Source organism: Amycolatopsis sp. NPDC001319, from assembly GCF_042896185.1.
Taxonomy (GTDB): domain Bacteria; phylum Actinomycetota; class Actinomycetes; order Mycobacteriales; family Pseudonocardiaceae; genus Amycolatopsis.
In genome coordinates, this window is sequence record NZ_JBIAWY010000004.1 from 166,122 (window position 1) to 222,814 (window position 56,693).

Annotated in this window: 51 protein-coding genes (2 of these 51 cut by a window edge); 30 read left to right on the forward strand and 21 right to left on the reverse strand. The window is 69.8% G+C overall.

Going from position 1 to position 56,693, the window contains the following annotated elements; all coding sequences use genetic code 11:
• Nucleotides 1–256: the final stretch of a helix-turn-helix domain-containing protein gene (locus tag ACFY1H_RS15920; protein ID WP_386947105.1), read on the forward strand. Its footprint begins 665 nt before the window's first position; the window shows 256 of its 921 coding nt (coding positions 666–921); the start codon falls outside the window, past its left edge; the stop codon is at nt 254–256.
• A 20-nt stretch (nt 257–276) separates the two neighbouring features.
• On the opposite strand, the gene ACFY1H_RS15925 is transcribed toward ACFY1H_RS15920, so the two are convergent.
• Complete coding sequence (locus tag ACFY1H_RS15925) at nt 277–1,209, reverse strand: MBL fold metallo-hydrolase (protein WP_366583048.1); 933 nt, start codon at nt 1,207–1,209, stop codon at nt 277–279.
• Nucleotides 1,210–1,477: 268 nt separating this feature from the next.
• A complete protein-coding gene (locus tag ACFY1H_RS15930; RefSeq protein ID WP_386947106.1) occupies nt 1,478–2,464 on the reverse strand; it encodes a GlxA family transcriptional regulator in 987 nt (328 codons plus the stop codon).
• 86 nt (nt 2,465–2,550) lie between these two features.
• On the opposite strand from ACFY1H_RS15930, the gene ACFY1H_RS15935 reads away from it, so the two are divergent.
• Nucleotides 2,551–3,300 carry an MBL fold metallo-hydrolase gene (locus tag ACFY1H_RS15935; RefSeq protein ID WP_386947107.1) on the forward strand — a complete coding sequence of 250 codons (750 nt, stop codon included), beginning with the start codon at nt 2,551–2,553 and terminating at the stop codon, nt 3,298–3,300.
• Here the strand turns inward: ACFY1H_RS15935 and ACFY1H_RS15940 are convergent.
• From ACFY1H_RS15940 to ACFY1H_RS15960, 5 genes are read right to left on the reverse strand one after another with little or no spacing between them, the layout of a single operon-like run.
• Nucleotides 3,293–4,180 carry an ROK family protein gene (locus tag ACFY1H_RS15940; RefSeq protein ID WP_386947109.1) on the reverse strand — a complete coding sequence of 296 codons (888 nt, stop codon included), beginning with the start codon at nt 4,178–4,180 and terminating at the stop codon, nt 3,293–3,295. The genes ACFY1H_RS15935 and ACFY1H_RS15940 overlap by 8 nt on opposite strands.
• Nucleotides 4,177–5,802: a dipeptide ABC transporter ATP-binding protein gene (locus ACFY1H_RS15945; RefSeq protein WP_386947111.1), complete on the reverse strand. Its 1,626-nt coding sequence runs from the start codon at nt 5,800–5,802 to the stop codon at nt 4,177–4,179. The genes ACFY1H_RS15940 and ACFY1H_RS15945 overlap by 4 nt, the downstream gene beginning before the upstream one ends.
• Nucleotides 5,799–6,629 carry an ABC transporter permease gene (locus ACFY1H_RS15950; RefSeq protein WP_366583053.1) on the reverse strand — a complete coding sequence of 277 codons (831 nt, stop codon included), beginning with the start codon at nt 6,627–6,629 and terminating at the stop codon, nt 5,799–5,801. The genes ACFY1H_RS15945 and ACFY1H_RS15950 overlap by 4 nt, the downstream gene beginning before the upstream one ends.
• Nucleotides 6,626–7,585 (reverse strand): ABC transporter permease, encoded by a 960-nt coding sequence (locus tag ACFY1H_RS15955; protein WP_366583054.1) that lies wholly within the window; start codon nt 7,583–7,585, stop codon nt 6,626–6,628. The genes ACFY1H_RS15950 and ACFY1H_RS15955 overlap by 4 nt, the downstream gene beginning before the upstream one ends.
• 4 nt (nt 7,586–7,589) lie before the next feature.
• Complete coding sequence (locus tag ACFY1H_RS15960; RefSeq protein ID WP_386947114.1) at nt 7,590–9,401, reverse strand: peptide ABC transporter substrate-binding protein; 1,812 nt, start codon at nt 9,399–9,401, stop codon at nt 7,590–7,592.
• 162 nt (nt 9,402–9,563) lie between these two features.
• On the opposite strand from ACFY1H_RS15960, the gene ACFY1H_RS15965 reads away from it, so the two are divergent.
• The 3 genes from ACFY1H_RS15965 to ACFY1H_RS15975 all read left to right on the forward strand — a co-directional run bounded on the left by ACFY1H_RS15965 (nt 9,564) and on the right by ACFY1H_RS15975 (nt 13,387).
• Complete coding sequence (locus ACFY1H_RS15965) at nt 9,564–10,712, forward strand: ROK family protein (protein WP_366583056.1); 1,149 nt, start codon at nt 9,564–9,566, stop codon at nt 10,710–10,712.
• Entirely contained in the window at nt 10,709–12,172 is a 1,464-nt protein-coding gene (locus ACFY1H_RS15970) for a M81 family metallopeptidase (RefSeq protein ID WP_366583057.1), read from the forward strand. The genes ACFY1H_RS15965 and ACFY1H_RS15970 overlap by 4 nt, the downstream gene beginning before the upstream one ends.
• Nucleotides 12,173–12,628: 456 nt before the next feature.
• On the forward strand, nt 12,629–13,387 hold the full coding sequence (locus ACFY1H_RS15975) for a metalloregulator ArsR/SmtB family transcription factor (RefSeq protein ID WP_366583058.1): 759 nt from the start codon (nt 12,629–12,631) through the stop codon (nt 13,385–13,387).
• Nucleotides 13,388–13,402: 15 nt separating this feature from the next.
• Here ACFY1H_RS15975 and ACFY1H_RS15980 read toward each other — a convergent pair whose 3' ends face one another.
• Genes ACFY1H_RS15980 through ACFY1H_RS15995 form a run of 4 tightly spaced genes read right to left on the reverse strand, consistent with a single transcriptional unit; the run spans nt 13,403 to nt 17,593 of the window.
• Nucleotides 13,403–14,230 carry a carbohydrate ABC transporter permease gene (locus tag ACFY1H_RS15980; protein ID WP_366583059.1) on the reverse strand — a complete coding sequence of 276 codons (828 nt, stop codon included), beginning with the start codon at nt 14,228–14,230 and terminating at the stop codon, nt 13,403–13,405.
• Nucleotides 14,227–15,318 carry a sugar ABC transporter permease gene (locus tag ACFY1H_RS15985; RefSeq protein ID WP_366583060.1) on the reverse strand — a complete coding sequence of 364 codons (1,092 nt, stop codon included), beginning with the start codon at nt 15,316–15,318 and terminating at the stop codon, nt 14,227–14,229. The genes ACFY1H_RS15980 and ACFY1H_RS15985 overlap by 4 nt, the downstream gene beginning before the upstream one ends.
• A gap of 7 nt (nt 15,319–15,325) precedes the next feature.
• A complete protein-coding gene (locus tag ACFY1H_RS15990) occupies nt 15,326–16,561 on the reverse strand; it encodes an extracellular solute-binding protein (RefSeq protein ID WP_386947116.1) in 1,236 nt (411 codons plus the stop codon).
• 30 nt (nt 16,562–16,591) lie between these two features.
• Nucleotides 16,592–17,593 carry a LacI family DNA-binding transcriptional regulator gene (locus tag ACFY1H_RS15995; protein WP_366583062.1) on the reverse strand — a complete coding sequence of 334 codons (1,002 nt, stop codon included), beginning with the start codon at nt 17,591–17,593 and terminating at the stop codon, nt 16,592–16,594.
• A gap of 174 nt (nt 17,594–17,767) precedes the next feature.
• On the opposite strand from ACFY1H_RS15995, the gene ACFY1H_RS16000 reads away from it, so the two are divergent.
• The gene (locus ACFY1H_RS16000; RefSeq protein WP_386947118.1) at nt 17,768–19,783 is read left to right on the forward strand and encodes a glycogen debranching N-terminal domain-containing protein; all 2,016 of its coding nucleotides are present in this window, start codon (nt 17,768–17,770) and stop codon (nt 19,781–19,783) included.
• A 145-nt stretch (nt 19,784–19,928) separates the two neighbouring features.
• Nucleotides 19,929–20,762: an SDR family oxidoreductase gene (locus ACFY1H_RS16005; protein WP_386947120.1), complete on the forward strand. Its 834-nt coding sequence runs from the start codon at nt 19,929–19,931 to the stop codon at nt 20,760–20,762.
• 183 nt (nt 20,763–20,945) lie between these two features.
• On the opposite strand, the gene ACFY1H_RS16010 is transcribed toward ACFY1H_RS16005, so the two are convergent.
• From ACFY1H_RS16010 to ACFY1H_RS16020, 3 genes are all read right to left on the reverse strand, one after another.
• Nucleotides 20,946–21,836 (reverse strand): helix-turn-helix domain-containing protein, encoded by an 891-nt coding sequence (locus ACFY1H_RS16010; RefSeq protein WP_386947122.1) that lies wholly within the window; start codon nt 21,834–21,836, stop codon nt 20,946–20,948.
• A gap of 184 nt (nt 21,837–22,020) precedes the next feature.
• Complete coding sequence (locus ACFY1H_RS16015; protein WP_386947123.1) at nt 22,021–22,686, reverse strand: YidC/Oxa1 family membrane protein insertase; 666 nt, start codon at nt 22,684–22,686, stop codon at nt 22,021–22,023.
• 79 nt (nt 22,687–22,765) lie between these two features.
• Nucleotides 22,766–23,053, reverse strand: a complete 288-nt coding sequence (locus ACFY1H_RS16020) for a DUF6412 domain-containing protein (protein ID WP_366583067.1) — start codon at nt 23,051–23,053, stop codon at nt 22,766–22,768.
• A 209-nt stretch (nt 23,054–23,262) separates the two neighbouring features.
• Here ACFY1H_RS16020 and rho point away from each other — a divergent pair, with 209 nt between their 5' ends.
• A complete protein-coding gene (gene rho / locus ACFY1H_RS16025) occupies nt 23,263–24,330 on the forward strand; it encodes a transcription termination factor Rho (RefSeq protein ID WP_386947124.1) in 1,068 nt (355 codons plus the stop codon).
• A 9-nt stretch (nt 24,331–24,339) separates the two neighbouring features.
• On the opposite strand, the gene ACFY1H_RS16030 is transcribed toward rho, so the two are convergent.
• Nucleotides 24,340–25,704 carry an APC family permease gene (locus ACFY1H_RS16030; protein WP_366583069.1) on the reverse strand — a complete coding sequence of 455 codons (1,365 nt, stop codon included), beginning with the start codon at nt 25,702–25,704 and terminating at the stop codon, nt 24,340–24,342.
• A 166-nt stretch (nt 25,705–25,870) separates the two neighbouring features.
• Here ACFY1H_RS16030 and ACFY1H_RS16035 point away from each other — a divergent pair, with 166 nt between their 5' ends.
• From ACFY1H_RS16035 to ACFY1H_RS16045, 3 genes are all read left to right on the forward strand, one after another.
• Nucleotides 25,871–26,368 carry an Lrp/AsnC family transcriptional regulator gene (locus ACFY1H_RS16035; RefSeq protein ID WP_366583070.1) on the forward strand — a complete coding sequence of 166 codons (498 nt, stop codon included), beginning with the start codon at nt 25,871–25,873 and terminating at the stop codon, nt 26,366–26,368.
• Nucleotides 26,369–26,547: 179 nt separating this feature from the next.
• Nucleotides 26,548–27,939, forward strand: a complete 1,392-nt coding sequence (locus ACFY1H_RS16040; RefSeq protein ID WP_386947126.1) for an aspartate aminotransferase family protein — start codon at nt 26,548–26,550, stop codon at nt 27,937–27,939.
• A gap of 463 nt (nt 27,940–28,402) precedes the next feature.
• Nucleotides 28,403–28,810 carry a YbjN domain-containing protein gene (locus tag ACFY1H_RS16045; RefSeq protein ID WP_220243591.1) on the forward strand — a complete coding sequence of 136 codons (408 nt, stop codon included), beginning with the start codon at nt 28,403–28,405 and terminating at the stop codon, nt 28,808–28,810.
• 51 nt (nt 28,811–28,861) lie between these two features.
• Here ACFY1H_RS16045 and ACFY1H_RS16050 read toward each other — a convergent pair whose 3' ends face one another.
• Nucleotides 28,862–30,322 (reverse strand): alpha/beta hydrolase, encoded by a 1,461-nt coding sequence (locus ACFY1H_RS16050; protein ID WP_386947128.1) that lies wholly within the window; start codon nt 30,320–30,322, stop codon nt 28,862–28,864.
• 263 nt (nt 30,323–30,585) lie between these two features.
• Here ACFY1H_RS16050 and ACFY1H_RS16055 point away from each other — a divergent pair, with 263 nt between their 5' ends.
• Together ACFY1H_RS16055 and ACFY1H_RS16060 are read left to right on the forward strand one after the other, a co-directional pair.
• The gene (locus tag ACFY1H_RS16055; RefSeq protein ID WP_386947129.1) at nt 30,586–32,025 is read left to right on the forward strand and encodes an alpha/beta hydrolase domain-containing protein; all 1,440 of its coding nucleotides are present in this window, start codon (nt 30,586–30,588) and stop codon (nt 32,023–32,025) included.
• Between the two features lie 183 nt (nt 32,026–32,208).
• Nucleotides 32,209–32,571: a hypothetical protein gene (locus tag ACFY1H_RS16060; protein WP_386947130.1), complete on the forward strand. Its 363-nt coding sequence runs from the start codon at nt 32,209–32,211 to the stop codon at nt 32,569–32,571.
• A 117-nt stretch (nt 32,572–32,688) separates the two neighbouring features.
• On the opposite strand, the gene ACFY1H_RS16065 is transcribed toward ACFY1H_RS16060, so the two are convergent.
• On the reverse strand, nt 32,689–34,791 hold the full coding sequence (locus ACFY1H_RS16065) for a DUF6351 family protein (RefSeq protein ID WP_386947132.1): 2,103 nt from the start codon (nt 34,789–34,791) through the stop codon (nt 32,689–32,691).
• 244 nt (nt 34,792–35,035) lie between these two features.
• Between ACFY1H_RS16065 and ACFY1H_RS16070 the strand changes: the two genes are divergently transcribed.
• The 15 genes from ACFY1H_RS16070 (at nt 35,036) to ACFY1H_RS16140 (ending at nt 48,752) form a co-directional block, all read left to right on the forward strand.
• Nucleotides 35,036–35,839 (forward strand): ABC transporter ATP-binding protein, encoded by an 804-nt coding sequence (locus tag ACFY1H_RS16070; RefSeq protein WP_366583076.1) that lies wholly within the window; start codon nt 35,036–35,038, stop codon nt 35,837–35,839.
• A complete protein-coding gene (locus tag ACFY1H_RS16075) occupies nt 35,832–36,539 on the forward strand; it encodes an ABC transporter ATP-binding protein (RefSeq protein ID WP_366583077.1) in 708 nt (235 codons plus the stop codon). The genes ACFY1H_RS16070 and ACFY1H_RS16075 overlap by 8 nt, the downstream gene beginning before the upstream one ends.
• The gene (locus ACFY1H_RS16080; protein ID WP_366583078.1) at nt 36,539–37,417 is read left to right on the forward strand and encodes a branched-chain amino acid ABC transporter permease; all 879 of its coding nucleotides are present in this window, start codon (nt 36,539–36,541) and stop codon (nt 37,415–37,417) included. Before ACFY1H_RS16075 ends, ACFY1H_RS16080 begins: the two co-directional genes overlap by 1 nt.
• On the forward strand, nt 37,414–38,484 hold the full coding sequence (locus tag ACFY1H_RS16085) for a branched-chain amino acid ABC transporter permease (RefSeq protein ID WP_386947135.1): 1,071 nt from the start codon (nt 37,414–37,416) through the stop codon (nt 38,482–38,484). Before ACFY1H_RS16080 ends, ACFY1H_RS16085 begins: the two co-directional genes overlap by 4 nt.
• Complete coding sequence (locus ACFY1H_RS16090) at nt 38,481–39,785, forward strand: ABC transporter substrate-binding protein (protein ID WP_386947137.1); 1,305 nt, start codon at nt 38,481–38,483, stop codon at nt 39,783–39,785. Before ACFY1H_RS16085 ends, ACFY1H_RS16090 begins: the two co-directional genes overlap by 4 nt.
• A gap of 22 nt (nt 39,786–39,807) precedes the next feature.
• Nucleotides 39,808–40,398, forward strand: coding sequence for a TetR/AcrR family transcriptional regulator (locus tag ACFY1H_RS16095; RefSeq protein WP_360594985.1), 591 nt, complete (start codon nt 39,808–39,810; stop codon nt 40,396–40,398).
• A 165-nt stretch (nt 40,399–40,563) separates the two neighbouring features.
• Nucleotides 40,564–42,399, forward strand: a complete 1,836-nt coding sequence (gene asnB / locus ACFY1H_RS16100) for an asparagine synthase (glutamine-hydrolyzing) (RefSeq protein WP_386947909.1) — start codon at nt 40,564–40,566, stop codon at nt 42,397–42,399.
• A gap of 27 nt (nt 42,400–42,426) precedes the next feature.
• Nucleotides 42,427–42,903, forward strand: coding sequence for a MarR family transcriptional regulator (locus ACFY1H_RS16105; protein WP_366583081.1), 477 nt, complete (start codon nt 42,427–42,429; stop codon nt 42,901–42,903).
• A gap of 40 nt (nt 42,904–42,943) precedes the next feature.
• Entirely contained in the window at nt 42,944–44,737 is a 1,794-nt protein-coding gene (locus tag ACFY1H_RS16110) for a feruloyl-CoA synthase (RefSeq protein WP_386947139.1), read from the forward strand.
• Between the two features lie 108 nt (nt 44,738–44,845).
• The gene (locus ACFY1H_RS16115) at nt 44,846–45,328 is read left to right on the forward strand and encodes a MarR family winged helix-turn-helix transcriptional regulator (RefSeq protein ID WP_386947141.1); all 483 of its coding nucleotides are present in this window, start codon (nt 44,846–44,848) and stop codon (nt 45,326–45,328) included.
• A gap of 10 nt (nt 45,329–45,338) precedes the next feature.
• Nucleotides 45,339–45,989, forward strand: coding sequence for a TetR/AcrR family transcriptional regulator C-terminal domain-containing protein (locus ACFY1H_RS16120; RefSeq protein ID WP_366583083.1), 651 nt, complete (start codon nt 45,339–45,341; stop codon nt 45,987–45,989).
• A gap of 122 nt (nt 45,990–46,111) precedes the next feature.
• Nucleotides 46,112–47,299 carry an FAD-dependent monooxygenase gene (locus ACFY1H_RS16125; RefSeq protein ID WP_386947144.1) on the forward strand — a complete coding sequence of 396 codons (1,188 nt, stop codon included), beginning with the start codon at nt 46,112–46,114 and terminating at the stop codon, nt 47,297–47,299.
• 42 nt (nt 47,300–47,341) lie between these two features.
• Entirely contained in the window at nt 47,342–47,725 is a 384-nt protein-coding gene (locus ACFY1H_RS16130) for a MerR family transcriptional regulator (protein ID WP_386947146.1), read from the forward strand.
• Entirely contained in the window at nt 47,722–48,051 is a 330-nt protein-coding gene (trxA, locus tag ACFY1H_RS16135; RefSeq protein ID WP_386947147.1) for a thioredoxin, read from the forward strand. The genes ACFY1H_RS16130 and trxA overlap by 4 nt, the downstream gene beginning before the upstream one ends.
• Nucleotides 48,052–48,104: 53 nt before the next feature.
• Nucleotides 48,105–48,752, forward strand: coding sequence for a DUF998 domain-containing protein (locus ACFY1H_RS16140; protein WP_386947148.1), 648 nt, complete (start codon nt 48,105–48,107; stop codon nt 48,750–48,752).
• A 28-nt stretch (nt 48,753–48,780) separates the two neighbouring features.
• On the opposite strand, the gene ACFY1H_RS16145 is transcribed toward ACFY1H_RS16140, so the two are convergent.
• Nucleotides 48,781–49,914 carry an MAB_1171c family putative transporter gene (locus tag ACFY1H_RS16145; protein ID WP_386947150.1) on the reverse strand — a complete coding sequence of 378 codons (1,134 nt, stop codon included), beginning with the start codon at nt 49,912–49,914 and terminating at the stop codon, nt 48,781–48,783.
• Nucleotides 49,915–50,047: 133 nt separating this feature from the next.
• The gene (locus ACFY1H_RS16150; protein WP_386947152.1) at nt 50,048–50,758 is read right to left on the reverse strand and encodes a TetR/AcrR family transcriptional regulator; all 711 of its coding nucleotides are present in this window, start codon (nt 50,756–50,758) and stop codon (nt 50,048–50,050) included.
• Nucleotides 50,759–51,045: 287 nt separating this feature from the next.
• Here ACFY1H_RS16150 and ACFY1H_RS16155 point away from each other — a divergent pair, with 287 nt between their 5' ends.
• Together ACFY1H_RS16155 and ACFY1H_RS16160 are read left to right on the forward strand one after the other, a co-directional pair.
• The gene (locus ACFY1H_RS16155) at nt 51,046–51,987 is read left to right on the forward strand and encodes an NAD-dependent epimerase/dehydratase family protein (RefSeq protein WP_386947154.1); all 942 of its coding nucleotides are present in this window, start codon (nt 51,046–51,048) and stop codon (nt 51,985–51,987) included.
• Nucleotides 51,988–52,189: 202 nt separating this feature from the next.
• Nucleotides 52,190–55,501, forward strand: a complete 3,312-nt coding sequence (locus tag ACFY1H_RS16160) for an aminotransferase class I/II-fold pyridoxal phosphate-dependent enzyme (RefSeq protein WP_386947156.1) — start codon at nt 52,190–52,192, stop codon at nt 55,499–55,501.
• Nucleotides 55,502–55,712: 211 nt separating this feature from the next.
• Here the strand turns inward: ACFY1H_RS16160 and ACFY1H_RS16165 are convergent, their stop codons facing one another.
• Complete coding sequence (locus tag ACFY1H_RS16165) at nt 55,713–56,147, reverse strand: hypothetical protein (RefSeq protein WP_386947158.1); 435 nt, start codon at nt 56,145–56,147, stop codon at nt 55,713–55,715.
• A 114-nt stretch (nt 56,148–56,261) separates the two neighbouring features.
• Nucleotides 56,262–56,693, reverse strand: partial view of a toxin gene (locus ACFY1H_RS16170; protein ID WP_366583098.1) — the 3' portion only. 99 nt of this gene lie beyond the right edge of the window; the window shows 432 of its 531 coding nt (coding positions 100–531); the start codon falls outside the window, past its right edge; its stop codon occupies nt 56,262–56,264.

Genomic DNA, 56,693 nt, shown 5'->3' on the forward strand with positions numbered 1-56,693 from the left:
AGCCGCGCTGCACATGTCGCCGCGCTCGCTGCACCGCCTGTTCGAGGACTCCGGCGAAACGTTCGGCGGCACCGTCCGCAAGCTGCGGCTCGAGGCCGTGCGGCGTGATCTCACCGACCCGCTGCTGGCGGGGCGCAGCATCGCGGCCGTGGCGGCGCGCTGGGGGATCACGGACCAGCCGTGGCTTTCGCGGGCGTTCCGGGCGGAGTACGGGGTGACGCCTTCGGGGCTGCGGCGGAGGATGACCGGGTCTTAGCGCTCAGGGGCCCAGTCGTCTCAGAGGCCCAGTCGCGCGTCGAGGTCGATCTTGCCGCCCACGGCGTCGAGGATCGCGCGCAGCGCGGTCTTCTCCTGGAGCGGGCGGCCGTGCTGGTCGGCGTGGGCGCGCATGAGGTTGCCGACGTGGCGCTCGGGATTGCTCCAGTTCGGCCAGCGGCGGCGGGCGATCGTGGCCAGCTCGTCGAAGTCGGGGGTTTCCGGGGTGGTCGCGTCGAGCAGCCAGTTGAGGTACGTGCGCAGCACGGCGACCGGGAAGCTGCCGGGGTGGCTGAGCGCGCCGTGGCCGGGCACGAACGTGCGGACGGTCGGGAAAGTCTTGTCCAGCCAGTAAAGCGCGTCGAGCCAGCCGGGGATCGAGCCGTGGATCGCCATCGGCGTGGAGCCGACCGACAGCAGGTCGCCGGTGAACAGCGTGCCGGTCTTCGGTTCGAACACCACCAGGTCGCCGTCGGTGTGCGCGACGCCGGGGAACGGCACGACCTCCACGACCACCCCGCCGAGGTCGACCTCGCGCGGCGTGGTGACGGCGTGCACGGCCTCGGGTTTCGGAGCTTCGAGCGTGCCCCAGTTCTTGCAGTCGAACGTGTCCTCGTACCGCTGCGGGCCCGCCCGCACCGCGGACACGGCCGACTCGGCGGCGAGGATGCGCCCGCCGTTGCGCAACGCCACGCCGGCGCCGTTGTGGTGCGCGCCGTGGGCGTGGGTGAGCACGAGCGTGAGCGGCATTTCGACGGTCGAGTACTTGCGGACGTCCTTGACCAGGTCGAGCGTGTCCCGCTCAGTGCCGCACGTATCGACCAGCAGCACGCCCGACCGGCCGCGGATCCAGCCGCAGTTGGACACGAGCCAGTCGGTCGGGCTGCGGACGTAGGCGACCACGCTCGGGTCGGAGTACCTGAGCGGCACGATGTTTCGCCTGATGGCGGGCATGGGGTCCCCCTCGTGGGCTGCGCCGCCGTGATCCCGGACCACCGCATGGTAGTGGATCACTGACCTTCGAATGGTATAGACCAAGCGGGCGTATGTCAGCAGGCTGCGAGCCCACCGTGTGCTACGTCGCACAGCCCAGGCCGATACCTCCCTACGCCGACCGGCAGACCATACCTCCGGTTCGGCATTCCCTCAGTTCGGCGACTTGTGGTGACGGTGTGGTCACTTCTCGTGAAACGTCGCCCGAGGTGGGTGAGCCGGGGAAGATTTACGTCGTCCGATTTCCGGCGGAAGCCAGGGCGGGCCGGTCCGACGTCGTGGTCGAGGGCCGGAAGTCCGCGCGGTAGCGGCTGGGCGCGACCCCGACGTGGCGGGTGAAGTGCTGCCGGAACGACACCGGTGACCCGAACCCGCAACAGCCGGCGATCTCGGCGACGGGCAGGTCGGAGCTCTCCAGCAGCTGCTGCGCCCGGGCGATGCGTTGGTCCAGCAGCCAGCGCACGGGCGTGGTGCCCGTCTCGGCCACGAACCGGCGCGCGAAGGTGCGCTCGGACATCGACGCCCAGGCAGCCAGCTCGGCGACCGTCAGCGGCCGCCGCAGTTCCCGCAACGCGCGTTCCCGCACGGCGGCCAGCGGTTCCTCGTCGCGGGGCGGCGTCGGGACCGTGATGAACTGCGCCTGCCCGCCCGAGCGGAACGGCGCCGTGACCATGGTCCGCGCGATCCCCGCCGCGACGTCCGCGCCCTGCGTGAGCCGCACGAGGTGCAGGCACAGGTCGATGCCCGCGGCGACGCCCGCCGACGTCCACGCGCCGTCTCCGCCCGCGTACAGCACGCCGGGGTCGACCTGGGCCGACGGATGCCGCCGCGCGAGCTCGCTCGTGAACCGCCAGTGCGTGGCGGCCGGTCGCCCGTCCAGCAGCCCGGCCGCGCCCAGCACGAACGCGCCCAGGCACAGGCCCGCGACCTGCGCGCCCGCCCGATGGGCCGCCCGCAACGCGGCGAGCAGCTCGGGTGCGGGCTTCGCATCGACGTTCGCCAGGCCCGGCACCACGACGACGTCCGCCGTGCGCACCCAGGCGAACGTCCGTTCCGGGGTGATGGTGGCGCCGCCCGTCAGCCGCACGGGGTCCTTCGTGGCCGCGCACTTGCGCAGTTCGGCTTCCGGCCCGCTGCGCGCGCCCCACACCTCGTCGACCACGGCCGTGTCGAACAGCCGAGCCCCGTCGAACAGCACCAGCGCGATCTTCTGCACGGCTCCACAGTAGCTGGCAGGATCTCATCGATGAACGACTTCACTGCCACTCACCGATCGCCGGTCCGTCGAGGCAGGATGGCGGCATGACCACTTTCTCGCTGCGCCACCTGGGCGGACCCACGTCGCTGATCACCTACGGCGGGGTGCGGTTCCTGACCGACCCGACGTTCGACCAGCCGGGGGAGTACCCGATCGGCAACCGGGTGCTCGTGAAGACGACCGGGCCCGTGGCGAGCCCGGCCGAGGTCGGCGCGGTGGACGCCGTGCTGCTCTCGCACGACCAGCACTCGGACAACCTCGACCACGGCGGCCGCGCGTACCTCGAGACGGCGCCGCTCGTCCTGACCACGACGTCCGGCGCCGGGCACCTCGGCGGCACCGCCCAGGCGCTGCCGAACTGGGAACACGTCGAGGTCGGCGGCGTGCGAGTGACCGGGATGCCCGCGCTGCACGGGCCGGAAGGCTCCGAGCCCAAGGTCGGCGAGGTCACCGGCTTCCTGCTGTCCGCCGAAGGCCTGCCGTCGGTCTACGTCAGCGGCGACAACGCGTCGCTGGCGCTGGTGCGCGAGATCGCCGCCCGCGTCGGGCCGGTGCCGATCGCCGTGCTGTTCGCGGGCGGGGCCCGCACGCCGCTCATCGACGACTTCCTCACGCTCCCGAGCGCGGCCGCCGCCGAAGCCGCCGAGATCCTGGGGTCCGCCGACGTGGTGCCGCTGCACTTCCAGGGCTGGGGGCACTTCACCCAGGGCGCCGACACGCTGGCGGAGGCGTTCGCCGGCAAGGCGACGAAGCTGCACCTGCTCCAGCCGGGCGAGGAAGCCGCGGTCAGCTGAGGCCGCGCGCGAGTGCGACCGCGCCCAGCGCCACGGCCTTCGCGCCGCCCCGGGCCAGCCGCACCTCGACGGGAGAACCCGACAGCAGGGGGTGCTCGGTGAGCGCCTCCTGCATCGGTTTCTCCAGCAGTGCCCACGAGTTCGTCACGGAACCGCCGACCACCGCCGTCGCGATGCCGAGCAGGCCGCACGCGTGCGTGATCGCCTCGCCGAGGAAACGCCCGGCGTCGGTGAACACCGCCAGCGCGGCCTCGTCGCCGGCGAACGCGGCGGCCGCGACCGCCTCGGCGGGCAGGGAAACGCCCGTCGCCTCGGTGTAGCGGCGGGCCAGGGACCGGCCCGACGCGTAGGCCTCCAGGTGCCCGGTCTGCCCGCAGGTGCACGGCGCCGGCCCGTAGGTGCCGACGTGGCCGATCTCGCCCGCGCCGGTGCCGCCGCCGTGCAGCAGGGTGCCGTCCACGTACAACGCGCCGCCGACACCCGTGCCCAGCGCGACGCCGAGTACGTGCCGGTCCGTTGTGGACAGTTCGCCGAGGAGGAACGCGTTCACGTCGTTCTCGGTCGTCACCGGCACGCCGCCGAGCCGCGAGGACAGCCCCGCGTTGACGGCCGTGCCCGCCCAGCCGGTGAACGAGTCGCCGGTGACCACGATCGTCCCGGTCTCCGGCTCCACCACGCCGGCCGCACCGACGCCGACCCCGGCCAGCCGGCCCGGCGCGAGCGACAACACCAGCGCGGCCGCGCGGTCCAGGATCGCGGCACCTCCCAGGTGCGCACCCGAATGCGCCGACGCCGATGCCACCTCCCGGCCGTCGGAGTCGCACACGACCACGAGTGTTTTCGAACCGCCGATGTCGACCCCGGCCCACACTTGGCTCACGCCGCGGGATCCACGTCCGCCAGCCCGGCCCGTCGGCTGCGCTGCACCGCGGGGTCCGGCACGGGTGAGGACAGCAGCAACGCCTGCGTGTACGCGTGCGACGGCTCGCGCAGCACGCGCGCGGCCGGCCCCTGCTCCACCAGCTCGCCCCCGCGCAGCACGGCGACGCGGTCGCACAGGCTGTCGACCACCGCCAGGTCGTGGCTCACGAACAGGCAGCCGAACCCGAACTCCTCGTGCAGCCGCTTGAACACGTCCAGCACCACGGCCTGCACGGACACGTCGAGGGCGCTCGTCGGTTCGTCCGCGATCAGCAGCTTCGGCCCCAGCACCAAAGCCCGCGCGAGGCTCACGCGCTGGCGCTGCCCGCCCGACAGCTCGTGGCCGTAGCGGTCCATCAGCGACTCCGGCAGCTCCACGGCGTCGAGCAGCTCGCGCACGCGCCGTCGCCGCTCGGACCGGCCGGCGGAGGTGTGCATGACCAGCGGCTCGGCCACGGTCTGGCCCACGGTCATCCGCGGGTCCAGCGAAGACGCCGGATCCTGGAACACCGCGCCGATCTGCCGCCGCACCGCCCGCGCCGACCGCCCGGTCCCGCGTGGCAACGGCCCGCCGAGCACGTCGACCCGGCCCGATTTGGGCGTGACCAGGCCCAGCGCGCAGTTGCCCAGCGTCGTCTTGCCCGAGCCCGACTCCCCGACCAGCCCCACGATCTCGCCCGGCCCGACGCTCAGCGACACCGAGTCCACGGCGCGCTTGCCGCCGTACTCCACCACGACGTCCGTCAACGCCAGCACCGGCTTCTCCGGCGCCGCCGCCGCGCCGGCGTGCTCGCCCGCGCCCAGCCGCGGCACGGCGGCGAGCAGCTCACGCGTATACGCGGCCTGCGGGGAGGAGAACAGCTCAGCCGTCCGAGCTTCCTCCACCAGCCGGCCGGACCGCAGCACGAGGACGCGGTCGGCAACGTCCGCCACCACACCCATGTTGTGCGTGATCAGCAGCGTCGCCGTGCCCTCGGTCTCCCGGATGTCCCTCAGCAGGTCCAGGATCTGCTGCTGAACGGTCACGTCCAGCGCCGTCGTCGGCTCGTCCGCGATGATCAGCTTCGGCCGGGCGGCCAGCGCGATCGCGATCATGACGCGCTGGCGCAACCCACCGGACAGCTCGTGCGGGTACTGCTTCAGCCGCGCCTCCGGCTCCGGCACCCCTACGCGGTCCAGCAGCTCCACGCACCGCGGGTGGTAGTGCTTGTGCCGCCGCCGCTTCGGGTCGTGGTTGCGGATCGCCTCCGCGAGCTGGAACCCGATGCGCAGCAACGGGTTCAGCGCCGTCATCGGCTCCTGGAACACCATCCCCGCGCCCTGCCCGCGCAGCTTCCGCAGCTGTTCGCCCTGCAGTTCCAGCACGTTCTGCCCGGCCAGCTCGATCGCCCCGGTCACCGAAGCCGACTCGGGCAGCAGCCCCAGCACGGCGAGCGCGGCCGTGCTCTTGCCGGAGCCCGACTCGCCGACCACCGCCACGATCTCACCCGGCTCGACCGTCAGCGACAGCTCGTCGACGGCCGGGTCACCGTCCCCATAGGACACCCGCAGGTCACGGATGTCGAGCACCGGCTCGCTCATCGCCGTCCCTTCACCGCGAACGCGTCGCGCAGTCCGTCGCCCAGGAAGTTGATCGCGCACACCACGAGCACGATCGCGATGCCCGGCGGCAGGATCAGCCACCACGAGCCGTCGAACGTGTAGGTGATGCCCTTCGACAGCATCGCGCCCCAGTCGGTGCCCGGCGCGGGCACGCCGAGGCCGAGGAAGCTCACGTAGGCCACGAGCAGGATGGCGTCGGCGATCTGGAACGTCGCGTTCACCACCACCGTGCCGATGGCGTTGGGGATCACGTGCCGGAACACCACCCGCGTGCGGCTCGCGCCGAGCACCGTGATCGCACGGATGTAGTCGCGTTCGCGCAGGCTCACCGTCTCCGCGCGCATCAGCCGTGCGGGCACCAGCCACGACACGCAGCCGATGATCAGCGCCAGCACCCCGACGCTCGGGGTGACCAGCGTGGCCGCCACCAGCAGCAGGAACAGCGCGGGGATCGCGACGCCGGTGTCGACCACGCGCATCAGCACCGTGTCGAGCCAGCCGCCGGTGTAGCCGGCGAGCGCGCCCCACACCGCGCCGATCGCGGTGGCGATGAGCCCGGCCAGCACGCCGATGATCAGCGACGTCCGCCCGGCGACCATCAGCCGGCCGAGCACGTCGTAGCCGAGGTCGTCGGTGCCCAGCGGATGCCCGCTGCCGGGCCCGAGCCGCGCCGCCGCGAGGTCGGTGTGCGACTGGTCCGTGCCGTAGAACAGCGGGCCGAAGAAGCAGAACAGGATCACCAGCAGGAGCAGGATGGCGCCGACGAGCGCCGTGCGCCGCGCGAACACTCGCGAAAGGACGGTCACGACCGCACCCCCTTCACCCGCACGCGCGGATCGATCACGAGCTGCACGACGTCCGCGAGCAGCGAGCCGATCACGGTCGCCACGGCGATCACCAGCACCACCCCGAGCAGCACGGGGAAGTCGGCGTTGCGCGCGGCCGTCCAGAACAGCAGGCCGACGCCCGGGTAGTTGAACATCGACTCCACCACCAGCGAACCGCTGAACACCACGGGCACGTAGTAGCCGAGCATCGAGACCACCGACGTCAGCGAGTTGGGCCAGACGTGCCGCCAGACGATCGTGCGCTCCGGCGTGCCCTTCGCGCGGGCGGTGCGCACGTAGTCCTCGGCGAGGTTGTCCAGAGTGGACGCTCGCATGTACCGGCTGAACGCGGCCAGCGCCGCCCCCATGCCCGCGACCACCGGCAGCACCAGCGAGCCGGGTTGCGAGAGCAGCTCACCGATCGTCTCGCCCTGCGCGGCCTGCGCCGGGAACCACGGCAGGACCTGCGCGAACACGATGATCAGCACGAGCGACAGGAAGAACACCGGCGTCGCGTAGAGCAGGAACGTCACCCCGGTGGTCACGTGGTCCGCCGCCTTGCCGCGCCGCACCGCCTGCCACACACCCACCGGCAGCGCGACCACGATCGCGAGCAACGTCGAGATCGCGGTGAGCAGCAGCGTCTTCGGCACGCGCTCTCCGAGCAGCGTCGACACGGGGGAGTTCTGCGTGTACGAGTCGCCGAGGTCGCCGTGCAGCAGCCGCACCAGGTAGTCCCAGTACTGCACGGGCAACGGCTGGTCGAAGCCCTGGGCCTTGTTGAACGCGTCGATCTGCTCCTGCGTGGCCTGCACACCGAGCACGCCGCGCGCCGGACCACCGGGCAGCAGGTGCAGCAGCACGAACGTGACCACGGTGACCAGCAGCACCACGACCACGGCCAGCACGAGCCGCTTGAGGAGGTAGCGGGTCATGTCCTCACCTCGTCCAGTACCAGCGCTGCGGCTGCAGCCCGGCGAGCGGATCCTGGTTCACCCCGCGCAGCGCGGTGTCGATCGCCGACACCTGGTACGGCGGGTTGGGCAGCCAGAGCACGGGCAGCTGCTCGGCCAGGTAGGCGCTGTAGTCGAGCATCGGCTGATCGCCCGTGGCCAGGTTGGTCGCGGTGATCAGGTCGTCGGCGTGCTGGTCGGCGTAGCTGCCGAAGTTCGTGCCCGCGTCGGTGGCGAACAGGTCCTCACCGCTGGGGTTGGCGGGGAAGTACCAGCTGCCCTGCGTGCCGAAGTACGACAGCTGCCACGAACACGACGCCTCTTCCGGCTTGCACGCGGTTCCGTTGGCCAGCACGGTGTTCAGCGGCTGCGCGTTGATCTTCATCTCCACGCCGATCTTCGACAGCTCCGAGCGCAGCTCCTGCATCGTCCCGTCGGTCTCGTCGGAGCCCGACTCGGTCAGCATGGTGAGCGACAGCCGGGTGCCGGCTTTGACGCCGTCGCCGCACTGGCCGGGTCCGCTGCCGGGTGCCGCACACTCGAGAACGTCGTCGGAGCCGGGTTTCCAGCCGTGGTCGGTGAGCAGCTTCCGCGCGGCGGCGAGATCGAACGGGTACGGGTTGGTCTTCTGCCGCGCCGACAGGTACTTGACGTCGTTGTCCTGCGGCACGGGGCCGTAGTCCACGCGGGCCGTGCCGCGCCAGATCACCTTCGTGATGCTGTCCTGGTCCACGGCGTGCTGCAGCGCCTGGCGCACGTACAGCTGCTTGAACGCCGCGCCGAGCTGCGGGTTGTTGAAGTTGAACGGCGAGTACGTGATCGACCAGCCGTTCCACGGTTCGATCCGGTAGCCCTGCGCCTCCAGTTTCGGGCGCTGGCCGAGGTTCGACGTCGGCACGTAGCCGTAGTCGACGCCGCCGGCACGCAGCACGTTGTACTCCGCCGAGGAGCTGGTGAAGGTCAGGAACTGCACGGTGTCGAGCTTCGCCGCGTCCGGGCCGGTGTACTTCGGGTTCTTGTTCAGCGTCACCTGGCCCGAAGCGGTGAACCCGGCGAGCGTGAACGGCCCGTTCACGACCTTCCACAGTGGATTCGTCGAGTACGTGCCGAGCTGCTTCGCCTGCGCCACCAGGAAGTCGAACACCTTCTTGGCCCCGGCGGGGTCGCGGTCGAAGTCGCCGACCGGGCCGGACGCGCTCGTGCGGTCCCACGCCTTCTGCGGCATCGGCACGACCAGGCTCAGCTGGTTGGCCGTGAACCAGTCGGCGTTGTACGGCTTGTCGAGGGTCAGCGTGAACGTGTGGTCGTCGACCGCGTGGAAGGCCTTGATGTTGTCGGGCATCAGGCCTTCGGAGTACTTGCCCCAGTTGTCCTTGCCGGCGCGCACCAGGTTGAGCCAGAACTCGAAGTCGCGGCTGGTCAGGGGGTTGCCGTCCGACCAGGTGAGCGGCTTGAGCGTGATGGTCACGGTCTTGCCGTCGGCGGAGTAGCTCGGTGCGTTGGCGGCGCTGGAGGGATCGTCGAGCGTGACCGAGCCCGAGCTGCCGTCGTAGTTGTACAGCGGGGTGTACAGCTCGTTCCGGATCGCGCCGTTGTAGCTCGCGCCGTAGCCGGGGATCGAGATCGGCAAGATCCAGTTCGGGGTCGCCGACGGGGGCAGCGCGAACCGTGCGCTGCCGCCGGTCACCGGCTTGCCCGTGCCGCCGCCGTGCTGCTCGCGGCTCGTCGCGCAGCCGGAGAGCGCCAGCGCGGCGGCGAGCGTGACCCCGAGCGCGGCGCGCCACCGGTGTCGAGCCATCCACATCACTTCCAACATCCTTGGTGTAAGTCGATGTCCAGGGACTGGGCGTGTTCTTGGTTGCCGTGTAATGTCGCACGCGTGTTGGAAATTGCCAAGAGGTGATTTCGGGGGCAAGTTTCCGGACAGTTACATCAGGCATGAAGTAAGTAGGTGACAGCCGTGGCCCAGGATCCCGCCGGTCTGCTGCGGCTGCTCTGGCTCGTCGCCCACGAGCACGCCGTCTCGCGGATGGACCTCGCGCGGGTGCTCGGCTTGCCGCAGTCGACGGTGTCCGTTCGGACGCAGGCGCTGATCTCCGCCGGGGTGCTCGTCGAGTCCGGCGAAGGCAGCTCGGCGGGTGGCCGGCGGCCGAAGCTGCTGTCGGTCAACGCGGGGTTCGGCCACGTCTGGGCCGCCGACGTCGGTTCGCGCCACGTCCGCATCGGCGCCCTCGACATCGCGGGCAACCTGCTGCACGTGACCGAACGGCCGCTGGACATCAACCGCGAACCGGCGCAGGTCGTCGCGGCTTTCGCCGACACCGTGCGGGAAGTCGCGGCCGAGGCGCGGTGCCCGGGCCGGCAGCTGGGCATCGGCGTCGCCTTCCCCGGGCCGGTCGACGTCGGCGCGGGCACGATCACGCTGCCCTCGCGCATGCCGGGCTGGCGCGGGTTCGCGGTGCGCGACGCGTTGCGTGCGCACTTCGACCTGCCCGTGGCAGTGGACAACGACGCGAACCTGCAGGCGCTGGGCGAATCCGTCGCCGGGCCGCCCGGGCGCACGCTGCTCGTGGTGAAGGCGGGCACGGGCATCGGCTCGGGGCTCGTCGTGACCGGCCGGCTCTACCGCGGCCGCGCCGGCGTCGCGGGCGACATCAGCCACGTGCGCGTGCCCGCGGCCGGCGACCGGCCGTGCACCTGCGGAAACCGCGGCTGCCTGGAGACCGTGGCGAGCGGCGCGGCCCTCGTGGCGCAGCTGCGCGAGCAGGGCGTGGACGTGAACAGCACCGCGCAGGTGATGGCGACGGCGGAGGACGGGCACCCCGACGCGACCACGGCCGTGCGGCGTGCGGGCCTGCAGCTCGGCGAGGTGCTGGCCACGGTGGTGAACTTTGGCAACCCCGACGAGGTGCTGCTCGGCGGCGCGCTGTCGGGTTCGGAGGCGTTCGTGGCCGCCGTGCGCGGCGCGCTCTACGAACGCTGTCTTCCCCTAGCCACGAGGGAACTGCGCATCGATCGGGTGCGCTTCGGCCCGGACGCCGGGCTGTACGGCGCGGGCGCGCTGGTGCTGGACGAGGTCTTCGACGAAGCGATACGGAGCAGACGATGACGAAGGTGCGGATCGGGATCACGGGGATCGCCATCGAGTCGAGCACGTTCTCCCCGCACCGCTCCACCGTGGCCGACTTCCACGTGACCCGGGGCGAAGAACTGCTGGCGCGCTACCCGTTCCTGCGCGAAGACCGTCCTTCGTGGACGGACGACGTCGAGTGGGTGCCGCTCGTGCACGCCCGTTCGCTACCCGGCGGCGCGGTGACCGAGGAGGCCTACGCGGAGCTGTCGAGGGAGATCCTGGAACGGGTGCGCGCGGCGCAGCACCTCGACGGGTTGTTCTTCGACATCCACGGCGCGATGAGTGTCGTCGGCCGCACGGACGTGGAAGCCGAGCTGGCCACCGAGATCCGCGCGATTCTGGGGCCGGACGTGCTCATCTCGGCGTCGATGGACCTGCACGGCAACGTCTCGCGCGAGCTGGCCACGGCGCTCGACCTGATCACCTGCTACCGCAAGGCCCCGCACACCGACGCGTGGGACACTCGCGAGCGTGCGGCCCGCAACCTCGCCGCTCGCCTGCGTCACGGCGGCAAGCCGAAGAAGGCGTGGGTGCAGGTGCCGGTGCTGCTGCCCGGCGAGAAAACGAGCACTCGCCTCGAACCGGCCAAGAGCGTCTACGCCGCCGTCGACGAGGTCGAAACGCTCGGCGGCGTGCTCGACGCCGCCATCTGGGTCGGCTACGCGTGGGCCGACGAACCGCGTTGCCAAGCCGCCGTGGTCGTGTCCGGTGACGACGAAGACGTCATCGCGGAACAGGCCGAGCGGCTCGCCAAGTCCTATTGGGACGCTCGTCGCGACTTCGCTTTCGTCGCCCCGACGGGGACCCTGGCCGAGTGCCTGGAGCAGGCCGTCGCCTCGACCGCGCGGCCGTTCTTCGTCAGCGATTCCGGCGACAACCCGACTGCTGGAGGTGCCGGGGACACGTCCTGGAGCCTCGACGTCCTCCTGCGCACTCCGGCCATTGTGGACTCCGAGCTCACCACGCTGTACGCGGCGATCGTGGACCCGGAAGCCGTTGCCGCGGCGGTCGAAGCCGGCGTCGGCGCGACGGTTTCCGTGGAGCTGGGCGGAAAAGTCGACTCCGGGCCGCACGGTCCGGTGCCGGTGACCGCTCGCGTCGAGGCGATCGACCCCGAAGACCCCGTCGCGGGCACGGCCGTGGTGTTCGCCATCGGCGGCCTGCGCGTGATCGTCACCGCGCGGCGCAAGCCCTACCACCTGGAGTCCGACTTCCTCGCGCTCGGCCTGCGCCCGCGCGAAGCCGACGTGGTGATCGTGAAAATCGGCTACCTGGAACCGGAGCTGTACGACATGGCCGCCGACTGGCTGCTCGCTCTCACGCCCGGGGGCGTCGACCAAGACCTGCTGCGCCTCGGGCACGCCGGGATCGACCGGCCGATGTTCCCGTTCGACGCGGAGATGGCGGACCCGCCGTTGAAGCCCGAGTTGCTCTGAGCGCCACGGCCGTCAACGCGCCGAAGGCCAGGTGATCGAGCCACTGCGCCCCGCGCGGCAACGCCCGGATCGCCGCGTTGCGCCGCCCGACGATCTCCAGGTCCAGCACCGCGATGGCGGCTCCCGCCGCCACTCCGTTGGCCACCGACAGCGGCCGGCGGCGGTCCACGTAGGCGAGTGCGGCCGTCCAGCCGGCGGACACCAGCCCGTGGACCAGGGCGCCGCGGACCAGCCCGGCCTTGCCGCCGGGCGCCAGCGTGCCCGCCGCGCGCGTCGCCGCCAGCGGATCACCGCGCGTGATCACCGCGTGCAGGGTCGACGGCAGCCCGCTGCCGGTCGCTGCCACTGTCCAAGCCTTGACCACCTTCTTCACCAGGCCAGTATGCCCGAGGGCTTGACATGCAGTTGTTTGACTGCCTAACTTAAAGTGTGCAATCGGAGCTGGACGGGATTTTCTTGGACAAGGTATTCAAAGCGCTGGCCGACCCGACCAGGCGCTACCTGCTCGACCAGCTGCACGAGGACAACGGACAGACGCTCAACGAGCTGTGCGCCCGCCTGGACATGACGCGCCAGACGGTCACCCAGCACCTGTCCGTCCTCGAGGCGGCGAACCTGGTCAGCACGGTGCGCCGTGGCCGGGAGAAGCTGCACTACCTCAATCCGGTCCCGTTGCACGAGATGCAGGAACGCTGGGTGGACAAGTTCGAGCGCCCCCGGCTGCGCGCGCTGAGCGCCGTCAAACGCCGAGCAGAGGAAGCCATGACCGAAAAGCCGAGTTACGTCTACGTCACCTATATCGAGAGCACGCCGGAGAAGGTGTGGGAGGCGCTCACCGACGCCGAGCTGAGCGGGCAGTACTGGGGGCACCGCAACGAGTCCGACTGGCAGCCCGGCTCACGTTGGGAACACGTGCGGGTGGACGGGTCCGGCATCGTCGACGTCTACGGCGACGTGGTGGAAGCCGTGCCGCCGAAGCGCCTCGTGACCCGCTGGTTCGACCCGACCAAGGAGGACACCCAGGAGCCTTCGCGCGTGACGTTCGACATCGAGCAGTACGAGGCGATCGTCCGGCTCACCGTGACCCACGAGGACCTGCCCGACGAGCAGGCGCGCCGCGACATCGGCCGCGGCTGGCCGTCGGTGTTCGCGAACCTCAAGTCGCTGCTGGAGACCGGCCACGTGATGCCGAACGCACCGTGGAGCATGCCCTGAATTTCACGGCTTTGGCTATTTGTCGACACCCTCGTACGTGCCTCGGGTGAAGCGCTTCGAGAAGACGAAGTACACGATCGCCACCGGCACCGTCATCAGCAGCGCGGCGGCGAGCTTGAGCGGGAATTGGTTGCCCTGCCCGAGCTCGCCGGACACGAGTGAGGCGACGCCGGTGGTGAGCGTGTTCAGTGCCGGGTCCTGCCGCGACACGATGTAGTGCGGCAGCTCGTTCCAGGACCCCTGGAACGCCAGGATCGTCATGGTGATCAGGGCCGGCTTCGACATCGGCAGCACCACGGACCAGAACGTGCGCAGCGGTCCGGCGCCGTCGATGCGAGCCGCTTCCTCGACGCTCAGCGGCACGCTCTCGAAGAACTGCTTCATGATGAACACGCCCGACGCGTCGGCCAGCAGCGGGATGATCATCGCCGCGTACGTGTCGTACATGCCGAACTGGTTGAGCACCAGGAACTTCGGGATGAGCAGAACCACGCTCGGCACGGCGAGCACGGCCACGACCGCGCCGAACACCGCGCCGCGGCCGCGGAACCGCAGCCGCGCCAGCGCGTACCCGGCCATCGAGTTGAACACGACCCGGCCGACGGTGATCGTGACCGACACGAAGATCGAGTTCAGCGCCCAGCGCGGGAAATCCTGCTGGGCGAGCGTCGAGAAGACGGCCACGGACCACTCGTGCGGCCACGGGGTGAGCGGGTGGGCTGTGGCGTCGGCGTCGGTCTTGAACGCCGTGGCCAGCTGGATCAGGAACGGGTAGATGTAGGCCACGGCGACCAGCAGGAGTACGCCGAAGCCGACCCAGCGCAGGTATCCGCGTCGCTTCACCGCCGGCTCCTCCGTTTTCCGTCCTTCTCCTTCAGCAGCCAGCGCTGCACCAGCGTGAGCACCACGATCACCACGAACAGCAGGAACGCGATCGCCGAGCCCTGGCCCCATTCCTTGCCGATGAACGACGTCGAGTACGAGAGGTATGCGGGGGTGAGCGTGGTGTTGGCGGGGGCACCGCGGCTGAGCACGTAGATCTGGTCGAAGACCTGCCACGTGCCGATCAGGCCGAGGGTGAGCACGAGGAACAACGTCGGGCGCAGCTGGGGCAGCGTCACGCGCCAGAAGCGCTGCCACCCGTTGGCGCCGTCGATCACCGCGGCCTCGTCGACGCTCGGCGGCAGGTTCTGCAGCGCCGCGTAGAACATCAGCATGAACCCGCCGGTGGTCGTCCACACCACGAGCACGATGATCGAGCACATCGCCACGCTCGGGCCCGAGAGCCAGTCCCACCAGGACAGTCCGAGGAACCCGTGTGACGTCAGCGCGGCCGGGTTCTGCGGCACGCCGAGTCCGTTGAGGACGATCTGGAAGAGGCCGCGCGGGTCGGCGAACCAGCTGGGACCGTCCACTCCGAACAGTTTGAGCGCGGCGTTCACCGTGCCGGTGCTGGAGAAGAGGAACAGGAACACCACCGAGATCGCGACGGAGCTGGTCACGGTGGGGAAGTAGAACGCCGTGCGGAAGAACTGCTTGCCCTTGAGCCGGCGCTGGTTCAGCACCATCGCGAGGAACAGCGCGAGCGCGGTCTGCAGCGGGACCACGAACAGCACGAAGTAGCCGTTGTTGCGGATGCTCGTGGCGAAGTTGCGTTGCGTGAGGCCGGGTTCGGTGAGCAGCGCGGCGTAGTTGTCGCCGCCGACGAAGTGCACCCGAGACGAGAACGGGCTGCCGTTGCCGGTCCAGTCGCTCACGCTCACCCAGAGCGCCATTCCGATGGGCAGCACGAAGAACAGGCCGAGCACCACCAGCGTGGGCGCGAGGAACAGCCAGCCCACGCGGCCTTCACGCCGGCTCGGGCCCTTCCCCCGCCGCGCCGGGGATGGTGGCGCGGCGGGGGAGCTCGTCGTGGTGAGCAGCGTCGTCATGCCCAGCTCACTGTCCGAGCGCGGCGGCGGTGTTGGTCTGCAGCTGCTGCAGGATGTGCTTCGGGTCGGCGCCGGGCAGCTGCTGGATCTGGGCGTCGAAGTCGGTGAGCACCGGGTCCATCTTCGTGAGCGTCACCGGGCCGTGTGCCGAGTCGGCCCCGGCGAGGAACGCCGCCTGCTGCGGGAACTCCTGCTGGTACTGCGCGCGCGCCGACTGCCGCGAGGGCATCACGCCGAACGTCTTCGCGAACGTCAGCTCCTGGGCCGGCTGCATCAGCGCGTCCACGAGCTGCTTGGCCTGGTCCTGGAACTTGCTCTTCGCCGCGATGCCCCAGCATTGCGTGAACGACAGCGTGCCCGCACCCGCCGGACCGGCCGGCAGCGGCACGACCTGGTACTTCACGTTCGGGTAGTCCTTGGTCATCCCGCCGACCATCCAGTTGCCGTCGATGCTCATCGCGGCCTTGCCCAGGCCGAACGCCTCACCCGAGTCGCCCGCGCCGATCTGCTTCGGGTACTTGGCGACGCCGGAGGCCAGCAGGTCGCGCACGAACGTGAGCCCCTGCAGGTTCTGCGGGGTGTCGGCCGTGGCCTTCTTCTGGTCCGCGTCGAGCGGCCAGCCGCCAGCCTGCACCAGGAACGCGCCGACGCGGTCGCGGGTGTCGTTGAACACGAGGCCCGTGTGCCCGCCGGTGGTCAGCTTCTGCGCGGCGGCTTTGAGCTGGTCCCAGGTCTTCGGGATGTCCTTGTCGGTCAGGCCCGCCGCGGCCCACTGGTCGGTGTTGATCGCCAGCGCCAGCGTGGAGAAGTCCTTGGGGACGCAGTAGAGCTTGCCGTCCTTGGTGAACGTGGTGCGCAGCGTCGGGTAGAGATCGTCCTTGTAGGACACCGAGTCGCCGTAGGGCAGCATCTCGTCGGCGTAGCCCTGGAACTTCGTGGCGTCCACGGCGAACACGTCGGGCGGGCTGCCCGCCGCGAAGCCCTGGCTCAGCTGCTGCGGCAGATCGTTGGCGCCGATCACCTGAACCTTCGAGCCGCCGGAGCCGGCCGCCCACTTCGCGGCCGCGTCCTGCACCGCGGTGAGCTCGGCGCCGCCGCTGGAGGCGATCATCAGCTTGAGCTGGGCGGGACCGGACTGCTGGGTCGCGGGCGCCGTCGAGTCGTCGAAGCCGCCGCCGCACGCGGTGAGCGTGAGCAGCAGGCCGGCAGCGGCGACGGCCGTGCGGGGGACGAGGTGACGCATCGATCCTCCTTGATCGTGCAGATGGTGATGTCAGGTCGTGCGCAGCACGAGCCGGGGGGTGAGCAGGGTCGAGACGGGTTCGGGGCCGGCGGTGCCGCGCAGGGTCGCGCGCAGCTGGCGCACGCATTCGGCGGCGACTTCGGCGATGGGCTGAGCGACGGAGCTCAGGCCGAGCACGGCGGCGGTCGGGGTGTCGTCGAAGCCGATCACCGACGCGTCGGCGCCGGGGCGCAGGCCGCGCTCGCGCAGCTCGCCGACCACGCCGAGCGCGAGGGAGTCGCTGGCGCACACGAACGCGGTGGGCGCGGCAGGCTCGTCGAGCAGCCGGGCGGCGGCCGAGCGCCCGCCCTCCACGCCGTCGAACACGGGAATCTGCGGCCGGTCCGCCAGCCCGGCGGCGGCGAGCCCGGCCTCCCAGCCGGCGCGCCGATCGTCACCGGTCTCGGACCCCGCGGGCCAGCCGACGAACGCGATGCGGCGGTGGCCCTGGCGCACGAGGTGCTCGGTGGCCAGCCGGGTGCCGCGGGCGCCGTCGACGTCGACCCAGCCGTGCGCCTGCTCGTCGCCCCACGGCCGGCCGAAGGTGACGAACGGCAGCTCGCGCTCCTTGAGCCAGCGGGTGCGCAGGTCGTCGTGGTGGGTGTGGGTGAGCACGAAACCGTCGACGCCGACCGACGCGATGAGATCGGCGTACGCACGCGTCTCGGCTTCGTCGTCGGCGGCGGTGAAGAGCATGATCCGGTGGTCGTACTCCTCGGCTGTGGCCGTGAGGGAGTGCAGGAACTGGTCGAGGACCACGCCGCTCACGCCGTTGCCGACCGGGGCGATGCGCATCCCGATGATCTGCGAGCGCGTGGTGCGCAGCTGGCGGGCGGCGGTGTGCGGGCGGTAGCCGAGGCGGTCGATGGCCTCGAGCACGCGTTCACGGGTCTCCGGGCTCACGAGCTCGGGCGAGTTGATCACGTTCGACACGGTCTGGCGCGAGACGGAGGCGGCCTCCGCGACCGAGTTCAGCGTGGCCCGCTGAGCCATCCCGCCTCCTGGTGACCTGGTCCGGCACCTCGATCGAGGTGCAGATTTGAACGTTCAATCTGGCGGCTACTCTGAACGTTGGCCGCTGACCTGTCAAGACTTCAAACCAACTTGACACGAACCCGGTTTGATCGATCCAATCGGGGACACCCGACCCCACCGGAGGACATTTCCATGCAGCCCCTGCTCCACGACCTCGCGATCGCCCTGCACGCCCCGACCGTCGTCCTCTCCGGTCGCGACGGGCAGATCCGCGGCAACGGCACGCAGGGTCTGCTGCACGGTGACCTGCGGTTGGTGAGCGAGGCGGTGGTGACCGTCGACGGGCACGAGCCCGAACCGATCGGCTTCGAGGAGCCGGCGGCGGACCGCGGCACGTTCACGGGGCTGGTGCGCCACCTCGGCAATCCCGGCCCGGACCCGACGGTGTGGCTGCGCCGCCACCGCCGCGTCACGGCGAGCGGGGTGACGGAGGAGCTGGAGCTGGTCTCGTCGGCGGCCGAGGCCGTGGAGTGCGTGGTCGAGCTCGCGCTGGCGGCGGACTTCGCGTCGATCGAGGTGATCAAGTCCGGCGGCTCGGTGGACCCGCTGGCGCCCGAGCGCGTCGACGGCGGCGTGCGGTGGTCGCAAGGACTGGTCAACGCCGTGGTCGCCACCGACGGCGGGACCACTGTGGACGGTGCTCGGGTGCTGGTGAAGTGGCGGGTGCGCGTCGAGGACCGCGTGGTGCTGCACTGGACGCTGACCGCCACGGACCCGGAAGCGCCCTTCGTGCCGGGCTCCGCCGCACGGCTGTCGGCCCCCGTGGTGGAGGCCGACGACCGCCGGTTCACCGCGCTGCTGAACCGTTCGCTCGACGATCTCAACGCGTTGCTGCTGGCCGAGCGCGAGCACCCCGGCGACGTGTTTGCGGGTGCGGGCGCGCCGTGGTTCTTCACCCTCTTCGGCCGCGACAGCCTGTGGGCCGCGCGCCTGGCGTTGCCGCTGTCGCTTTCGCTGGCGGGCGGCACGCTGCGCACACTGGCCCGGGCCCAGGGCGAGCGCCACGACCCGGCGACCGGCGAGGCGCCCGGCAAGATCCTGCACGAACGGCGGCGCACCGGCTTCGAGGTCCACGGCATGTCGTTGCCCGCGCGCTACTACGGCACCGTCGACGCGACCGCTCTGTGGGTCGGCCTGCTCTACGACGCCTGGCGCTGGGGCCTGCCCGAGGCCGAGGTCCGCGCGCTGCTGCCGAACCTGCGCGCCGCGCTGTTCTGGATCACCGGCCTGTCCGACACCGACGGCGACGGCTTCGCCGAGTACCTCGACGAAAGCGGCCGCGGCCTGGCCAACCAGGGCTGGAAGGACTCGGGCGACGCCATCCGCTTCGCCGACGGCACGATCGCCAAGCCGCCCGTCGCGCTGTCCGAGGTGCAGGGCTACCAGTACGAGGCCGCCGTCCGCGCCGCCGAGCTGCTCTCCGCCCTCGGCGAACCGGCCGACGGACTCCTCGAGTGGGCCGAGGCCCTGCGCTCGCGCTTCCGCTCGCGGTTCTGGGTGTCCACTTCGGACGGCCACTTCCCGGCCCTGGCCCTGGACGGCGCCAAACAACCCGTGGATTCCCTGACGAGCAACATCGGGCACCTGCTGGGCACCGGCATCCTGGACCCGGCCGAGAGCTCCTCGATCGGCGAGCTGCTCCTCGGCCCGTCGATGGCCGCCGGCTTCGGCCTGCGCACCATGTCCTCGACCGGCGGCGGATTCTCACCGCTGAGCTACCACTGCGGCTCCGTCTGGCCCCACGACACCGCCGTCGTCGTCCGCGGCCTCCAAGCCTCGGGCCAGTCCTCGCGCGCCGCTTCACTGGGGTTGCAACTCGTCCACGCGGCCGGCGGCTTCGACAACCGCCTGCCGGAGCTGTTCTCGGGCTACGGCTCCGACGAGGTCTCGTCGCCGCTGCCCTACCCCGCGTCCTGCCGCCCCCAGGCCTGGGCGGCCGCATCCGCGGTGACGCTGCTGGTCACCTTCCTGGGCCTGCGCGTCGACGTCCCCGCCGGCGTCGTCACCCTGGACCCACCTCGGCCGAGCCCGGTGGGCGCCCTTCGCGTGACCGACCTGCCCCTGGCCGGCGGCACCCTGGACGTCACCATCGCGGCCGACGGAACGGTGACGGACCTGCGGCTGCCGCCAGGCCTGCGGCTGGGCTGAAGCACGTGAACGCAGGGCAGCCTTGCAGCTGAAGATCTGCAAGCGTGGGTGGCTCTCACAGTACCTGTATCACCAGGGTCTCCCGGACGTCCAGGACGCCTGTGAACCTGTTTGAGTCGGCTTTCGGCCAAACAGAGGAGAAGTAATGGATCCACGGCAGAAGGAACGAATACCCGTCGCGGACAGCCAGTTCACCACTCACGCAGACCTTTTCGATCTGAGTGGGAAATACGCACTTGTCACCGGCGGTACCAGGGGCATCGGGATGATGATTGCGCGCGGCCTTCTGCAGGCGGGCGCCCGCGTCGTCATCAGCTCACGCAACGCAGACGCGTGCGCGGAGGCACAGCGTCTGCTGTCCGAATTCGGCGACGTTCAAGCAATCCCCGCCGACCTGTCCAGGTACGACGAGTGTCAGCGCCTCGCTGATCTTGTCAAGGTCGACTCGGAACGCCTGGATATCCTCGTCAACAACGCGGGAGCGATGTGGCGCGAGCCGCTGGAGACGTTCCCGGCCGAGGCCTGGGACGCAGTGGTCGATCTCAACCTCAAGTCGCCGTTCTGGCTGGTGCAGGCGCTGCTCCCCGCACTTCGCAGGGCGGGTACCGCCGACGATCCCGCGCGGATCGTCAACATCGGCAGTATCGCCGCCATCCACGTCGCCGAGTCGCCCAACTACTCGTACGCCAGTAGCAAAGCGGCACTCCACCAACTCACCAGAGTGCTTGCCAGAGAACTGGGCCCACAGCACATCACGGTGAACGCGGTAGCCCCAGGACCGTTCCCGTCGCAGATGATGGCGGCCACGCTCGAGGCCATCGGCGACGCGATCGCGGCGAAGGCTCCGCTGCGCCGTCTCGGCCGCGACGACGACATGGCAGGTATCGCGGTGTTCCTCGCCAGCCGGGCCGGCTCTTACCTCACGGGCACCGTCATCCCGATCGACGGCGGCATCGCCACGACCGCAACAGGTACCTAGTACGGCAACGGCAGTCAGGTGAGTGGGTAGCCACGTCGTTTGGCGTGGCTGAGGCGGGCTTGGTGTTGTCGTCGGCGCCCGAAGCGGGGCCACGCCCCGACGTGGTCGACAGCGTCGGTGACACGCAGGATCAGTGTGGTGAGCATCGCGGCCAGGGCCGGCAGGCGTGAGCGGCGGCCCGTATCAGCTGAGTGCTTGAGTCTCGGTCGCCAGTTGCTCCTGGCCGGCTGCCCACGACGCCAAGACGGCCAGACCGTCCGCGGTCGCCGTGCCGGCGGGCGCGGTGTAGACGTTCAGGAGCAGGCCGGGTTCGGCCGGCAGCTCCATCGACTCGACGTCCAGCTCGAGCCGGCCCACCACCGGATGGTGCACACGCTTGCGTCCGGACCGGTGGAGCCGAACGTCCTGAGATGCCCACCGCTGCCGAAACAGTTCACTGCGTGTCGACAACTCACCGACGAGGGCGATCAGTTCCTCGTCGCGCGGATTGCGGCCGGCTTCCATGCGCAGCTTCGCGGCCACATCGCAGGCGATTCGGTCGTAGTCGACGAAGAACGTTTTCGCCGCCTCGGGATCCAGATACAGAAACCGCGCGGTGTTCGCCGGTCGTCGGGCGTCGGCCAGCACCGGCGAATACAGCGCGCGGGCCAGTCGATTCATGGCCAGCACGTCATAACGGCCGTTGCAAATCCACGCCGGCGCATCGGTGATGGCCGCGAGCACCTGCTGAAGCGCCGGACGCACCGCCACGGCGGGTCGCCGGCGGCGTGGACCGCCGGGCGCCCTGGACTGCCGCGCAAGGTGGAACAGGTGATCGCGCTCGGCCTCGTCGAGTTGCAGGGCCGCGGCCAACGCGTCGAGCACCCCGTCGGAGGCGCCGGCGAGGCCGCCGCGCTCCATGCGCACGTAGTAGTCGACCGATACCCCTGCCAGCAGAGCGACCTCTTCGCGACGCAGCCCTTTGACTCGGCGATTGCCGCCGTAGGCGGGCAGTCCGGCCCGCTCGGGCGCGATCCGCGCGCGACGCGAGCTCAGAAACTCCTTGATCTCGGTGCGCAGATCGATCGTGGCCACCCCTTCACCGTAGGCCGTGTCCGCAGGCGAAGGGAGGTACTGCCGGTACCCCCGACGGCTGCGCACCCCCTCAAACGCGGCATGCGCCCAGCCCACATCATCAGCAAACCCGCCGCGCGCATGCGCCAGTCGAGTGCCGATCGACCGGTCGGGCTAGCTCGGTTCTCGATGGGTGACTCGGGTCTCACCGGGTGAGGATCGCCCGCTCCACGACCGTCCACGTCGTGGTCGTCAGCAGGTACAGCGAGGCGGCCAAGGGAACAAAAGCGGTGACCGCGACTGTTCCATAAGGCAGGAGGCGCAGGATTCGAGCGCCGGGGGCCGTGAGGTCGCGCCGGCGGTCCTGCCGGCGGACGGAGAACCACGCCACCACGGCGAGCAGGCCGGCCACCACGAACACGACCGGTGCCGCCGCGAGGCCGTGGGCGCCGAGGGTGATGCCGAACAGCGTGCTGCCGAGCAGGGCGTTGGGTGCGCCGGAGATCACGGCCGTGCTGAAGAGGTGGTACATCACCCAGAAGAACGGCAGCTGCGCGAGCATCGGCAGGCATCCCACGAACATCGAGGTGCCCGACTCCTGCTGCAGTTTCGCCATCTCCGCTGCGAGCTTTTCGCGGTTCTTGCCGTGCTTCTCCTGCAGCTTGCGAATTTCGGGGGCCAACGCGGTGCGGGCCCGCTGACCGTGCGCCGCGGCCCGGGCGAACGGCACGAGCAGCAGCCGTACGGCGACGGTGAACAGCACGATCGCCGCGGCGGCCGCGAACGAGCCGGTGAGCGGTTCGGTCGCCGAGGCGAGCCAGTCGACGAGGTGGTACGCGCCGGCGACAGGCACGTCGAAGATTTCGGGCATGACAGCACTCCAGGGGAAAGTCGTTTCAGGGCAAGCGGAACCGGCTGCGGACCGTCCTGATCGGACTGACTGGAAAGGGCTACGCAGCCGGGGAGTGCCACCCGGGTGCGCGGGGCCGGCTTCGGCCCGGGGCGCCGGGATCGCGTAGCCGCAGGAAAGCGGCGCGACGGGCGCGCTGGTTCAGGGCGGTGCGGCGAGCGCGGACCGGGACGGTCCACGCGGCCAGCTCACCGCGGTTGGCGTTGCCGACGACCAGGACCACGAGCAGGCTCGCGGCCACCACGGAGGCGAACGCGAGGATTGCCGCCGGGCCGGCTTGGCCGAAGATGTGCACGGCAGGGAACGCCAGGTGCAGCAGCGTGTGCAAGGTGACGCCCCCTTTCTCCGTCGCCGCGATTGTAGCCGGTTGTGGTCCTCGCCGCCGTTGCGCTATGCTCGCCTCGATCCCCATGGATGCCGGCCCGGCCGCCCGGGGGAGTTCTCAACTTTCACGAAAGCTGCGTCGCCTCGATGTGGCGTTCGCTCGTTTCGCGATCTCACCAAGAATCGCTTTTCATCCTTCAAGGAGTCAAAACCATGTCATACCAAGGAATTCTCGACATCCACGGCAAGACCGCCACCCTCGGCTACACGCCGGGCGGTCCGTCCGTCCCCTTTGGACTGATCCGCAAGCACAACCTGCGGCGCGGCGACGAGATCGTCGTCGACGGCGAGCAGGTCGTCTCGGTCAACGGGGCCCCTCCGGCGCCCAACCGCCCGGAGTTCGAACGGCTCACGCCGGTGCACCCCGACCAGCGGCTCGTCCTCGAAACCACCCGCCACCAGCTCACGACTCGCGTGCTCGACCTCGTCGCGCCCGTCGGGAAGGGGCAGCGCGCACTGATCGTGGCGCAGCCCCGGACCGGGAAAACGTCGGTGCTGCAGGCGATCGCGCAAGCGGTGGCGGTGAACCACCCCGACGTGCACCTCATGGTGCTGCTCGCCGACGAGCGGCCCGAGGAGGTCACGGACATGCAGCGGTCGGTGCGCGGTGAGGTCGTCTCTTCGACGTTCGACCGCAAGCCGTCCGAGCACGTGGCCGTGGCCGAGCTGGCCGTCGAGCGCGCCAAGCGGCTCGTGGAAAGCGGCCGCGACGTCGTGCTGCTGCTCGATTCGCTCACCCGCCTCGGTCGCGCCTACAACCTCGCCGCCCGCCCGTCGGGCCGCGTCCTCTCGGGCGGTGTCGACGCCGGCGCGCTGCACCCGATGAAGAAGATCCTCGGCGCCGCGCGCAACATCGAAGGCGGCGGTTCGCTCACGATCATCGCCACGGCGCTGGTCGGCACCGGCTCGCTCGCCGACACCGTGTTCTTCGAGGAGCTCAAGAGCACCGGCAACTCCGAGCTGCGCCTGGACCGCCTGCTGGCCGACAACCGCGTGTTCCCCGCCGTGGAGCTCTTCGGCTCCGGCACCCGCCGCGACGAGCTGCTCGTCCCGGCGGCTGAACTCCAGGTCATGAACGAGGTCCGCCGCGCCCTGTCCGGCCAGGACCCCAAGCGCGCCACCGAGCAGTTCCTGGACCAGGTCCGCACCACGAAGTCCAACGCCGAGTTCATCGCCCGCGTCGCGGCATCGCTCGGCACGCCGGCCGCGCTCGCCGCGTGAGCGGGGGCCTCACCCCGGAACCGTCACCAGCCACCGGTCCGACCGCCGGCGCAGGTAGAACAGCCAGTACGCGCCCGAAACCACGAGCACCGCGGCCGTGATGCCCAGGTCCAGTGCGGTCTGCTCGACGAGCACGTACCCCAGCGCCAGCACCACGACCGCCGGGATCACGGGCCAGCCCGGCATCCGCCAGACGTGCGGGCCGCGGTGGGCGGCGCGGCGGGCGGCGAGCACGGTGATCGCGATGGCCAGGTAGAGCGCGACCACCGCGACACCCGTGACGCCGCTCAGCGTCTCGACCGGCACGAAACACAGCACGGCCTCCGACAGGCCCACCACGAGCGTCGCGGCCCACGGCGAGCCGAAGCGGGAGCCGACCACGCTCAGGGCGCGGTTCACCGGGTCAGGCCAGGCGCGGTCGCGGCCCGACGCGTAGAGCACGCGTGAGTTCTGGATGACCATCACGATCACCGCGTTGACGATCGCGGCGGCGATGCAGAGGCTGATGATCGTGCCGAGCGTCGAGCCACTCCAGCTCACGACCAGGGCGGTGAGGTCGACCTCGCCCAGGGAGCCGGTGTCGGCGAGCGTGATGGCGACGACCGGCACCAGGATGACGAGCGCGCTGATGCCGAGTGTCCACAGGACCGTGCGCGAGACTGTCCGATGTGGCTCACGCATTTCCTCTGCCAGGTACACGGCCGTCGAAAACCCTTGCACCACAAAGAGAGCCACGGCGAGCCCGGCGATCACCGTGACGAGCCCGACGCCGCTCACGCCGTTGAGGCTCGGGCGCAGCAGCACCGCAGGCGAGCGGTCGGCGTGCGCGAACCCGAGCACCGACACGACCACCACGGCGATGAGCTCGATGGCCAGGAAGACGCCGGTGATCCACGCGTTGGAACGCAGGTTCGCCAGCCCCATCACGGTCGACGCCAGCATCACCGCGGCGCCTGCCAGCGACGGGTCGAGGTGCACGATCGGGGCGAGGTAGTCGGCCACGCCGATCGCGATGATCGGCGGCACGACCAGGATCACGATGAACGACAGCACGAACGTGATCCAGCCGGCGAAGCGGTTGAGCACCGTGGTGACCATGGCGTACTCGCCGCCCGCGCTGGGCACGAGCGTGCCGAGCTCCGAGTAGCAGAACGCGATGCCCACGCACAGCAGCACGGCCAGCGCGATGGCCGGCGCCGTGCCGGTTCCGAGGTCGGCGAACAGCGGCGGCACGAGCACGAACAACGACGACGCGGGCGTCACGCAGCTCAGCGTCAGCAGCGTTCCGCCCGTGACGCCGATGGAACGCGTCAGCGTGCGGGGCGCTGCGGTGCCTGTCGTGGTGGTCTCGGCGAGAGCCGGATTAGGGGGCATTGAGGCGATGTCCCTCCGTCGGCGGCGCGATGTTTCGACGGATGGAACAGCACTGATTCGGTGTTGTCAACGGCACCAAGACGACTAAATCCGTCGCCTGTCGCACTGTGGACAGTCGCGTTCAGTGGCCTGCGCGCTGGCTTGCCGGGCCTCGGGCGGGTCGGGGATGATCCCGGGGGTGACCAGCCAGGAACCGAACCACCCCCGGCCCGCGCCGCCGGTGATCGACGACATCTCGAAGAAGATCATCGCCCAGCTCCAGGAGGACGGCCGCCGCGCCTACGCGACCATCGGCAAGGCCGTCGGGCTCTCCGAGGCCGCGGTGCGCCAGCGCGTGCAGCGCCTGTCCGACTCCGGGGTGATCCAGATCGTCGCGGTCTCGGATCCCTTGCAGGTAGGGCTTTTGCGCCAGGCCATGGTGGCGATCACCGTCGACGGCCCCCTCGAACCCGTGGCGGACGCCCTCGCGGAGATGACGGAAATCGACTACGTCGTCCTCTGCGCCGGCCGCTTCGACGTGCTGTGCGAAGCCGTCTGCGCCGACGACGAGGCCCTGCTGGACTTGATCTCCAACCGCATCCGCACGCTCCCGGGCGTCCGCACCGCGGAGACGCTCGTGTACCTGAAGCTGCGCAAGCAGTCGTACCAGTGGGGCACCCGCTGATCCTCGGACGACTAAATCCGAAGGTGTGACGTTCTGGATGGCCTAGAATTAGTTGAGGTTACTCCATACGGCGACTGATCCGCTTGCGTCGGATGATCGGCTCGTGCGATAACGAAGAGGTCCGGCCGGTTCGCGCCGCCATGCGTGCCCGGCACTTCGAGGCCCGCTTGCGAGGAGCCATGACCACCACTGCCGACCCCAACGCCACTGCCGCGACCGGCCTGGCCGAGTCCGCGCGCGACAACCTCTGGCTGCACTTCACACGCCACTCGGGCTTCGAAGCCTCCGAGGTCCCCGTGATCGTGCGCGGGGAAGGTGTGTACATCTGGGACTCGCGGGGGAAGCGTTACCTCGACGGACTTGCCGGTCTGTTCGCCGTGCAGGTCGGTCACGGTCGTGACGAGCTCGCGGAGGCGGCGGCTCGGCAGACGAAGCAGCTGGCGTATTTCCCGTTGTGGGGGCACGCCCACCCGCCGGCCATCGAGTTGGCCGAGCGTCTCACGGCTGCTGCTCCCGGGGATTTGAACCGGGTCTTCTTCACGGTCAGTGGCGGCGAGTCGGTGGAGACGGCTTGGAAGCTGGCCAAGCAGTACTTCAAGATCGTCGGCAAGCCGACCAAGCACAAGGTGATCAGCCGCGCGCTCGCTTACCACGGGACTTCCCAGGGGGCGCTGTCCATCACCGGGATTCCTGGCGCGAAGGCGGATTTCGAGCCGCTCGTGCCGAGTTCGTTGCGAGTGCCGAACACGAACTTCTACCGTGCGCCTGAGCATGCCGATGACTACGAGGCTTATGGCCGGTGGGCCGCTGATCAGATCGAGCAGGCGATCGAGTTCGAGGGCGCGGACACGGTTGCCGCGGTGTTTCTGGAGCCGGTGCAGAACACTGGTGGGTGTTTTGTTCCGCCGCCCGGGTATTTCGAACGGGTGCGGGAGATCTGCGACCGGCATGATGTGTTGCTGGTTTCGGATGAGGTGATTTGCGCGTTCGGCCGGGTTGGGTATGATTTCGCGGCCAAGCGGTACGGGTATCAGCCGGACATCATCACGACGGCCAAGGGGCTTACGTCCGGTTATGCTCCGCTGGGGGCGGTACTGGCGAGTGATCGGCTGATGGAGCCGTTTGAGCACGGGTCGACCACGTTCATGCACGGGTCTACTTATGGTGGACATCCGGTTTCTTGTGCCGTTGCGTTGGCCAACCTGGACTTGATCGAACGTGAGGGCATTTACGGCCACGTCCTCGCTCAGGAATCGGCTTTCCGCTCCACCCTTGATCGGCTGCTGGATCTCCCCATTGTCGGCGACGTCCGAGGTGCCGGGTTCTTCTACGGGATCGAACTGGTGAAGGACAAGGCCACGAAGGAAACCTTCACCTCGGAGGAATCCGAACGAGTCCTCCGTGGGTACCTCTCGGACGCCCTCTTCGAAGCCGGCCTGTACTGCCGGGCGGACGACCGCGCCGAGCCGGTGATCCAGCTTTCTCCGCCGCTCATTTGCGGACAGAAGGAATTCGACGAGATGGAACAGATCCTCCGCGATACGCTCACGGGAGCGTGGAAGCTTCTTTAAGCCCTGCCATCTGGGCGCATTGCGCCTTTCAGGCGGGTGCCCTTCGGGCAAAAAGACAAAAACACTATGTGCTCCCGAATTTCGATTGTCACAACGGTTCGGACTGCTTGTCAAGGCTGGAAAGAGTACCTTGACAAGCAGTCCGAACCGTGTCGTCACCTTTTATCGGGGGCCGGCCGGGGGAAGGTCGGGGAGGGGTTGGGGAGATCTTGGGTTGGGTTGCCGGCTGGCTGTTGGGTGGGTGGTGGTGTGTTGCGTGTGGTGAGGGGTTGGGGGGTGGTGTGTTGCGGCGGTTCGAGGGCGAGCTGGTGAGAGGCTGTGCGTGGTGGGGTGAATCCGCCGATAGTGTAGGCCGATCGGGCTGCGCCATACCGCGGAAACGGACATTAGCGACAACGCCCAGCCTGGTGGCCGGACCTTCACTACGCTTCCCCGTGTTCACTCACGAAACGGAGGAAGCCGCGTGGCGGGATGGGCCGATCTGGTCGCGTTCATGAGGCAGGAGTACCGGGTGATCCGGGAGGAGCCCGACGAGGTGCGGATTCGCATGGCGTTCGGGGAGGATGCGGAGACGACCGGGCGGGCGCAGGTGGTGGTGGTCGCGCATGAGGTCTTCGACAAGAAGGAAGACTGGGTGCAGATCGCGACGCCGTTCGCGCGGGTGGACGAGGTGGATCTGCTCGACGTGCTGACCGAGGTGGGGCACACGCTCGTGGTCGGGGGGATCGTGGTGATGGGGGAGCACGTGGTGCTGCGGCATTCGTTGCCGTTGGTGAACCTCGACATCAACGAGTTCACCGACCCGCTGGAGCTGGTGGCCGGGTCGGCGGAGTTGCTGGAGCAGCAGTTCACCGGGCGGGACGATTACTGACCTGTGACGCGAGAAGGGCCTCCCGGCGAAACCTGGGAGGCCCTTCGTCGGTCAGTAGGTGGGTCCGTCCATTCGGGACTTCGAGGTGCCGGGAGTCACGGCGGCGCAGTGGGTTCCCTTGGGCGGGAGGGTGCCGTCGATGAGGAACTTGTCTGTGGTGGACACGATGCAGTCGCTGTTCTTGAAGTAGGCGCCGTGGCCCCAGCCGTCGTAGGTCAGGAGGGGCGCGCCGGTCTGGCGGGAGACGTGCTGGGCCCAGGAGTAGGGCGTGGCGGGGTCGTAGCGGCTGTTCAGGAGCAGCACGGGCAGGTTGCCCAGGAAGCCGGGTGCGCGCTGCGGGTCGCGGACGGTGCCGGGCCAGCCGAGGCAGCCGTTGGCGGAAGTCCAGGCCAGGGGGGAGAACCGGATGTCGGGGGCGATGGCGCCCAGCGAGCGGCGGAAGGTCTCGAGTTCGCCGTAGCCGCTGACGGGCAGGCGCCAGTCGGAGCAGAAGATGCTGCTGAACGCGGTGGGCACGGTGATGTCGCCGAACGCGGACTCGGCGGGTTTGCCGTCGCGCAGGTTCACCATGCTGGTGGCGAGGCCGGACCAGTCGGGGCCGTAGAAGGCGTGGGTGATCATGCCCATCAGCGCGACCGGGTCGAGGGGGTCGTCGGGGGTGCCGAGGGTGCCGTGTTCGGCGCGGGAGTAGAGCTGGGCCATGACCGAGCGCACGTCCTGGCCGTGCAGGGCGCAGGACGCGGTGGTGGCGCACCAGTGCGCGAACTGGCCGAACATCTCCTGCGTCGCGCGAGTCTGTGAGCTCAGGAACTCCCAGGTGCTGCGCACGGAGTGGTCCATCGTCCCGTCGAGCACCAGCGCGCGGACGCGGTCGGGGTAGGCCTCGGCGTACTCCTGGCCCATGAGCGTGCCGTAGGAGGTGCCGTAGTACGTCAGCTTGCTTTCGCCGAGCGCGGCGCGGATGGCGTCGATGTCGTGGGCGACGCTCGTGGTGTCGACGTGTGAGGCGAGCGGTCCGGTGGTCTTCGCGCAGCTCGTGCCGAGGGCTTGGTTGCGGGCGGTGAGCTGGCGGAATTCGGCGACGTTCTTCGGTAGTTGCGGGTTCGGGGCCGTGACCTCGGTGAGGCCGCAGCGCACGGGGCTGCTCTGCCCGACGCCGCGCGGGTCGAAGCCCACGGTGTCGAAGCGGGCGGTGATGGCGGGCGACAGGGTCCAGCCGTCCTGCACCTCGCCCGCGCCCGCGCCGCCGGGGCCGCCGGGGTCCATGAGGATGGAGCCGATGCGGTGCGCGGGGTCCGTGGCTTTGCGCCGGGCGAGGGTGAGCTGGATCGTGCCGTCACCCGGATGGGCCCAGTCGATCGGGACGGTGACGGTGCCGCAGTCGACGCCGGCGGCGGTGGGGCACGGTTTCCAGTCGACGGTCTCGCGCGCGGCGCCGGCCGGGGCGGCGAGCAGGGCCGCGAGTGTGGTGGCCGTCGCGGTGACGACGGTCAGCTTCCTGCCCAGGGCCATGCGTCACGCCTTCCGGTGGTGAAGATCAACCGTTCGGGCGTGGATCTTGCCAGAAGAACGCGTTCCCGGCCTGGCGAGAGCGGGGCGCCGTCTGATGTGGACTTCCTGGAAACAGAATGGAGTTCGGTGGCTGCTGTCGTACGTCCGGGCTAATCCGGTGGTCGCCACCGGTCAAAACCGAATGAGATTCTTGACATGGCTCACTAAGCGGGCGTTCACTGGCGGCGCCGGAAAGAGGCTGTCACCCTCGTGAAGGGACGTACATGTCCGGAAACCGCACTCAACGAAGACTGCGAACCACCATCCTCCTGGCACCGCTCACCCTCCTGCTCGCCGCGACGCCGGCGCTGGCCGCTCCTGCGGCTCCCTCCGCTCCCGTCGCGAAGGCGCCCCCGACGTCGGCCCCGGGCAACGGCCCGGCGAAGATCACCGGTCCCATCCCGTCGAAGGGCAAACCTGGGGACCCTGCGCACGACTACGTCTTCTACTCGACCCCGTACGACCTGAAGAAGGCCGGTTACGAGGAAGAGGAGTTCTTCATCTCGGGCACTGCCACGCGGTACAACCCGAACCCGACCGTCGACGAGCAGAAGCAGGCCGCCACGCCGCTGGGCACCACGCCGTACACGACCCGCATCGTGGTGCGACGCCCGGTGAAGCCCGCGAAGTCGGCCGGCGTCGCCGTGGTCGACTGGCAGAACGTGACCGCCGGGCACGACATCGACACCGAGTGGGGCACGAGCGCCGACTACTACGTCCGCAACGGCTGGACGTGGGTGGGCGCCTCGGTGCAGCACGTCGGCGTCAACGGCGCCACCACGGGCGGCACCGCCGGTCTCGGCCTCACGCAGTGGAGCCCACAGCGCTACGGCTCCCTCGACGTCACCAACGGCGGCGCCGTGCTCGACGACTCGCAGTCGTTCGACATCTACACGCAGATCGCGCAGCTGCTCAAGGGCCGCGGCAAGAAGAACCCGCTGGCCGACCTCGGCATCGACCGCGTGTACGCCGGCGGCGCCTCGCAGTCCGGCCGCTACCTCGGCGTGTACTACAACACCGTGCAGCCGCTGCGCCACGTCTACGACGGTTTCCTGTTCGCCCTCTCCGACAGCTCCCTGCCCCCGCGCGAGGGCGTCGGCACCAAGGCCATCCGCGTCTACACCGAAAACGATGTCTACCGCGGCGCCGGTGTCCCGAGCAAAACCGCGCCCGACAGCGATTCCCTGCGCACGTGGGAAATCGCCGGCGCCTCCCACGTGCCCGCCTACTCGACCGGCACCGACCCGAACGACTTCCGCACCACGCTCGGCGCCATCCAGTCCCGCGAGTTCGGCGAGCAGGCCCCCTTCGCCTGCGCCAACCCCGGCCCGAGCCAGGTCGAGTCCTGGACGGTCTTCCACGCCGCCTACGACGCCCTCGACAAGTGGGTCAGCCGCGGCATCGCTCCTCGCCGCGCGGCGCCCTTGGCCTTGATCGACCCGGGCCCACCCGCGGTTCTGGCCCGCGACCCCCTCGGCCTCGCCCAGGGCGGCATCCGCCTGCCCGACGTGGAAGTTCCGACCGGCCTCAACGACGGCATCAACTCACCCGCCAACCTCGACAATCCGCTTTCCTCGTTCTGCGTTCTCTACGGCACACACCGCGATTTCGACGCCGCGCAGCTTCATTCGCTGTACTACAGCACCGCCGACTACCGGCAGTAGGTCGCTGACGTCGTGCAACGCCTGGAAACCCAGCACTTCCTCCTCCCGGAGGACGGCCGCACCCTGATCAACCAGGCAGCGAAGCGCAAGCTGTTCTGACCCGCGGCCCTTGTGGCATGGCCGGGCCCGCACTCGCGCCGCTCGAGTGCGGGCCCGGTCGGAATTCAAGTAGGCTGTTGCGCGATGAGAACTAAAATTTCATTGGCTCGAGACGGTGAATTGTATGTTTTGCGGCTGACGGTGCCGCAGGTTGATTTGATCGAATCGCTCCTCGTTTTTATGGACAATCGCCCTGAGTCTGATCTGGTTTTGCGCGTTTGGATTGGCTGTACCGGGAGTCAGATATCCTTGCTGCGTGGAAAGGTAGCAAGTTCGGAGGCTAGTAGATTCTCGATCGACGAGCTGCACACGCTACTGGCTGCGCTGGTAGTCGTTCCAACTCTGTTCTCTTGCGAAGAGGATTTTTACATAAAAATCGGATTCTTCAAAGAGAATTCTTTGGAGGTTTCTCTTGGGCTGGCAAGTGCGATGAAAATGCTTGATTAGCAAGTTCTTGGAAAGTGTGCAACTTTGATTGGCGGCCCAAGAGATGGCCGGCAGCTCCCTGGTCGGAGTGTGCCGCTCCCGGTGAGGAAGCTGCCGGCCGCAGTCGCGGTTATCTAGCTACGCGCGGCTGCCGTAGTTTCGCCACACACCGGCGGGCTGACGCTCCCCGACGCCGTCCCGGCGGTAGTCACAAACCCCCGTTGGGAAGGTGGCCCGCAGGGTGGCCTTCTCGGCGGACGTGAACTTGACCGGGTAAGAGCCGAAGTCCAGCGGGCGGGTCTGGCACTTCAGCACGTCCATGGCCAACCCTTCACCAGCCGCCATCCGGGTGTTCTCCGCGACCGGATAAAGCGCACCGCACTGGCCGGACGACGGATCGGTCAGCTTCTCCTGGACCCGCTGGGTTGCCGAGAGGTAGCAGCCGTCCGAGAGGTCCCGAGGCCGGTTAGCGATGACGCGAGCAGCAGCACTACGGCCTGAGTGGTCAGCGGAAATCGCCGTCAGCCACCGGTCCATGGCGTCCAGTTCGTAAGCACTCGCCGCTGCCTGTTCGCCGGCCGTCGGGTGGTTGGCGATGATCACCTGGTTGGCCGCGGTGCCGTTGGCCGAGAGCAACCGCTGGCGCATGACGAACGACCACTCCGAAGTGTGGATGTCGTTACCCGCACCGGCCAGGTCGAGGTCCGTGCGCTGGTCGATGATCGGTGTCGACGCCAAACCCTGCGACGCGGAGTTGAAGATGTCGTCGCGGTACAGCGCGTCCAGGGCCTTGGGGTCGGCCGAGGACCGGGCGGCCACCGGCTTGCCCGTGTAGTCCAGCCCGCCGATCGAGGCGTTCAAGGACACGAACTGTGCGGCCGAAATCGTGCCGGCCTTCAGTGCGTCCAAGCCGTACTGGACACCGACGTTGTCCAGCGTGTTCCGCACGAACCCGGTCCGCGGATCCCGGCCCAGCTGGTTCGCGAACTGCTCGTTGGAATTGCAGATCACGCCGTGCGGGTTCGTCACCGGGTCCCAGCGCACCGAAACGGGGATGGCCGAGTTGCAGCTGTCCGTGGCGGTCGCGCGGCTGGCGAAGGTGGCGTCCCACGAAAGGCACGAAGAGTACGAGTTCCAGCCCGCCACGGCGAGCTTCTGGGCATCAGTAAAGCCGGCGGTGGTGAAGTACCGGTTCAGCAACCGGCAGTCGGCCACCGGGCCGGCTGTGGTGATGGGGTCCGGAAAGGACACGCCGGGGATGATGCCGTCGACGATGCCGGGGTAGTTCTCGGCGATGTCGTACTGCTGGATCGCGCCGCCGGAGCCGCCCCAGCCGATGGTGTGCTGCACCGGGCCGTAGGTCTCGACGAAGTGTTCCTTCACCATCATCGCGGCCTCGGCCGAGATGATCGGGCTGCAGTTGTTGTCGAGCACGTTCAGGCTCGACGACGCCACCGCGTAGCCCTGCGAGAGGAACAGGTCGTTGACCACGCCACCGGTGCCGTTGCCCTGGTGGTAGCCGGAGTTGCAGCCGCCGCCGAAGGTATAGACCAGTTTGCCGTTCCAGCCCGGAGTGGCGGTGAACGGCGACGGTGTGGCCGGCCCGGAGGCCAGTGCCGCGATCTCGTACACCGCGCGGTCGATCGTGCCGCGCTCCACCCGCACGATGTACGGCACGCCACCGGCCGCCGTGGCGAGGTCGGCCGGGCGGCTGGCCGGGTCGGCCAGGGCCACGAACTTCCCGGCGGTGTTCTTGTACTGGTAGGTAACCTGCGTCGGCGCGCTGCACAGCGGCATGGTCGCCGGCGGCAGGCCGAACGCCGTGGTCTCACAGTAGAACGGCTTCTGCTGCGTCCCGGAGAACACCGGGCCGGTGATCGAGTGGTTCACCACGCGAACGCTCGCGCGATCGTGCCCGGCCGTGGCGACCAGGTCCGTCGGCCCGTTGCGCAGTCCGGTGACGAGACCGAGCAGGCTGCCGTCCCGCGACGCGTGGAACGAGCGCGTGACGTCGTGGCCGCCGGCCGACACCCGCACCGTGGAGCGCGTGTCCGGCGGCGTGACTCTGACCAGGACCTGGCCTCCGCTGACCAGATCGGGCCGCGGGTTGGAGACGGTCGTGATGGCCAAGCGGGAATGCCCGCCCGGTTGCGCGACGGCCGAGGTCGCCGCTGTCGTGAGGAGGATCGGCACGGCCAGAGCGGCCACTACCGCGGTCGAGCGCCAAGTACGGTTTCTCAACTTCGCACCTCGTTGCTCACGGCACCGCTCGGGTGCGGTGCCACGCAAGTGCCGGGTATAGCACGCGTTACTTAGCCAGAACAACATTCGGCCGCCCTAGTTGATCACGGCGAGCTGGATCAAGCTTCGGTAACCGCGAGCTCGGCCCGATAACAGGTCTGGGCAAGCCACGGAGATGTCTGTACTGTTCGTCGCGTCCGAATCGGATTCTGCTTTGCCGGTGTCACTGCAACGAGGCGGTGGGGTGAGCGTGGTCGAGGATCCTGTACTCCTGCGCGCGGAGGGACTCTGTGTCTCCTTCGGCGGGCTCGAGGTGCTCAGGCAGGTTTCGCTGGAGGTCCACGCCGGGTGCGTACTCGGCGTCATCGGCCCGAACGGTGCGGGCAAGACCACGCTGTTCAACACCATCTGCGGGTTCGTCCGGCCCGACTCCGGCACGATCACCTTCGCCGGCGAAGCCCTCGACCGCCCGCGGCCCGAGCGGCTCACGCGCCACGGCATCGCCCGCACGTTGCAAGGACTCGGTCTGTTCGCCGGATTGACCGTGCTGGACAACGTGGTCGCGGGCGCCACGCACCGCTCGCGCACGAGTCTCGGCGGCGCGCTGCTCGCGTCACCCTGGGCCGACCGCGACGAACGCGCCCTCGCCGCCCGCGCCATGGAGGTGCTGTGCGAGCTCGGAATCGACGGTGACGCGAAGCGGATCTGCGCCGGGTTGCCCTACGGCGTGCGCAAACGCGTCGCCCTCGCGCGCGCCCTGGTGAGCGAGCCCCGGTTGCTGCTGCTCGACGAACCGGCGGCCGGCCTGTCGGCGTCGGAGGTCGGGGAGCTGGCCGACATCGTCCGCGGCCTCGCGCCGGCGACGACCGTGATGCTCGTGGAGCACCACATGGACTTCGTGATGAACCTGTGCGACCGGCTCGTGGTGCTCGACTTCGGCGAGGTCATCGCCCGCGGCACGCCGGCGCAGGTGCGGGCCGACCCGCAGGTGCAGCGCGCCTATCTCGGCGACCCGGTGACAGCGGGACAAGGCGGTGCGCATGCTTGACGTCAGCGGCCTCGTCGTGGACTACGGGCCGGTGCGGGCGCTCGACCACGTCGACCTGGTGGTGGAGCAGGGATCCATCACCGCGGTGCTCGGCTCCAACGGCGCCGGCAAGACGACCCTGCTGCGCGCGCTCAGTGGTCTGCACCGCCCCCGTGAGGGCGCCGTGCAGCTCGACGGTCACGACATCACCCGCCTGGCCCCGGAAGACCTCGTCCGCCTCGGCGTCGCCCACGTGCCCGAGGGCCGCGGCGTGATCGCCGAGCTGACGGTGGAGGAGAACCTGCGCCTCGGCGGCCTGTGGCGGCGCGAGCGCCAGTGGCTCAAAGCGGGCACCGGCGAGATGTACGACCTGTTCCCCCCGTTGGCCGAACGCCGCCACCAGCGTGCGGAAGCGCTTTCCGGCGGCGAACGCCAGATGCTCGCCATCGGCCGCGCGTTGATGAGCCGCCCCGAGCTGCTCCTGCTCGACGAGCCCTCACTCGGCCTCGCCCCACGGGTTTCGGCCCGGATCGTGGCCGTGCTGCGAACGCTGCGTGAGGAGAACGGCCTCACGCTGCTGCTGGTGGAGCAGAACGCGGCGACCGCGCTGTCGGTCGCCGACCGGGCCGTCGTCCTGCACCTCGGCCGCAAGGTCGCCGACGACACCGCCGACACCCTCGCGGCCGACGACCGCGTGCGCCGCGCCTACCTGGAGGTGTGATGGGCCGCTTCCTCGACCTGACCCTCGCCGGGCTCACCAGCGGGGCCGTGTACTCGGCCGTCGCGCTGGCGCTCGTGCTGATCTGGCGCTCCACGCGGATCGTGAACTTCGCGCAGGGCGGCATGCTGATGATCACCACGTTCATCGCCTACACCATCGTCTCCCACGGCGGCTCGTACTGGCTGGCACTGATCGTGGCCGTCCTCAGTGGACTCGTGCTCGGCGCCGTGGTGGAACGCGTGCTCGTGCGGCCGGTGGAGAAGCGGTCGCCACTCGACGCGGTGGTGGTCACCTTCGGCCTGCTCGTGCTGCTGCAGGGCGTGGCCGGGATGCTCTTCGGCGGCACCCCGCGCTCGTACCCGCCGGCGTTCGACATCGCGGGGTTCAAAGCGGGCGACCGGCAGCTGCTGTTCGCGCCCAACGACCTGTGGATCGTGCTCGTGGTCCTGGTCGTGATGGTCGTGCTGGCGCTGGTGTTCCGCAAGACGAACCTCGGCCTGCGGATGCGGGCCTCGGCGTTCGCGCCGGAGGTCGCGCGCCTGCTCGGCGTGCGCGTCGGGCGGATGCTCACGGTCGGCTGGGCTCTGGCGGCGGCGGTCGGCGCGATCGCCGGGGTGCTCGTGGCGCCCAGCACGTTCGTGAGTCCCACGGCGTTCGACGCGGTGCTGGTGTTCGGCTTCACCGCGGCGGTGATCGGCGGCCTCGACAGCCCGCCGGGCGCGGTCGTCGGCGGGCTCGCGCTCGGCATCGTGCTCAGCTACGTGGCCGGCTACCTCGGGTCCGACATCGTCACGCTGGCCTCGCTGGTCGTCCTCATCGGGGTGCTGATGCTGCGTCCGCAAGGGCTGTTCGGTTCGACGAAGGGAAGGCGGGTATGACGGCGCTCGCCGCGGCGGCCCCGGTCCGGTTCTGGCAGCGGTCCACGCTCGTCCGCCACCTCACGCTCTCTTTGCTGGGCCTGATCGTGCTGTACTTCGTGACGACCTCGCTCGACTCGTTCGCGAACCTGCAGTTCGCCCAGATCTGCTACACCGCCATCGCGACGGCGGGCCTGACCGTCCTTTCCGGACTGTCCGGCCAGATCTCGCTGGGCCACGGCGCGTTCGTGGCCGTCGGTGCCTACACCACGGCGTTGCTGCTGGAACACCTCGACTGGCCGCTCGTGCTCGTGCTGCTCGGTTCGGTGGTCGTCGGCGGCGCGCTGGGTTCGCTCGTGGGCGTGGCGGCGGCGCGGCTGCGTGGCCCGTACCTGGCGGGTGCGACGCTCGCGCTGGCCGTCGGCCTGCCCTCGCTGGCCGACTACCACGGCCTGCGCGACCTGCTCGGCGGTGCCAACGGCCTCATCGTCACCTCCGACCCGCCACCGCTTTCCCTCGGCGAAAGTTTCCCGCTGGAACGCTGGCAGGCCTGGATCTGCGGCCTCTGCCTGGCGGTCACGTTGTTCCTGCTGGCTAACCTCACGCGCAGCCGGATCGGCCGCGACATGCGCCTGGTGCGCGAGGACGAGCAGGCCGCCGCGCTCTCGGGCGTGCACGTGGCCCGCACGCAGATCGTCACGTTCGGCATCAGCGCGGCGTTCGCGGGCCTGGCGGGCGGGCTGTTCGCGGTCGTCAACAGCTTGGCCGCGCCCGGTGCGTTCACGTTGAGCCTTTCCTTGTCCCTGCTCACCGCGGCCGTGCTCGGCGGGCTCGGCAGCCTCGCCGGCGCGGTGTACGGCGCGGTGATCGTGACCCTGCTGCCCAACTGGACCGCCGACCTGGCGCAGCAGGCCGACCTGCCCCGCGCGATCTACGCGAACATCCCGCTCGTGCTCTACGGGCTGGTGCTGATCGTGGTGATCATCGCGTTCCCCGGCGGCATCCAGTCGGGGGTCCGCAAGCTCGGCGCCTTGCTCAAGGCTCGTTTCGTCCGTCCACTCCCGACCCGTCAGGAGACGAGAAGATGACCGTACGCCGACCAGCATCCGTCGCGGTCGCCCTGGCCGCGGTGGTCGCCCTCACCGCCACGGCCTGCGCCTCGGGTGACGACGCCGCCGAGGCGACGCCCGGGATCACCGCCGACACCGTCACCATCGGGTCCACGATTCCGCTCACGGGCACGGCCGCGCCGGGCTACAGTGAGCAGGGCCCGGCCGCGAAGGCGTTCTTCGACTACGTCAACGCCAACGGCGGCATCAACGGCCGCAAGATCACCCTCAAGTACCTCGACGACGCCTACAACCCGGCCCAGACGGTCACGCTGACCAAGCAGCTCGTGTTGCAGGACAAGGTGTTCGCGATCGTCGGCTCGCTCGGCACGCCGACGCACACGAAGGTCGTGGACTTCCTCAACTCCTCACGCGTGCCCGACCTGTTCGTCGCGTCCGGCTGCACGTGCTGGGACCAGCCGGAGAAGAACCCCTACACCTTCGGCTGGCAGCCGGACTACACGGTGGAGGGCAAGATCCTCGGCGACTACGTGAAGAAGAACCTGGCCGGCAAGAAGGTCGCGTACTTCTACCAGGACGACGACTTCGGCCGCGACGGCATGAAGGGCCTCGACAAGTACATCGACCAGAGCCTGGTCGTCTCGCGCCAGCCGTACCAGCCCGGCAACACCGACGTGGCCGCGCAGGTGTCGGCGATCGCGGCGTCGAAGGCCGACGTCGTGGTGCTCGAGGCGATCCCGGCCTACACCGCGTTGTTCAAGCTGACTTCGCTGAAGCTCGGCTACTCGCCGACGCTCGTCGCGTCCAGTGTGGGCGCCGACCCGATCACCGTGTCGGGGCTGCTGGAGAACTTCGCCAAGAAGGCGGGTTCGTCGGTGAAGGGGCAGGACCTCATCGAAGGCCTGGTCACGTCGGCTTACCTGCCGGCACTCGACGACACGAGCAACTCGTGGACCGCGCTGTTCAAGAAGATCCACGACCAGTACATCCCGAATGTGCCGTTCGACGGCAACGTGTACTACGCCATGGCCTACGCCTACACCTTCACGCAGGCCCTCGCCCGCGCCGGGCAGAACCCGACGCGCCAGGGCGTGATCGACGCGCTGAAGAAGGGCGGGCTCACCGGGCCGGGTCTGGTGCCGTTCCGCTACGGCGCGGATTCCCACGCGGGCTACACCGGTGGGCAGATCGCGACCATCAAGGACGGCAAGCAGGTGTCGTCCGGAACGCCGCTCACGACCGACGACGGTGACGGTCCCGTGACCCCCTACACACAACCGCAACCACAGGCACCGGCCAACGGCATCCCCGCGGCGTGAGTCCGTCCGGCACAATCACGCCATGACGGAGGCGACAGGGAGCAAGCGGGCGCAAGCGACCCGCGCGGCGCTGCTCGAGGCGGCCGGTGAGGTCTTCACCGCGTCGGGGTACGACCAGGCGAGCATGGCCGCGATCGCCGAACGGGCCGGCGCCAGCATCGGCAGCCTGTACCACCACTTCGTCGCGAAGTCCGATCTGTACATCACGCTCTACAACGAGTACAACCGCCGCCAGCAGCACCGGTCCGCCAAGGCGTTCCGCACGGCGCTGGCGCAGGGCGAGGAGGACGCGCTCCGGCTCTACATCTCCGGAGCGCGCGCCTACCTCGAAGGGTGCTGGCAGGAGCGCAAGCTCGCCCGGCTGTTCCTCTCGGGGAACGGCCCGGCGGGCTTCGGCCTGCTCACGCGCGAGCGGTTCCGGGAGTGGCTCACGGCCAACGCCACGCTGGTCAACGGCCATACCCGGCCGCTTTCGGACATGCTCGTGCTCTCGCTCACCGCGATGTCGACCGAGGCGGGCCGTGAGGTCGCGGCCGCTCCGTCGAAGGCGAAGGCGGGGCAGATGATCGAAGAGGTCCTCGAACTGATGGGCCGGCTCTACCCCACTTCGTGACGCACGTCACCCCTTTTGGTTCGCTGGTCTCTCCAGCAGCGGAAAGCTCGGCGTCCGGGTCGGATCGGCACGCTCGCGTCCGGTTCGTCCGGGTGGCGCTCGCACCCGGAGACCAGTTTCATTCCCTATGAATGTTTCTCTTCGAAAATGTTCCGGGGGCTGGACATGTGCGGGATCACGGGATGGGTCGACTACGGCCGCGACCTGACGGCCGAGCGGGAGACGGTGGCGGCCATGACCGCCACCATGGCCTGCCGCGGGCCGGATGCGAGCGGGACGTGGTTCGACCGCCACGCGGCGTTCGGGCACCGGCGCCTGGCCATCATCGACCTCGAGCTGGGCACGCAGCCGATGACGGCCGAGGCCGGCGGCACGGTCGCGCTGACCTACAGCGGTGAGGTCTACAACTTCGCCGAGCTGCGCGCGGAGCTGCAGACGCGCGGGCACCGCTTCACCACCAACAGCGACACCGAGGTGGTCCTGCGCGGCTACCTGGAATGGGGCACCGGCCTGGCCGAACGCCTCAACGGCATGTACGCGTTCGGGATCTGGGACCCGCGCGAGGAGCGCCTGGTCCTGATCCGCGACCGGATGGGCATCAAGCCGCTGTACTACTCGCCGCACGGCGACGGGCTGCTGTTCGGCTCCGAGCCCAAAGCGATCCTCGCGCACCCGGAGATCCGGCCCGTCGTGGAGACCGACGGCCTGCGGGAGCTCCTGTCGTTCACCAAGAACCCCGGCCAGGCCGTGTGGGCGGGCATGCGGGAGGTCGAGCCCGGCACCGTCGTGACGCTGGACCGCACCGGCCTGAAGGTGCGCCGCTACTGGCAGCTCCAGCCGGCCGAGCACACCGACGACATCGGCGTGACCGTGCAGCACGTGCGCGAGCTGCTCGACGACATCGTGCGCCGCCAGCTCGTGGCCGACGTCCCGCGCTGCGTGCTGCTCTCGGGCGGCCTCGACTCCAGTGTCATCACCGCGCTGGCCGCCCGGCAGCTCGCCGACCAGGACGAGCGGGTGCGCAGCTTCGCGGTGGATTTCGTGGGGCAGGAAGACAACTTCGTGCCGGACGCGCTGCGGGCCACGCCGGACGCGCCGTATGTGCGTGACGTCCACGAGCACGTGGGCTCGATGCACCAGGACATCGTGCTCGACTCGGCGGAGCTCGCCGACCCGGCCGTGCGCCGCGCGGTGGTGCGGGCTCGCGACCTGCCGACGGGCCTCGGCGACATGGACGGCTCGCTGTACCTGCTGTTCCGCGCGATCCGCGAGCGCTCCACCGTCGCGTTGTCCGGCGAGTCGGCCGACGAGGTCTTCGGTGGTTACGCGTGGTTCCACGACCCGAAGGTGCAGCAGGCCGACACCTTCCCGTGGCTCGCGCGGCGGCTGCAGTCGGGCGAACGCGGGGTGAGCCAGATCTTCGCCGACGGTGTGCGGTCCTCTTTGGACCTCGCCACGCACCTGCGGGACTCGTACTCGGCGGCGGTCGCGGAGGCCGGCACCCGGCCCGGCGAGACCGAGCACGAGCGTCGCATGCGGGTGATCGGCTACCTGCACCTGACGCGGTTCGTGCGCATCCTGCTCGACCGCAAGGACCGCCTGAGCATGGCCACCGGCCTCGAGGTGCGCGTGCCGTTCTGCGACCACCGGCTCGTGGAGTACGTCTACAACACGCCCTGGACGACGAAGACGTTCGACGGTCGCGAGAAGAGCCTGCTGCGCGCGGCGGCCCGCGACGTGCTGCCCACGTCGGTGGCCGAGCGGGTGAAGAGCCCGTACCCGTCGACGCAGGACCCGAAGTACCTCGAAGCCCTGCGCGACCAGGTCGGCGACCTGCTGGCCGCGCCGGCGCACCCCGTGTTCGACCTGTTCGACCGCGGCCTGCTGACGAGGCTGCTTGCCCGGGAGGACACCGTGCCCTTCCTCCGGCCACTCGTGGAGCGTGTGCTGAACTTCGCGACCTGGTTCGATCTGTACTCACCGGAGCTGCGCATCCGGTGAGGTGACCACGAGGGTGAGGAGCAGGCCATGGCGGGCGAGTCGCCGGACGTCGACGCCGACGAGGCGTTCCAGTTCGTGCTGTCGCTGTACCGGCTGCTGCGCGAGCTGCACCGGGCGGCGCCGCCCGACAACCTGCCGCGTACTCAGCTGCTGGTGCTCGCCAAGCTGGCCCGGTCCGGACCCCTGCGCATCGGCGCGCTCGCCGACGAGGTCGGCTGCTCCCAGCCCACGGCCACGAAGGTCGTGCACGCCATGGAGGAGGCCGGCTTCGTCGCGCGCGCGGCCGACGCAGGCGACAAGCGCGTGAGCTACGTGCACCTCACCCCGCAGGGCCGCCGCCGCCTCGGCGCGGTGGTGCGCGACGAGGCGCGGGTGCTCGTGGAGCGGTTCGGCGACCTCGAACAGGACGAGGTCGAGCTGCTGCTCAAGGCGGGCGCGGTGCTGCGCCGGATGACCGACGGCGCGGAAACTGACATTCGACAAATTCCTCGCGACCCACAATAGTTGTGTGAGACACAGCGGGTCTCGAGGAGGAGGCGGTCGAATGTTCGCTGAACCCGACGTCGAACGCGAAGACCGGCCGGACGGGAGCGTCGTCTTCCGCTCCCGCGACCCGCTGGGTGCCTACCCGCGCAGCGTGGCCGCGATGCTGCGGGCCTGGGCGCGCGTGGACCCCGACCACCCGCTGGTGGCCGAACGCGACGGCGACGGCTGGGCGACGCTGACGTACGGCGAGGTCCGCCGTCGCGCCGACGCGCTCGGGCAGGCGCTGCTCGACCGTGGCCTGGGTCCGGACCGGCCGGTCCTGATCCTTTCGGGCAACTCCGTCGCCCACCTCGTGCTCACGCTCGGCGCGCTGACCGCGGGCGTGCCGGTGGCGCCGATCAGCGTCGCGTACTCGCTGCTCAGCGGAGACCACGCGCGGATCCGCGAGATCGCGAAGGTGCTGAAGCCGGGCCTGGTGTTCGCCGAGGCCGGTGGCCCGTTCGCGAAGGCGCTCGCCGCGGTCGAGGGGCCGGAAGTAGTCCTGGCGCGCGAGGTCGACGCCGTGCCGGGCGCGGAATCCCTCGACGATCTGCTGGCCACTTCGCCGGGCCCGGAACTCGAAGCCGCGTACGCCGCGACGGGACCGGACACGCTGGCGAAGGTGCTCTTCACGTCCGGCTCCACCGGTTCGCCGAAGGGCGTGCTCAACACGCACCGGATGCTGTGCGCGAACCAGCAGTCGATCCGGCAGGCGTGGCCGTTCCTGGTGGAGGAGCGGCCCGTGCTCGTCGACTGGCTGCCGTGGAGCCACACCTTCGGCGGCAACCACAACGTGGATCTGGTGCTGCACAACGGAGGCACGCTCTACGTGGACGACGGCAAACCGGCGCCGCAGCTGTTCGGCCGGAGCCTGGAGAACCTGCGTTCGGCGCGGCCGACGCTGTACTTCAACGTGCCCGCGGGTTACGCGCAGCTCGTGCCCGTGCTGGAACAGGACCCGGACTTCGCGCGTGCGTTCTTCTCGCGCCTGCGGTTGCTGTTCAACGCGGCGGCCGCGCTGCCGGCGGCGTTGCGCACGCGCCTGGCGGACGCGGCCAGGGCGGCCGGCGTCGACGTGCCGCTGACGAGCTCGTGGGGCGCGACCGAGACCGCGCCCGCCGTGACGAGCGCCCACTTCCCGTTCGACGACGCACGGTGCATCGGCGTGCCGCTGCCGGGCCTCGAGGTCAAGCTCGCGGCCGTGGGCGAGGCGCGGGAGATCCGCGTGCGCGGTGCCTCCGTGACGCCCGGCTACCTGCACCGGCCCGACCTCACGGAGGCGGCGTTCGACGAGGAAGGCTTCTACCGCACGGGCGACGCCGCCGTGCCGGTCTCGGCCGACCCGAACGCGGGGCTGCTGTTCGGCGGCCGCATCGCGGAGGACTTCAAGCTCGACACGGGCACGTTCGTCCGCGTCGGCGCGCTGCGCACGGCGCTGCTCTCGGCCGTGCCGCTGCTGTCCGACGCGGTGATCGCGGGGGAGAACCGCTCGTACGTCAGCGCGCTGGCGTGGCTCAACCAGGCCGAGGCGCGGGCGTTGTTCGCGGGTTCGCTCGACGCCTCGGACGGCTGCGTGGTGCACGCCGAGCTGCGCGCGCACGTCGGAAAGCTGCTGGCCGCGATGAACGCGGCGGCCGGCTCGGCCGGTCGCGTCGAGCGGCTCGTGGTGCTGGCCGAGCCACCGGACCTCGACGCGGGCGAGATCACGGACAAGGGCTACCTCAACCAGCGCCGCGTGCTGGCCCGGCGCGTGGCGCTCGTCGAGCGCCTTTACGCTGGTGAACCGGACGCCGCAGTGATCGTCGCGGGATGATCGGTTGAGGACCCTCGAGACGTCGGTTCCTGGGCGATCTCGCACGCCACGCCGGAGGCGGGGCAGACAATATGGTGATGTGTCAACAAATTGGGGTAGACTCACTCCATGACGGACGCACGCTGGCTCGACGAGCGCGAGTTGCACGTCTGGAAGCTGTACCACCTGCTCCAGCGGTCCCTCAACGGTGCCATCGACCGGCAGCTCGTGCGCGACGCGGGGCTCTCAGGCCCGGACTACACGCTGATGGTGCCGCTTTCCGAGGCGCCCGGCGACGTGCTGCGCATGCGTGACCTCGGGATGCAGATCCGGTGGGACCGCAGCCGGCTGTCGCACCACGTGAGCCGGATGGAGAAACGCGGCCTCGTCACGCGCGAGGACTGCTCGGACGACGCGCGCGGCGCCATGGTGCGCCTCACGCCGACCGGGCGTGAAGCCATCGAAGCTGCCGCCCCCGAGCACGTGGAGACCGTGCGGCGGTACTTCTTCGAGCAGGTCAAACCGGACGAGCTCGAGGTGCTGGAACGCGTCTTCGACCGCATGGTCTCGCGCCTCAACGCGGACGACGAAGACGGCCCCTGTACGCGGTAAAGTCGGCTTCGTGGCCAAAACGCGCGAGAAGCTCAGCCGCGACACGATCGTCGACGGCGCCCTCGCCCTGGCCGATCGCGAAGGCCTCGACGCGCTGACGATCCGCCGCCTCGCGCAGGACCACGGCGTCACGCCGATGGCGCTGTACTGGCACTTCAAGGACAAGCACGAGCTCGTGGCGGGCCTGGCCGAACGCCTGCTCGCGGACGTCTCGCTGCCGGAGTCCGATGGGCCTTGGGACGCGCGGCTGCGGGCCGCGCTCGTGGCGGTGCTGGCCGCGGTGCGCCCCCACCCCGCCGTCGCCGCCCTCGTCCCGCCCCGCATCCTCGAGTCCGACGCCGGCCTCACCGTGGCCGACCACGTGCTCGGTCTGCTGCGCGAAGCCGGCTTCACGGCCGAAGAAGCCGCCGAGCTCGGCGGTTACCTGCTGTCGGCCAGTGTCACCCTCGTGACGGCCGAGCCCGGCGCCACCGACGTCCACCCCGCGTCCACCCGGGACGAGGCCGTGGAGCGCAAGCGGGTCGCGCTGGCCGCGTTGTCGCCCGAGCGCTTCCCGAACGTCTCGGCCGCCGCCGACGCGCTGGCCGCCTGCGGCGACGAGGATTCGTACTTCGCCCGTGGCGTAGACCTCCTGGTTTCGGGCGTTCGCGGCCTGCGCTGACCGTTCCGCAGACCCCGCTGACGGGCGCGCACCACCACCGTCAGCGCACCGTGCGGGCGTGGTCAGCGCCGGGCCGCAGTCTTGCGTCATCGAAAGCCGAACCCCGAGAAGGGACTCCAGCGATGACCAAGACCGTGCTCGTTTCCGGTGCCAGCGTGGCAGGGCCGTCGGCCGCTTTCTGGCTGCACCACCACGGCTACTCCGTGACCGTCGTCGAGGCGGCGCCGGCGTTGCGGCCCGGCGGCCAGGCCGTGGACTTCCGCGGTGAGCAGATGAAGCTGATCGACGCCATGGGGCTCACCGAGGAGCTACGCAAGTACGAGACCGCGATGGGCGACCAGCTGCTGCTGAACGCCGAGGGCAAGCCGATCGTGACCGTGCCCAGTTCGTTCGCCAGTGGCGAGCTCGAGATCCTGCGCGGCGACCTCGCGCGCATTCTCTACGACCGCACCCGGGACTACACCGAGTACGTGTTCGGCGACCGCGTCACTTCGCTGACCGAGACCGCCGACGGCGTCGAGGTGACCTTCCGCCACGGCGCGCCCCGGCGGTTCGACCTGGTGGTCGGCGCCGACGGCGTGCACTCGGGCGTGCGCACGGCCGCCTTCGGCGCGGAGGCGCGCTTCCGCAAGGACCTCGGTTACCACGTCGCCGCGTTCAGCGCGCCCAACCACCTCGGGCTCGACCACAGTGGCCTGATCTTCAACGAGCCGGGCCGCGGCGCGATGGTCTACAGCGGCCGCGACGGCGACACCGTGACCGTCATCCTGTACTTCCGCGGCGACCCGCGGGGTTACGGCCGCCCGGATCCCGAGCGGCAGAAGGAGATCGTGGCCGACGTCTTCGCCGGCGCGGGCTGGGAGATGCAGCGCCTGCTGAGCGCGCTCGACGACGCGCCGGACCTGTACTTCGACACCATCGGCCAGATCAACCTGGACACGTGGTCGAAGGGCCGCGTGGTGCTGCTCGGCGACGCCGCGTGGTGCGCTGGCCCCGGCGGCTCCGGCACGGGCCTGGCCATGATGGGCGCGCAGATCCTCGCCGGTGAGCTGGCGGCCGCGGACGGCGACCACGTGGCGGCGTTCGAGAAGTACGAGCAGCGCCTGCGCAAGCCGGCGCACCTCGGTCACAAGAACGGTGCCGGCTCCGGCGGGTTCCTCGTGCCGGAGAACGAGAAGAAGCTGCGCAGCCGCAACCGGATGTACCGCATGCTGACCGGCCCCGTGTTCAGCAAGGTGTTCGACTACATGAGCACCCGGGCGGCGAACGCGGTGCAGTACCGCGAATACACCGGCAAGGTCGCGGGTTGAGAGGTTGCCTTGACGCGCACGTCAAGGTCTACCTTCGAACGCATGCGGATCGGCGAGCTCGCCCGGCGGGCGGGGACGACACCACGGGCCCTGCGCTTCTACGAGGCGCAGGGGCTGCTGCCGGCGGGGCGGGCGGCGAACGGGTACCGGGAGTACGACGAGGACGACCTGCGGCTGGTCAGCGAGATCCAGACGCTGCGCACGGTCGGGTTCACCCTCGAGGACACCCGCCCGTTCGTCGACTGCCTGCGCACCGGCCACGAGTCCGGCGACTCCTGCCCGGCTTCGGTCGAGGTGTACCGGCGCAAGCTCGAGGACGTCGAGAAGTGCCTGGCCGACCTCGGTGCCGTGCGGACCGCGTTGATGGACAAGCTCGCCGAGGCCTCGGCCCGGCGTGACCCCTGTGTTGCGGAGGAGCCCCGATGACCACCGATGCGACCTTCGCCGCCGACGTCCTCGACCACGACAAGCCGGTGCTCGTGGACTTCGGGGCCGAGTGGTGCCCGCCGTGCCGGATGATCGCGCCGGTGCTGGCCGAGATCGCGGCCGAGCGGGCGGATTCCCTGACGGTGCACGAGATCGACACCGACCTGAATCCCGAGACGGCGCGGAAGTACCAGGTGATGTCCCTGCCGACGTTGATCCTCTTCCGCGGCGGTGAGCCGGTGCACACCATTGTCGGCGCCCGTTCGAAGGCCCGGCTGCTCGCCGAACTCGACAACGTTTTGGGAACCACGCCTGTCACGCTGTGAAAACCAGGCCGGCCCGGTAGAAAATGGTGGTGGACCACACCGGGGAGGCAACCGTGAACACCCTCGTGCGCTCGTTCCTCTTCCTCCGCCGCGCGATCGGCGTGCTCGGCCTCGCGCTGCCGTTCGTCGTGATCGTCGGCAAGGAGCTGCTGCAAGGCGGCGGCCTGCAGGGCTCGCTGAGCGGCTACTACGACACCGACCTGCGCAACGTCTTCGTCGGCACGATGTGCGCCATCGGCGTTTTCCTCGTCTCCTACCGGGGTTACGGCCGGATCGACGACATCGCCGGCAACGTCGCGGCGGTCGCGGCCATCGGCGTCGCGCTCTTCCCGACCAGCCCGGCTTCGCCCACGGGCGCCGAGCGCGCGATCGGCGTGGCGCACCTCGTGTTCGCCGCGATCTTCTTCCTGACGCTGGCGTTCTTCTGCTTCTTCCTGTTCACCAGGTCCGACGATCCGTCGCCCACCTCACGCAAAGCCGCGCGCAACGTCGTCTACCGCGTGTGCGGCGGCGTGATGCTGGCGGCGCTCGCGCTGATCGTGGTCGACGGGCTCTTCTTCGACTCGGCCACGGCTTCGCTGCACGCGACGGTGTGGCTGGAATCCCTCGCGGTGATCGCGTTCGGCGTCTCGTGGCTGGTGAAGGGCGAGGCGCTGCTGGCCGACCTGCCGCACGACCGCGGCGAACTGGTCCAGGCCTGAGCCTTGGTCCACTTCGGACGGAAGTGGTTCAGTTCAGCCGGCCGTAGGCGGCCGAAACCTGCGTGAGCCACTCGACTTCCGCGGCGAAGGTCTTGGCGTCGTGGTCGTCGAAGCTGCCGTTGTCCTGGCTGTGTGCCGGGGTGACGCCGGAGTTCTTGGCCCGCAGCGCGTGCTTGATCTTCGTGGCCTCGACGAGTGCCTGGTTCGCCGCTTCGGCCGGGGAAGGCTCGGCGCGGTCCATGTACGGGCGCAGCGCCCGCCACCCGTCGCGGATCTCGATCACCCGGCGGTGCAGGCGGTAGTGCAGGTCGGACCACTGGCGGTCGGCACCGGACGGCGGCTCCAGCGCGATGCCCGGCGAGGACTCGTAGAGCGAGTGCCACAGCGGGTAGAGCGCGCGGTAGGAGCTGTAGTTCCGGCCCCAGGCAAGGAGGTTCGACACGTGCCCGCCCCACGACGGCATGGTCAGCCCCAGCGACACGATCACGATGCCGAGCGCGCTGAACAGCGACGCCGCGATCGCCCACGGCCCGACCGACAGGCCGAACATCGGGCTCACGATGTTCACCGTGCGCGCGGCGCAGTAGAGGAACAGCACCACCGCACCGAATGCGAGCATCCGCAAAGCGCGGCGCAGCCACGGTTTCGTGGTGCTTCGCGCGTACGGGATGCACTGGCGGTAGATCGTCACGCACGGCACGGCCTGCGAAACGATGAACAGCAACAGGTAGATCAGGATGACCGGGTTGCTGCTGCCGGTGCCGAACGCCGACGCCGGCGTGCCGGGGCGGTTGCCGATGAAGAACAGCACCGTGAGGACCATGCACAGCACGACGCCGGCGATGATCCACGCCCGGATCGCGCGCCGCACCTCCGAGAGCGGGTTCGCCCACTGCATCAGCAGGATCTGCGCACTGATGCAGTAGGCGACCGCCGAGAGGTGCAGCACGAGGATGGCCAGGTTCTGCACACCGAAGAACGTGACGACGCTGAGCGACACCGCCCCCATCGTGAACGTGAGGCACTGCAGTACCAGCGTCACCATCATCGTGACGTACCCGATGTCACCCCAGCCGCGCCGGATCGACGCGAGCTTGTAGAGGAACGCGGCGTACGACGACACCGCGGACGACGCGAAGAGCACGATCTTCAGCGCGTTCACACCAGACCACCCCAGTTGCGTACTGCATCGATTGTTACTGATCCGACCACAGTCACGGCCGAATGGCTTCGCAGCAACGGTTACGCGCCGCGTGGGGGTCGGCCTGCCTGTGGCCGGATCAGCAACTCGAGATTCAGGCGTTCACGGCCTCGCGCCGGCTGCCTTCGAGCGGCACGGCCAGGCCGACGGCTTCCGCCGCCACGGCCACCGCGTAGTCGAAGAAGGCCGAATGGTCGGCGACGCTGTCGTGCGTACGGCTGAACACCTGGAACACCAGCAGGCCGATCAGGTTGCTCCACAGCACGATCCCGCGTTCGAGCAGATCGCCGTACGGAGCCTCGGGCTGCCCGCCGAAGAGCGCGACGGCCTCAACGGTCACGAGCGTCGGACCGGGCAGCGGCCGGCTCGGCGGCGTGAGGGATCCGGCCGCCAGCGCGGAACGCAGCACCGCGGCGAGCGCGGCGGGCGTGCGCGAAGCCGGGCCCACCGTGGTCTCCGGCGCCGCGTAGCCGGGCACGGGCGAGCCGTAGAGCAAGGCGAACTCGGCCGGGTTGGCGAGCGACCATTCGCGCAATGCGCGGGTGACGGCCAGCAGGCGCGCGCCCGGGTCCGTTTCCCGTTCGCCGGGATCGGCCTGTTCCATGGCCTCGCCGGAGGCGTTGTAAGCGTCGATGATCAATGCGGTCAGGAGATCGTCACGATCTCCGAAAAACGGTTGCACCTCGGCCACGGTCACGCCACTTCCGACGGCCACCGTCTGCAGCGTCAGACCGGTCGCTCCGGTCTCGGCGAGCTGACGGCGAGCCGTGTCCTTGACGAGCCGGGGGAGATCTTCAGAAGACATAGGCATCCTTGTCGGAACTGTCCATGATCGGCGACCCTACACCAACGCCCGTCGGCCGCCTAGAGTCCGAAAAGCGGCTCTGGCCACAGGGAAGACTCGAGTGAAGAGCACTGAGAAGGCCCCGTGAATCGGATTAATCGCGAGCCTTTTCGGAGGGACGTTCGAGGTGCCGTCGCAAGGCAACCGAGAGGTTTACGGACAACTGTCCGAAGAAGTTCGCGGTGAACCCGAAGTTACGGATACCTGAAAAGCCAATCCCGCTCACCGGGCTGACTATGGTGTGGCGCATGAGTCTTCACGTGGTGATCGGGTTCGGCCCGGCGGGGGCGGCGACGGCGAGGCTGCTCGCCGAACGGGGCGAGCGGGTGAAGGTGATCGGCAGGTCGCCGCGGCCCGAGGAGCCGGGGCTCGAGCACGTGGTGCTCGACGCCACCGACCGCGCCGCGTTGACCGCCGCAGCCGAGGGCGCTGACGCGATCTACCAGTGCGCGAGCCCGCCGTACCACCGGTGGACGCGCGACTGGCCGCCGCTGGCCGACGCCACCGCCGCCGCGGCTGAGACGACCGGCGCCGTGCTCGTGGCGCTGGGAAACCTGTACGGCTACGGCCCTGTCGACGGGCCGATCACCGAGGATCTGCCGCTCGAGGCGACGGGACCCAAGGGTCGCGTGCGCGTGCAGCTGTGGGAGCAGCTGCACGATCTGCACGAGCAGGGCCGGATTCGCGCCGCCGAGGTGCGGGCGTCGGACTTCTTCGGGCCGGGCGTGACCGACGGCGGGCACCTGGGCGCGCGCGTGGTGCCGGCGGTGCTGAAGGGACGCAAGGTCCAGGTGATGGGCGACCCGGACGCGCCGCACAGCTGGACCTACCTGCCGGACGTCGCGCGCACGCTGGTGCGCGTCGCGGCGGAGGAGAAGGCGTGGGGCCGCGCGTGGCACGTGCCGACGCTGCCGGCGCGTTCGTCGCGCGTGATGGTCGGCGTGTTGTGCGAAGCGGCGAACGTGCCGCCGGTCGGCGTACAACGGCTTCCGGCGCCGTTGCTGCGGATGGCCGCCGCGTTTTCGCCCTTGCTGCGGGAACTGCAGGAGGTGCGCTACCAGTTCGACCGTCCGTTCGTGGTGGATTCCCGTGCCTTCACGGAATTCTCGGGCGAAGAAGCCACCCCGCTCGGCGAGCAGGCGGCGGCGACGGTGCGCTGGTGGCGTGATCGGTCGGCTACCGAGGGTTGACCTGCGGTCGGGGATTTTCGCACGAATTCCTGGACGCCCTTGAAAATCCGATCGCCACGGGGCAATCTCTCACCTACTGGGTGGGCGATCGGCGCGAGGAAGTTCTGTCATGGCGTCTTGGGGATCTGCTGCGCAAAAAATCGGAAATCGACCGGACATCGCTATTGTCGGCATCGGGTGCCGTTTTCCCGGTGCCCGGAACGTGAACGAGTACTGGGATCTGCTCAGCGAGCCGAAACCTCAGTTCAGGACCGTCCCGGATTCGAGGTGGCGGCGGGACTCGTTCTACAACGACGATTTCCGGGACACCTCGGCCGCGTACTCCGACAAGATGGCGCTGCTCGACGACGTCGGCCACTTCGACGCCGGGCACTACGGCATCCCGCCGCGCCGCGCGAAGTCACTCGACCCGCAGCACCGGCTGCTGGTCGACCTCACGCGCGAAGCGCTGCAGGACGCCGGCTGGGAGGCCGGCGGCTTCGAGCGCGAAGACACGTCGGTGATCATGTCGCTGTCCGAGAGCGGCTACCGCGAGATGAGCACGCTTCACATCCGCCTGCGCCAGCTCGCGGGCGGCGAGTTCGGCCGGTCGGCGGGCGCCGAGCTGGCCGAGGCGGGCTCGGCCGTCGGCGGCCTGCACGCCACGGCCATGGCCGGGCTGCTGCTCAACATGGGCCCGAGCTCGATCAGCTCGGTGTTCGACCTGCACGGTGAGAGCTACGCGCTCGACGCCGCCTGCTCCGGCGGCCTCACGGCGGTGGCCAACGCGGTGTTCGCGCTGCGCGCCGGCCGCTGCCGCATCGCCGTGGCCGGTGGCGCGCAGCTGGTGCTCACACCGGACCTGCTGGTGGGGTTGTCCCGTATCGGCGCGGTTTCCCGCAGCGGCGAGTGCCGGCCGTTCGACAGCCGGGCCGACGGGTTCGTGCTGGGTGAAGGCGCCGGCGTGCTCGTGCTGCGCCCGCTGGCCGACGCGCAGGCCGCCGGCGACCGGATCTACGCGGTGATCCGCGGCGTCGGGTTGTCCAACGACGGCACGGTCAAGGGCGGCATGATGCCGCAGGAGTCGGGCCAGCTGCTGGCGCTGCGCCGTGCGTACCGCGACGCCGACGTGGACCCCGGCTCGGTCGGTTACCTGGAAGCACACGGCACGGCGACGTCGGTGGGCGACGACGTGGAGATCAACGCGCTGGGCGAGCTGCGCCGCGACGCGACCGCTCCCGCGTACCTCGGCGCGGCGAAGTCCGTGGTGGGGCATTCGCTGGGGACCGCGGGGATCGCCGGGCTGATCAAGTCGGTGCTGTCGGTCCACAAGGGACAGATCCTGCCGCAGCCGGACTTCGAACCGGCCCCGCACCTGGCGCTCGACGAGGCCCGACTGCGGGTGGCCGGCGAGGTAACGCCCTGGACCGCGGACGGCCCGCGGCGCGCCGGGGTGAGCGCGTTCGGCTTCGGCGGGACGAACGTGCACGTGGTGCTCGAGGAATCCCCTGCGGTGCCAGCGGTTTCCGCCGGCGGTTCGCAGTTGCTGCTGCTGACCGCTCGGGACCGGGCCGGCCTGGCCCGGCACGCGCGCGAGGTCGCGGAGGTGCTTTCGCGCGAGCCGTTGCCGCTGGCCGCGGTGGCGTCCACTTTGGCGCGTCGCACGTTGTTCGCCGAACGGCTCGCGGTGGTGGCCGACGACCTCCCTGACGCAGTGTCGAAGCTGGTGGCGGCGTCCGTCGCGCTGGAGTCGGGGACGACGGGGGAGCTGGCGCCGGCGACGTACGCCGGGGTTGTGGCGCCGGGCGCCGAGGTGCCCGCACCGGACCTGCCGTTGGTGGAGCTGGCCGCGCTGGCGGTGACCGGCGCCGGGCTGCGGCCGGTGATCGGCGGGACGCCGCCGTGCACGCTGCCGCCGAGCCCGCTCAGCCCGCGCAACCACTGGGTCGTCGACGAGGCGAAGCAGCTGAAGGCTCGGTCGTTGCCGCCGCTCAGTGGTTCGGCGGCGGCGGATCCCGTTGAGCCACCGGCGGTTCCGTCCTCGCGGGACGTGCTGGCCGTGGTGCTGGAGGAGGTCGCGCGCACGAGTGCGTTCCCGGTCGGCGACCTGTGTGCCGGGCACGCGCTGATCGACGATCTCGGGTTCGACTCCCTGATGCTGACGGAGCTGGAAGCCAACCTCCGTAAGCGCTTCCCCGGGCAGCGCTTCGAAATCGAGCAGGAGCGCGGGGTCACGGCCGGTGCGGTGGCGGGCCTCATCACGCCCGCCGTGGCGGTGCCCGTGCCACTGGCCTCGGAGACCGTCGCGTTCGACCCGGCCACCGCGTCGATCGACGACTTCCCCGAGGCCGCGGCGATCGACGCGCGGCTGCGGGAGTTCTCGGACCTCGGCGTGCCGAACCCGTACTTCCGCAAGCACCAGGGTCTGCTGACCAGCACCACCACCGTCGGCGGCCGGCAGTACCTGTCGTTCTCCAGCTACAACTACCTGGGCCTCTCCGGCCACCCCGCGGTGACGGCCGCGGTGCATGACGCCGTGGACCGCTACGGCACCTCGGTGTCAGGCAGCCGCCTCCTCGCGGGCGACCGCGACCTCACGCGTCAGCTGGAGACGGAGCTCGCGACGTTCTTGGGCACGGACGACTGCCTGGCGCTGGTGAGCGGCCACGCGACGAACGTGAGCGCCATCGGCCACCTCGTCGGCCCCGGCGACCTCATCGTCCACGACTCGCTCGCGCACGACAGCATCCTGCAGGGCTGCGCGCTTTCCGGTGCGACGCGCCGCCCGTTCCCGCACAACGACGTCGCGCAGCTCGAAGACATCCTGCGCCGCACCCGCGCGCGGTTCCGCCGCGTGCTGATCGTGGTCGAGGGCGCGTACAGCATGGACGGCGACCTCGCCGACCTGCCGGGCCTGATCGAGGTCAAGAAGCGCTACGGCGCCCTGCTGATGGTCGACGAGGCCCACAGCATCGGCACGGTCGGCGCCGGCGGCGCGGGCGTCGGCGAACACTTCGCCGTCGACCGGTCCGACGTCGACCTCTGGATGGGCACGCTGTCGAAGTCCCTCGCCGGCTGCGGCGGCTACCTGGCCGGCTCGTCGCGCACGGTCCGATGGCTGCGGTATTCCTTGCCGGGCTTCGTCTACAGCGTCGGCCTCACGCCCGCCAGCGCCGCCGCGTCCCTGGCCGCCCTGCGCGTCCTGCGCGCCGACCCCTCGCGGCTGGCCCGTCTCCGCTCGAACTCGGGGCTGTTCCTGCGCCTGGCCCAGGCGGCCGGCCTGCCCACCGGCTCGGCCTCCGCGACCCCCATCGTCCCCTGCGTCATCGGCGACTCGACCACGACGCTCCGCCTGGCCACCACCCTCTACGACCGCGGCATCATCGTCGACCCCATCCTCCACCCGGCCGTCGACGAATCCCAGACCCGCCTGCGCTTCTTCCTCACCAGCGACCACGAAGCGGGCCAGCTGGAGTACACGGTTTCGACGGTCGCGCGCGAGCTCACCCGCCTGCGGACGGAACGGGCCGGCTAGGGCAGCATCCGGTTCGTCACAGCCGATCCAAGAGGGTTTTCACGATGGTGGTGTAAGCCTCCGGGTGCGCGAAATCGGGCGGCGGCCCCGCCGTCACCATCGCGGTCCGCATCTGACCGTGGCTGATCCTGGTGACCACCAGGAAGGTGTTCTTGTACTGGTCCGCCTTTTCGGTGCAGTAGAACGCGTTGTCGCTGAGGTACTTCGGCTTTTACGCGCAGGACTCGGCCGAGATCTTGAGCGAGGCCTTCACCGACGTCTCGCCTGGCGAGGCGAAGACGAGCAGGTCGCCGGACTTCGTCTGGTGGCTGCTGGTGAAGATGTAGTCGCACGTGTACCAGGTGATGCCGTTGCTCTTGTCCGGCGCTTCTTCACTCGTGACCAACTCTTGGCTCACGAGGAACGCCCGCTTGTACTCGTCGATGTCCATGAACGGACACGCCGCACTCAGCTTCGCCGGCGACGCCGCCGGCACGAACGTCGACGCCGTCGACGGTGGCGCGCTGGTCTTCGTCGTCGCCTTCGTCGTGGCCGGCACGCTCACCGGGCTCGGCGTGGCAACGGGTTCCTTCGCCGCGGTGGCCGAACACCCCGCGGCAGCCGCCACCACAAAGGCGACGGCGATGAGTCTTCTGGGCAAAAGCATGCCCCGAATCCTGCCCGACCTTCGCGGAAATCCCGGCCGCGGAGATCCACCCGTGATGATCCGGTGGGTGTGGCCTGTATCGCTCGGATCAGGTCCGCGGAGAGGGCATTGGACCTAGAGCAGCATCCGCTCGATCCGGTCGATCGGCTTCTCCTCCGCAGCCGGCACCTTCGCCGGAGGAGCGGGAGCCGGGACCACGCCCATGCGTTCGGACAGCAGGTAGGCGATGATCTCCGCCTCCTGCTCCTGGGCGTCGTCGTAGGTGGCGCGCATCAGCATGTCGCGGACGATGTCCGGGTCGAGGTTGGGGAAGAGGGAGCGGGCGCTCTCGTCGTCGAGCAGGCCCGAGCCGCGGTGGCAGCAGATGATGTGACCGAGCTCGTGCAAGATGATGTGCTCCTGGTGGGCGCCGGTGGTGTTGGCGTCGAAGAAGATGAGGTCTTCTTGTTGCGCCGCGACCCACATGCCGCACGGGTGGGAGGCCGGCATGGGCATCGGCACGAGGGTGATCGGCCGTTCGCGGATGGTGCCCAGCCGTTCGCACAG

Bases quoted from the DNA above. Each gene is read 5' to 3' on its own strand.
- ACFY1H_RS15925 (WP_366583048.1), bottom strand. From the start codon at position 1,209: ATGCCCGCCATCAGGCGAAACATCGTGCCGCTCAGGTACTCCGACCCG.
- ACFY1H_RS15935 (WP_386947107.1), top strand. From the start codon at position 2,551: ATGACCACTTTCTCGCTGCGCCACCTGGGCGGACCCACGTCGCTGATC.
- ACFY1H_RS15945 (WP_386947111.1), bottom strand. From the start codon at position 5,802: ATGAGCGAGCCGGTGCTCGACATCCGTGACCTGCGGGTGTCCTATGGG.
- ACFY1H_RS15955 (WP_366583054.1), bottom strand. From the start codon at position 7,585: ATGACCCGCTACCTCCTCAAGCGGCTCGTGCTGGCCGTGGTCGTGGTG.
- ACFY1H_RS15960 (WP_386947114.1), bottom strand. From the start codon at position 9,401: ATGGCTCGACACCGGTGGCGCGCCGCGCTCGGGGTCACGCTCGCCGCC.
- ACFY1H_RS15970 (WP_366583057.1), top strand. From the start codon at position 10,709: ATGACGAAGGTGCGGATCGGGATCACGGGGATCGCCATCGAGTCGAGC.
- ACFY1H_RS15985 (WP_366583060.1), bottom strand. From the start codon at position 15,318: ATGACGACGCTGCTCACCACGACGAGCTCCCCCGCCGCGCCACCATCC.
- ACFY1H_RS15990 (WP_386947116.1), bottom strand. From the start codon at position 16,561: ATGCGTCACCTCGTCCCCCGCACGGCCGTCGCCGCTGCCGGCCTGCTG.
- ACFY1H_RS15995 (WP_366583062.1), bottom strand. From the start codon at position 17,593: ATGGCTCAGCGGGCCACGCTGAACTCGGTCGCGGAGGCCGCCTCCGTC.
- ACFY1H_RS16000 (WP_386947118.1), top strand. From the start codon at position 17,768: ATGCAGCCCCTGCTCCACGACCTCGCGATCGCCCTGCACGCCCCGACC.
- ACFY1H_RS16005 (WP_386947120.1), top strand. From the start codon at position 19,929: ATGGATCCACGGCAGAAGGAACGAATACCCGTCGCGGACAGCCAGTTC.
- ACFY1H_RS16015 (WP_386947123.1), bottom strand. From the start codon at position 22,686: ATGCCCGAAATCTTCGACGTGCCTGTCGCCGGCGCGTACCACCTCGTC.
- rho (WP_386947124.1), top strand. From the start codon at position 23,263: ATGTCATACCAAGGAATTCTCGACATCCACGGCAAGACCGCCACCCTC.
- ACFY1H_RS16030 (WP_366583069.1), bottom strand. From the start codon at position 25,704: ATGCCCCCTAATCCGGCTCTCGCCGAGACCACCACGACAGGCACCGCA.
- ACFY1H_RS16035 (WP_366583070.1), top strand. From the start codon at position 25,871: ATGATCCCGGGGGTGACCAGCCAGGAACCGAACCACCCCCGGCCCGCG.
- ACFY1H_RS16040 (WP_386947126.1), top strand. From the start codon at position 26,548: ATGACCACCACTGCCGACCCCAACGCCACTGCCGCGACCGGCCTGGCC.
- ACFY1H_RS16050 (WP_386947128.1), bottom strand. From the start codon at position 30,322: ATGGCCCTGGGCAGGAAGCTGACCGTCGTCACCGCGACGGCCACCACA.
- ACFY1H_RS16055 (WP_386947129.1), top strand. From the start codon at position 30,586: ATGTCCGGAAACCGCACTCAACGAAGACTGCGAACCACCATCCTCCTG.
- ACFY1H_RS16060 (WP_386947130.1), top strand. From the start codon at position 32,209: ATGAGAACTAAAATTTCATTGGCTCGAGACGGTGAATTGTATGTTTTG.
- ACFY1H_RS16075 (WP_366583077.1), top strand. From the start codon at position 35,832: ATGCTTGACGTCAGCGGCCTCGTCGTGGACTACGGGCCGGTGCGGGCG.
- ACFY1H_RS16080 (WP_366583078.1), top strand. From the start codon at position 36,539: ATGGGCCGCTTCCTCGACCTGACCCTCGCCGGGCTCACCAGCGGGGCC.
- ACFY1H_RS16085 (WP_386947135.1), top strand. From the start codon at position 37,414: ATGACGGCGCTCGCCGCGGCGGCCCCGGTCCGGTTCTGGCAGCGGTCC.
- ACFY1H_RS16090 (WP_386947137.1), top strand. From the start codon at position 38,481: ATGACCGTACGCCGACCAGCATCCGTCGCGGTCGCCCTGGCCGCGGTG.
- ACFY1H_RS16095 (WP_360594985.1), top strand. From the start codon at position 39,808: ATGACGGAGGCGACAGGGAGCAAGCGGGCGCAAGCGACCCGCGCGGCG.
- asnB (WP_386947909.1), top strand. From the start codon at position 40,564: ATGTGCGGGATCACGGGATGGGTCGACTACGGCCGCGACCTGACGGCC.
- ACFY1H_RS16105 (WP_366583081.1), top strand. From the start codon at position 42,427: ATGGCGGGCGAGTCGCCGGACGTCGACGCCGACGAGGCGTTCCAGTTC.
- ACFY1H_RS16110 (WP_386947139.1), top strand. From the start codon at position 42,944: ATGTTCGCTGAACCCGACGTCGAACGCGAAGACCGGCCGGACGGGAGC.
- ACFY1H_RS16115 (WP_386947141.1), top strand. From the start codon at position 44,846: ATGACGGACGCACGCTGGCTCGACGAGCGCGAGTTGCACGTCTGGAAG.
- ACFY1H_RS16125 (WP_386947144.1), top strand. From the start codon at position 46,112: ATGACCAAGACCGTGCTCGTTTCCGGTGCCAGCGTGGCAGGGCCGTCG.
- ACFY1H_RS16130 (WP_386947146.1), top strand. From the start codon at position 47,342: ATGCGGATCGGCGAGCTCGCCCGGCGGGCGGGGACGACACCACGGGCC.
- trxA (WP_386947147.1), top strand. From the start codon at position 47,722: ATGACCACCGATGCGACCTTCGCCGCCGACGTCCTCGACCACGACAAG.
- ACFY1H_RS16150 (WP_386947152.1), bottom strand. From the start codon at position 50,758: ATGTCTTCTGAAGATCTCCCCCGGCTCGTCAAGGACACGGCTCGCCGT.
- ACFY1H_RS16155 (WP_386947154.1), top strand. From the start codon at position 51,046: ATGAGTCTTCACGTGGTGATCGGGTTCGGCCCGGCGGGGGCGGCGACG.
- ACFY1H_RS16165 (WP_386947158.1), bottom strand. From the start codon at position 56,147: ATGCTTTTGCCCAGAAGACTCATCGCCGTCGCCTTTGTGGTGGCGGCT.